Raw genomic sequence first — 57671 nt, 5'->3', positions numbered from 1 at the left:
GGGTGTCGCCCATGGCGCCGCCGCTGAGCGAATGGTTGTACTGGGTCAGTTCGGCACCGTTGGCCAGGCCTTTGGCGGTGACGGTCCAGGTGATTTCCTTGCTGCCCCACCACGAACCCGACTCCTTGCTCACCAGCGCGCCGATGTCCCGGGTCATGCTGATGCCGCCGTAGGCGTCACGCACGTAAAGCGTGCCGTCGCCGTCGTTGGCGAAGCTGAAGTTCTGCAACGGCTTTTGCAGCTCGAAGGTGTTGTGGCCCTGGCCACCGAGCAGGATGTTGAAGCCGCCGTCGTCACGGAAACGGTCATCGCCGCCCAGGCCTTCGAGGAAGTCGTTGCCCGCCCCGCCCTTGAGCCAGTCACCGCTGTCGGTGCCGATGATGAACGTGCTGCCGGTGTGCGGCTCGCCGCTGCGGCCCAGATCCTCGACCCAGGTCTTGCCCCGCGACGCTTCTTCAAGGTTGGAGACGATGATCGTCGAATCCTTGTGCGTCAGGCCGTAGAACTTCGACGCGATCACCCGGTTCAGTCCGTCGGCATACCCCAGCGAGCTGTGGGCGGACCAGTTCAGCGGATTGGCAATGCTGAACGGCACGAGGTTCTGCGCGGTGGACGCGTAGTTGTCGTTGAAGTTGACGATGTTGTCGGTGGTCGAGTCGTGCGGCTTGTCGTGCTTGCCCATTGACGCAGTACTGAACGTGGTGCCGTCGAGCACGCGGAACACCGGGTCGTTCTCGTAACCGATGTTCAGCACGTTGGTGCCGGTGCTGCTCTGGGTCGGCGAGGCGAACGAAATGTAGTTGGCGTCCTTGAAGAACCCGCCCCAGTTGCTCGCGCTCAACTCCGCCACGCTGTTGACCCCGAGGCCGCCGAGGCTGTGGCCGCTGATCATTACGTCCTTGGCCGCGATGCCATGAGCGACGGCGAACGCCGCCACCGATTTGAGCAGGTTGTCGAAAGCATTTTTCGCGTACTGGGTGGCGTAATCCGTCGGGCCGATGGCGGCCAGCAGATTGTTTTTCATGTCGCCGAAGGTGTCGCTGTAACCCAGCCCGCCGGTGCCCCGGAAGGCCACGCCGATGCCGATCAGCTTGCCTGCGGCGTCGTACTTGCCGAGCACTTCGGCTTCGGCGCTGGTGAAACCGTCCTTCTCGCCGAAGAACGTGCCCTGCGCCCCGACCTTGCCCTGATAGCCCAGCGCGGTGGCGCCGATCGGCTTCCAGCCAGTGCCGGGCAAAGCCTGCCCGGTCGGCGTATAGGCATACAGCGTCAGGGCGATGGCGTCGCTGTACAGCGCTTTGCCGTCGGCATTTTTGTAATCGAACAATCCCATGTTGTGCTCTCTCTTCCTTTCAAAAACGGCAGTTCTCGAAAGAACTGCCGCTACCTCTTAGAACTGCCAGTCCAGCGTCAGGCCCACACCGTGGTCCTTTTCGTTGGAGCCGATCAGCCCGTTATAGTCCAGGTTGACCCGGACATCGCGATTGAGCGCCAGCCCGGCGCGCACGCCGACTACCGCTGCATCTCGATCCATCGACACACTTTGCACGGTGAATGCACTGTTGCCATTGACGAAAGCCAAGTGACTGTCGGAATCCACGCTGCTCAAGTTGTGCTGCCAGCCCAGGCTTGCGCCCAGTTCCAGCTGGTGTTTCTCCGACAGGGCAAACGTGCGCTTGGCCCGCACACCGAGGGTCGACAACACCACATCGCGGTTGTCTTCGCCGCCCTTCAGTGCGGCGGCATTACCCTTCTCGGTGAAGCTGTCGCTGTTGAGGTGCACGTAGGCCAGATTGGCGAACGGCTCCAGGTTCATCGGTTGCAGTCCCAGGTCGTAGGCCGCTTCGGTGAACAGTTGCGCGGTGGTCGCATCGCGCTTGGTTTTCTGTTTGCCGCTGACGCCACCGAACTGCAGGTCGCGCTTGACGTCGATGCGATGCCAGCTGTAGGCCGCACCGGCGGTCAGACGCAGTGCATCGATCTGATGCCCCAGGTACGCGCCCAGGTGATAGCTATCGACCGAGGCGGACGAATGTGTACCCTCGCCCATGCTCAACGAGCTGTCGCTATAACCAGTAACGAAACCCAGACGGGTATCTTCAGCGATCAAACCGTCGACACCGGCCAGCAGGCCGCCGATGGAGCTGGTGGAATCGGCGTATTTCGACCCGCCATCGCTCTTGCCCCAAGCGCCCAGCACTTTGAGCCAGGCGTTGCTGCGGTCATCGGTCGGCGCGCCGGCATCGAACAGGTCACGCTCGCGCAGACGTTCGCCCACGGCATCGCGCAGGTAGCGGCTGTCGTTGATCAGCAGCGTGCCGATGGCCGGGTGAATCTCGCCGGACAGTTGCTGGAAGGCATCCTGCGCAGCGGCCGCCGACGGCGACAGCAACAGGGTTTCGAACAACGCATTGCCGGCGCCGAGGCGTTCGGCGGCAGCACCGACCGCGCGCTGGTTCGGGGTCAGGCCGACGCTGGCGAACGAGGCGCCATTGCGGCCGACGTCCAGTTGCACACCGCTCGCCGAGTACGCCAGGGTGCCGCCGAGGAACGCGTAGTCGGGCAACACTTGTCCGAACTGCCCTTCAATGCCGCCCGCTGCCTGCAAGATGTTGAACTGGGTGCCGAGCAGGCTTTTCACTTCACCGGTGGTCAACAGCGTCGGGCTGTTTTCCAGCGACAGGGTCACGGTTGCGCCTTCGATCACCGCTTTGCCGCCGGCGACGATCCGGTCGCTGCTGGTCGGCGACACTTCCACCGCATAGGTCGAACCTGGCGCGAAGGTCACGTCACCGGCCACGTTCAAGGTGCCGATGGAATTGCCCGGCGCCACGGTGCCGCCACTGTTGGCGGTCAGCGCCGCAATTCGGCCGTTACCGCCGAGGATGCCGCCGTCATTGACCGTCACCGCCGATTGCAGCGAGCCATTGATTGCCAGTCGCCCCTGATTGACCAGAGTCGGGCCGCTGTAGGTGTTGTTGCCGGTCAGCACCAGGGTGCCAATGCCTTGTTTGGTCAGACCGCCATGGCCGGAGATGTCGTTGCGCCAGGTGTCGAGCCCGCAGGTGATGTCGTTGCACACGCGCTCGGTGGGTTTGCCCGCATCGATAATCGCGCCGATGCCCGGCAGATCGGCCACGAACTGGCCGGAACCGTAGGCGCCCTGGATGCGGAATTCTTCGGGGATGTCCTGCTCGGTGACGAACATGGCCGGGCCGTCGATGCCCTTGCGCAGGTTGATCATGCCCCAGCCATACAGGGCGTCGATGCCCGGTGCGCCGAGGTCGGTGGCCGTGGTGCGCAACACGCTGGCGACCTGATCGCCGGACATGTACGGGAAGCGCTCCATCAGCACCGCCATGGAACCGGCCACGTGCGGCGCGGCCATCGAGGTGCCGTTGTAGTTCTTGTAGCCGGTGGTCAGGTTGTCGGCGTTGGTACCTTCGATGATCGAGCTGTAAATCTGCGTGCCCGGTGCCGAGACGCAGAAACTGGCGGTGTAGCCGCAGCGCGAAGAGAACGTACTCATGATGTACGGGTTGGCGCTGGCCTGATCCGGGTTTCTCTGCAATGCGGCGACGGTGATCCAGTTCGGCGCGATGTCCGGCACGAAGTAACCGAGGCCGGCGATGGCGTCCGGGTTGTTCAGGTTGTAGTCGTTGCCCGCCGCGAAGATCGTCACGATCCCGCTGCGCGCGGCGGCGATTGCGCCGTCATAGGCGCCGCCGGGTTTGGTGCCCAGCAGTGTGCGGATTTCGTTGAACTGCAATTGCGCGTCGTTGACGGTGAAGTGCGGGTGCGCCGGGTCACGGCCGCCGAGGTCGAAACGGTCGGTGATGCCGATGCCCCAGCTGTTGTTGATGATCCGCGCGCCGCTGGCGATCAGCGCATCCCAGCCGGCCTTGTACACCGCGCCGTCGTTGCCGCGCACGATGCCGTCTTCGGGGCCCGGGTCGCCGTTGTCGGCGCTGATGATCTGCGCGCCGAACGCCACACCGTGCATCGGGCCGCCGTCTCGGCTGCCGGCGGCGATACCGCCAACGTGGGTGCCGTGGGCGCCGAGCTTGCCGTCGGAGCCGACCGAAGGCGAACCGTCATAACGAAACGCGTCCCCGGCTTTGACCGGGATGTACGGGTCGGTGTATTCGCGGATCCCCGAGGTGACCAGGGTGATGACCTTGTTGCTCCCGGAGAACTCCGGGTGCGCGGCGTAGACCGGCTGGTCGAAGATCCCCAGTTTCACGCCTTTGCCTGTATAGCCGGCGGCGTAGGCGTAATCCGCGCCGATGGCGCCCAGGCCCCAGTCGGCCCTGAACTCGGCACTGCGCCAACTGCCCGGATCCCCTGCCCGACCGCTTTCCACGTAGGGCGCGGCGTGTGCGCTGCCCCAGGTGGCCAGCGCGCAGAGCAAGGCGACGTTGAGAGTTTTCAGGCGAAAGCATCCACCCGATTGCGCGGGGGTGTTGTTGTTTTTCATCCAGCGACCTTCCTTAGTGATGTTGCGAAAAATCCGTCTATTGAATTGATCGTTCCCACGCCTTCCCCGTTGATCGTTCCCACGTCGAGGCGTCGAACCGTCTGCGTGGGAATGCCTCTAGGGACGCTCCGCGTCCAGTGACGCGGAGCGTCACGGGCTGCATTCCCACGCGGGAGCGTGGGAACGATCAGTTGCGATCAATCAAAACTGCCAGTTCAGGCTCAGGCCCACGCCGTGTTGCTTCTCGCGGCTGGCCAGTTGTCCGGTGTAATCGAGGTTCACCCGCACGTCGCGGGTCAGTGCCAGGCTGGCCTGCACGCCGACCAGCGCGGCGTCGCGCACCAGTGGCGAGCTTTCGACCGTGTACGGCGCACTGCCGCTGGCGAAACGCAAATGCTGTTCGGATTCGATGTCGGTCAGGCTGTGCTGCCAGCCCAGATGCCCGCTCACTTGCAGCTTCTGCGCGGACGGCAGGTCAAAGGTCTTGATCGCCCGCACGCCGAGGGTGCTCAACACCGCGTCGCGCTGGTCGTCGCCGCTTTTCAGCGCGGCCGCGTCGCCCTTCTCGGTGAAGCCGTCGGTGTCGAGATGCACGTAGGCCAGGTTGGCGAACGGCTCCAGGGCCAGCGGTTGCAGGTTCAGTCGATAAGCCGCCTCGCCGAATACCTGGGTGGTGGCGGCATCGACCTTGGCTTTCTGCTTGGCGCTGACGTTGCCGTACTGCAAGTCGCGTTTCACATCGGCGCGGTGCCAGCTGTAAGCGGCGCCGGTGCTCAGGCGCCAGGCGCCGATGTCGTGACCGGTGTAGGCGCCGAGGTGATAGCTGTCGACCTTGGCCGAGGAATGCGTGCCTGAACCCATGCTCAGCGAACTGTCGCTGTAACCGGTGACCAGACCGATGCGGGTCTGCTCGTCGACCGCGCCGTCGACACCGGCCAGCAGCCCACCGATGGAGGTGCTGTAACCGGCGGTGTCGTGGCGCGAATCGGTGCTGCCCCAGGCGCCGAGCGCCTTGATCCAGCCGTTGCTTTGCGTGGCTTGCGCATCGTGCAGGCGTTCGCCAATGGCGTCGCGCAGTTGCCGGCTGTCGTTGATCAGCACGGAGCCAAGGGCCGGGTAGATTTCACCGCTCAACTGTTGAAAGGCTTGTTGCGCATCACTGGCGGTGGCCGACAACAGCAGGCTTTCGTACACGGAATTGCCCGCGCCCAGTCCTTCGACGGCAGTGGCCACGGAGCGCTGATTCGGTGTCTGGCCGACGCTGGCGAACGAAGTCGCGTTGCGCTCGACATTCAAGCCGATGCCGTTACCGCTGTAGGCCAGGCTGCCACCGATGAACAGATAATCCGGCAGCACCGCACCGAACCGACCCTGAATGCCACCCGCCGCTTGCAGAATGTCGTACTGCCGGCCGAGCAGGCTTCTGGCCTCGGTGGTGCTGAGCAGCGTCGGACTGTTTTCCAGCGACAGGCTCACGGTGGCGCCGTTGATGGACGCAGTGCCGCCGGCAACGATGCGGTCGCTGCTGGTGGGAGACAACTCCACGGCGTAGGTCGAACCCGGCGCGAAGGTCACGTCACCGGCGACATTCAAAGTACCGATCGAATTGCCCGGAGCCACCCGGCCGCCGCTGTTGGCGGTCAACGCGCCGATTCGTCCGGAGCCGCCGAGGGTACCGCCGTCATTGACTGTCACGGCCGAGGTCAGCGATCCGTTCACCGTCAGCAGACCGCCATTGACCGTGGTCGGCCCGCGATAAGTGTTTTCACCGGTCAGAATCAGTCGCCCGTCGCCGGACTTGATCAGACTGCCTTGATAAACCCGAGTGGAAGCTGCTGCGTCACGGGCCATGCCCACGGCGTAATCAGTCTGATCCTGCTGGCTGGCGCCGGCCGGCACGCCGTTCTGCCAGCCTTTGTTTTGCAGGGTTTGCTGCCAGGCGCTGTGTTCGGCGAGGTCTTCGCCCTGGCGCTGGATCAGCGCCTTGTCGCTGATGTCATTGCTCCAGACATCGCTTTGCCCGGCCGCCAGATTCGCGTCGAAAGCACCAAGCAATTGCCCCGGCCCGCGCATCGCCCGGTACAGGTTGGCCACGCCCCAGCCGACTCGCTCGGTCGGCGCGTCTGTCACCGAACCGTCGAGTTGAGTGGCCGTGGTCAGCAGCACTTCGAGGGCCTGCTGATTGTTCATGTACGGGTAGCGCTCCATCACCAGCGCCAGTGCGCCGGTGGCGTGCGGCGCGGCCATCGAGGTGCCGGATTTGATCGCATAACCGCCGTCGGGAATGGTGCTGTCGATCTTCGCCCCCGGCGTGGTGATGCACCAGTATTTGGCGATGCCGCACTGGTTGTACTTCTGCTGATTGCTTTGATCGAGCCCGGAGACCGCCAGCCAGTGGCCTTCCAGATCCGGTTGAAAGTACGGCAGCGCCGAACGCACGCTGGCATTCGGGTAGCCGCTGTTGCCGGCGCTGAACACGTTGATCACGCCGCGACGGGAAACGTCCGCCGCTGCGTCGAGCCAGGTGCCTTTGTTCCAGTGCTGGGCGTAAGCGGCGTGCAGATCCGCGATGGTTCGATAGCTGACATCCGGCGGCTGGCTGCCCCAACTGTTGTTGATCGCCCGCACACCGGCGTCGGCCAGGGCGTCGTACACCGCTTTGAAGTAGCGCGGATCGGGGTTGGGGCCGAACAGAAAACTGTCGTTCTTGTTGGTGTTGCCGACGTAGATCTGCGCGTTGTACGCCACGCCATGCATGCCGGTGCCGTCACGGGACGCGCCCATGGTGCCGACCACGTGGGTGCCGTGGGAATCGTTGTTCGGATTGAGGGTGCCGTTGACATTGAACAGCGTGCCGTCGATGTAACTGCCGCTGGCCATTACCGGGTGATAACGGTCGCTGGCGAACTCGGGATGGGCGGCGTCGAAACCGGAGTCCAGCGCGCCGATCTTCACGCCCTTGCCGGTGATGCCGGCGGCGTAGGCCTGATCGGCCTGCATTCGGCCCAGGCCCCAGTCACGCAGGAATTCGGCGCTGCGCCAACTGGCGGGATCGCCGGGTTTGCCGGCTTCGAGGTACTGGGCCTGAGCCTGGGTTGCAGAAATCACAAGCAGCAGGGTGCCGACCGAAACCGGCTTGATGCGTACGTCCATGTTCACCACTCTTTTTGTTGTTTTGGGTCGAAGCTTTTTGCGTTGAAGCTACGGTGTTATTGCGACCGTGGGCCCTGTCCGAAGGCCTCGTCCACCCGCGCCAGATCCTGTTCGCTCAAGGTGCCCGCGTAGTAATGCAATTTGGTCCAGGCCATCAGGTAGTCATAGCGTGCCTGAGCCAAATCACGGCGGGTGGTAAATAGTTGTTGTTCGGCGTTCAGTGCGTCGAGGTTGGTGCGCTCGCCACCGAGAATGCTTTGCTTGGTCGACACCACCAGCGCTTCGGCCGAGGCCAGGGCCTTTTGATAGGCGCGCAGCTTGTTGACTCCGGACAGGCAGGCGCTGAACTGGCGACGCAATTCGATCAGCGTCTCGCGGGTCTTGCCGTCCAGTTCGTACTCGGCCTGTTCCATGGTGCGGCTGGCCTGACGGGTCGAGGCTGACACCCCGCCGCCGGCATACAGCGGCACGCTGACTTCGAACCCGATGGTGTTGGTTTCGTAACGCTGGTTGTAGGTGTTGCCGCTTTCCGATTCGTTCTGGCGCATCGTGGCGTAAGCGCTGACTTTCGGCAGGTGCCCGGCGCGATTGCGCTCGACTTCATAACGCGCCACTTCCACCGCCTGACGCTGGGACGCGAGGTTCGGATTGTTGCTGACCGCCAGCTCGTGCCAGGTGTCGTAATTGGCGGGCATCAAGGCGAATGTCTGGAAGTTCTGATCCAGCGGTGCCAGATCACTGATGTCCATCGCCGGCACGCCTACCAATGCGCCCAGCTCCCGTAGCGCGGCGTCCTGCTCGTCGCGGGCCTCGATTTCCTCGGCGGTCGCCAGTTCGTAACGCGACTCGGCTTCGAGGATGTCGGTGCGAGTGCCCTCGCCCTGCTTGAACATGTGCTCGTTCTGCTGGAACTGCTGTTCGTAGGCCTTCTTCTTGGCCTGCGCAATGTCGATCTGATCCTGGGCAAACAAGGCCTTGGTGTAGTTATCCAGTACGCGAACCAGCAGTTCCTGGCTCTTGCCGCGAAAGTTTTCGTCGGCAAACAGCGACTGGGCTACGCCCTTGCGATACGCCGCGTAGGCTTCGTAATCGAGCAACGGTTGTTGCAGGGTCAGGCTCGAGCCGTAGCTGCTGTAGTTACGCTCGTCAGTGTTGTTGCGGGCGCGGGAGTCGAGTGAAGTGGCTTTCGACGAGTTGCGACCCTTGTTGTAGTTGTAACCCAGTTTCGGCAACAGGCCTGCGCGGCCGATGGCGCGGTTTTCAAGGCCGGCGTCGCGCTCCTTGATCGCACCGAGGAACACCGGGTCATTGCGCAACGCCTGTTCGTAAATCTCGAACGGCCCCATGGCCGCCACTGCACTGTTGCCCGCGAGCAGCGCGAACGCTGCCGCCAGCATGGAAAGCTTATTCATACAGCGGAACATCCTTATTCTTCGGTCAACGCGGAACCGGCGCGGTCGAGCAGCGGCTTGAACAGGTAGTTGAGGAGTGAACGTTCGCCAGTGCGCACGAACATTTCCGCCGGCATGCCGGGTTTGATCACCAGACCGTTGAGTTTTTCCATGGCCTGATCGCTGACGCTGCTGCGCAACACGTAGTACGGCACGCCGGTTTTCTCGTCGACCATCTGGTCGGCGGAAATCAGGCTGACTTCGCCGGGCACCCGTGGCGTCTTGCTCTGGTTGAACGCAGTGAACAGGATGTCGACCGGCAAGTGCGTGCCGACCTTGTCGATCAGGTTGATCGGCAGGTGACCTTCGACTTCCAGGCGCGTGCCTTGCGGGACGATTTCCAGCAGGGTTTCGCCCTGACGCACCACGGCGCCTTCGGTGTGTACGCCGAGGTTGACTGCCACGCCGTCGGCGGTGGCGAGGATTTCGCTGTGTTGCAGGTCGAAACCGGCGGAAGTCAGTTGCTCGGACAGCGTGACGCTTTTCAGTTGCGCGTCGGCCAGTTGGGTGCGGACTTCCTTCTGGTATTCCTCACCGTGCTGTTGCAGTTTCAGGCGGGACTCAAGGATGCCCTGCTCCACTCGGCCACTTTCGCCGGTGTTTTCGGCCAGTTGCTGCTGAACCTGCGACAGCTGACGCTGGTATTCCATCAAGCGGTTGCGCGGGATGTAGCCGTTGTCAGCCAGCGGTTGCAGGTTGCTCAACTGTTGTTGCAGCGAGTCGGCCTGCGCATTCAGGTCAGTACGGGCGCGGCGCATGCCTGCCAGTTGCGCGGTGGCGCCTTCGATGCTGGCGCGCAGGGCAGCCTGCTCGCGGGAAAACGCTTCGCGGCGGCTGCTGAACAATTGCCGCTGACCTTCCAGTACCAGCGCCAGGCGCGGATCGGCGTTGTCGCTCAGTTCTGCCGGGAAGGTCACTTGCTTGAGGTTGTCACGCTCGGCCTGCCAACGTGCGAGGCTGGCCCAGGCCATGCGGTATTGCGCCTGCAGCGATTGCACGTCGGCGGCGACCTGGGTCTGGTCGAGGCGGAACAGCGGCTGGCCCTGTTTCACGATTTCGCCTTCGCGTACCAGAATCCGGCTGACCACGCCGCTGCTCATCGACTGCACGGCCTTGCGCTTGCCCGACACCACCACGGTGCCTTGTACCGGGATCCCTTGATCCAGCGGCGCCAATGCCGCCCAGGTGAAGAAGCTGCCGGCGCCGGCCAGCGCCAGAATCCAGCCCATGCGGGCGAAGAACTTCGCATCGCGCTCCGGGCGTTCGGTGATGTACGCGTGTTCCATGTTTGCTTCGTTCTGCGTGTTCATGCTCGCGCTGCTCATACACCCGAATTCCTTGTCGTCGGCTGATACTGTCGGCTCATGCTGAGCCCGGCCGGTGCTTGCGCAGGTTTTTCATTGTGTTGTGATGGGTTGCCGGGCTGATTGCCGGGCTGGTTTGCGGACAGCGCCTTGAGCACATCGTGGCTCGGGCCGAAGGCTTGCAGGCGACCGTCGTTGAGCACCAGCAGCTTGTCGGCCTGGGCCAGTACCGAAGAACGGTGGGTCACCAGCACCACGGTGGTGCCTTGGGCCTTGAGTTGCACAATCGCACTGGACAACGCGGCTTCGCCGACGGTGTCGAGGTTGGAGTTCGGCTCGTCCAGCACCACCAGGCTCGGGTTGCCGTACAGCGCACGGGCCAGGGCCACGCGCTGTTTCTGGCCGCCGGACAAACCGCTGCCGTCCTCGCCCAGTTGGGTGTCGTAGCCTTGCGGCATGCGCAGGATCAGTTCGTGCACGCCGGCCTGTTGCGCAGCGGCCACGACCTTTTGCGGATCGGCTTCGCTGAAGCGGGCGATGTTCTCGGCGATGCTGCCGCTGAACAGCTCGATGTCCTGAGGCAGATAGCCGACGTACGGGCCGAGCTGATCGCGGTTCCAGCGGTGGATGTCGGCGCCGTCCAGGCGCACCGTGCCACCGAGGGCCGGCCATACGCCGACCATCACACGCGCCAGAGTTGATTTGCCGGAGCCGGAGGCACCCAGCACGCCGAGCACTTCACCGGCCGCCAGGTTGAAGTTGACCATATGCAGGGTCGCAGCACGTTGACCCGGAGGGCCGGCGCTGACTTGTTCAAAAGTGATCTGGCCTTTTGGCGCCGGCAGCGCCATGGCGTCATCGCTCGGCGGGAAGGCTTGCAGCAGCGCATCGAGGCGACGGTAAGCCAGCTTCGCGCCGCTCCACTGCTTCCACACGGCAATCAACTGGTCGATCGGGCTCAGCACCCGGCCCATCAGAATGGAGCCGGCGATCATCATCCCGGCGGTCATGTCGCCCTTGATCACCAACAGTGCGCCAAGGCCCAGCACCAGCGATTGCAGGCACAGACGCAGGGTCTTGCTCAGCGAGCTGATCACCGCGCCGGTGTCGCTGGCCTGATTTTGCAGACCGAGAAAGCGCGAATGCACCTGGAACCAACGTTTGCGCAAGGCGCCGAGCATGCCCATGGCTTGAATGGTTTCGGCGTTGTGCAGGTGGCTGGTGGCCAATTGGCTGGATTTCTGCGAGAAGCCGGCGGCTTCGCCCAGCGGCTTTTTGGTCATGTATTCGTTCAGGCACGCCAGCGCGATCAGCAGCAGCGCACCCGCCGTGGCCAGCACGCCAAGCCAGACGTTGAACAGGTAAATCACGAACAGGTAGATCGGGAACCACGGCGCATCGAAGAACGCGAACAGCGCAGGCCCGGTGACGAACTGGCGAATGTGGGTCAGGTCGCCCAGGGACTGCCCGGCGTTGCCCTCGCCCTTGAACAGGTTGCGCTCGAACGCCGCCTGATAGACCCGCAGATTGAAACGGCGCTCGAGCTGGCTGCCGATGCGGATCACGATAAAGCTGCGCACCACTTCCAGCAGACCAATGAAGGCGAAGAAACCGACGACCATCAGCGACAGCATCGCCAGGGTGGTTTCGTTCTGCGAAGACAGCACCCGGTCATAGACCTGAAGCATATATATGGAGGGCACCAGCATCAGCACGTTAATCAGTGCGGTAAAGCATCCGACGCTGATCAGAATGCTTTTATAGTCACCCAATGCCTTGAATAAGGGAGCGGTGGCTGGGGCCTTCGCCATCTTCATTGATTATTCCTGAAATGGTATTTCCCGCCCTGCTTGGCGAGACTTCAATTAATTGTCCGCATTGAGTGCGGGACATACACCGCCAGTACTTGCTTACACTTCAATAACAACTTTGCCGATTAACACCGGCCTGCGTGTTATTGCGCTATGGCTTATAACTGTAACGGGGTGCTTTATATTTAAACTGTCAGTCGGTTTCGGTCATCAAGGTTGCTGTACAGCACGCTTGAGTGTAATCACCAGGCCCGACTTCAAAGTGCTCAGATAAAGCCCATCACGTTGTCGGCTGAAAAACTGGATTCTTGAGCCTTCCTTGCCGGTGATCGACAGACCGTCCGGATCGGGGAACCAGCCGATGGCGCTGTCTTGCAGCCACGCGCTCAGGCAATCGGCACCGTTGCCCAGCGTCTGGTTGGCTTCAAGGTCGATAAGACAAGTGTTCGACGGTTTGTCCTGCAAAGCCTGGGCCTCTGGAGCGTCGTTGCGGTCGCTCAGGGTCGCTTGCCACTGTCCGGCAAATACCGATGGGGCTTCGAGTCTCAGGCTGCTTGCCATGGTTGTTTCTCCAGAAATCATCATCAGCATCGGCAACAGATACGCCGCCGCTTTGCGGGTAAAAGCGAATTGGTTCATAGGAAATTTCACTCCGGCACGTAGCCTTGCTTACCGGTCACGGCGATGCAAGTGAAGAAAGCGGCGCATGACGCGCCGCTTTCCCGTGTTACATCACGCCACGATGTCGCTGGTGGCTGCCTGGCCAACGGTGCTGACCTGGAAATCAGCCACGCCGTGACCGGAGAAGTCCACCGACAGCAGGCTGTTGCCGCCCGAGGACGTCAGAACCGCATCACCCGCCGCGCCGGTGAAGGCGCTGACGAAGTGCAGGCCTGCGCCCTTGGTGATACCGGTCAGGTCGATTTTGTCCAGACCGCTGACGAAATCGAGGATCTGATCGATCGCACCCGGCTTAGAGTCGGAGCTGGCCGCGAACACAAAGGTGTCCGAACCCGCGCCGCCCCACAGCTTGTCGGCACCGCCGGCGCCCCAGATGATGTCGTTGCCGGCACCGCCCTTGAGCTCGTTGGCCGCGCTGTTGCCGATCAGCAGGTCGTTGCCCGAACCGCCGATCGCGTTCTCGATGGTGACGCCCTTGGCGATGGACACGTTGCCCACCAGGCCGCCAACGTCGGAGAACGAGGCTTCATTGAGGTTGATCTTCTGGTTCTGGGTGAAACCCGAGAAGTCGAAGGTGTCCTTGCCGCCCGCATCCCACACCGAGAACACCAGCTTGTCGGCCGACGACGAGGCGCTGAGGAAATCGCGACCGGCGTTGGAGTTGAAGCCGTAGGTGGTGCCACCGGTACGGGTGGTCATGTTGGCGCCGTAGAGTTTCTGGATCGCTGCGATGTCATCCATCAGCGGGCCGGAGGAATAGGCTTCCACGCCGCCCTTGCTGAAGTTCTGGCTGGTGTTGCTTTCGCTCCAGTAGCTCATGACGCTGTAGCCGCGGGTGTCTTGCCCGTAGGTCGCGTCGTTGTAGGTCGGGTTGCCGTTGCCGGCGTTGTAGTCGCCCGGATGCGCCAGGCCAAGGGTGTGGCCGATTTCGTGGGTCAGGGTCTGACGACCGTAGTTGTTCAGGTCCGGGGTCTTGTTCTGCGTGTAACCGCTGTTGATCAAGTACCACGAAGTGCCGTCGTAACCCGGACCGGTACCCGGCAGGTAGGCGAACGCTGCTGCGCCGTCCACACCACCGCTGTAGTTGGCGAACGTCATGTGGCCATCACCGCCCGAGGCTTTCTCGGTGAAGGTGACATTGGCCACGTCGGCCCAGGATTGCATGGCGAGCACGGCCTGGGCTTTCTGTTGAGCACTGAACTGACTGAACCCGGTGATCCCGTGCTTGTTCATCGTGCTGGACGATACCGAAGTCAGGAACGTGTAGGTGAGTTCGATCTTGCCGCTGCCATCCTTGTCCTGGTAGGCAGCGCCGTCGCGCAGCAACTGGGTTGCGGCCTGGTCGACGGAAAAGGAGGGTTTGCCATTGACCGTGAGGTTGCCGCCACGATCGTACTGATGGCTGAAGCTATTGATCTGGTTATACGCCGTACTGGTCGCTGCCAGAGGTTGCGGCGCCGCGCCCAGCTGGAAAGCCTGTTCGGCGGTATCAACAGCATTAGCTTTTACTTTCGACATAAACACACTTCCTTGTTTAGCAATGGAACAGTTTTTGTCCGATAGCGACAACCTCTGGCGAGATTGTCCTATCACTCGCCCAATGAAGGCGTAAGAAACCTGACACAATTTGAAATCTAACGTCTAGCGTTTTTTTGAGATCAAATTGAACTGTTCCGGAAAACTCCCGTAAACAAAGCGCGTGCCGCCGAAAGAAGTTTGTAAGTGTGGTGAATTGGCCTAATTGTCTGACGATTTCTTATTTAAATATTAAATATCGGTAAGTTGTATTTTGTTAGCAGCGTCTCACTTTGCTGCACTTTATCAGTGCAATGCCAGTGGTTTGATATCAAGTTGATTCAACAGTACATATCAGGCGAGGGCTGTACTGCCCTCGCCTGTTTTCTTCAGCTGCCAGTCCGAATCTTGTTCCACACCCGCGTGCGGATCCGGTCGATGTTCAGCGGCATCGCTTCCAGTGCGAACAGCTTGCCCATCATTTCCGGGCTCGGATAAACCTTGGTGTCGTTCTTGATCGCCGGATCGATCAGGCCGTCGGCCTGTTCGTTGCCGTTGGCGTAGTGCACGTAGTTGCTGATGCCGGCCATCACGTCGGGCTGCAGCAGGTAGTTCATGAACGCGTAGCCGGCCTTCTCGTCCGGTGCGTCGGCGGGCATGGCGACCATGTCGAACCAGATGGCGGCGCCTTCCTTGGGAATCTCGTAGCCGATTTCGATGCCGTTCTTCGCTTCTTTGGCGCGGTTTTCCGCTTGCAGGATGTCGCCGGAGAAACCGACCGCCACGCAGATGTCGCCGTTGGCCAGATCGCTGGTGTATTTCGAGGAATGGAAGTAGCTGACATATGGCCGCACTTTCATCAGCAGCGCTTCAGCCTTCTTGTAGTCCTCGGGGTTCTTGCTGTGATGCGGCAAACCCAGGTAGTTGAGCGCCGCCGGCAGCAGTTCCGGGCCGTTGTCGAGGATGGCTACGCCGCATTTCTGCAGTTTTTCCATGTATTCGGGTTTGAAGATCAGATCCCAGGAGTCCACTGGCGCATTGTCACCCAGCACGGCCTTGACCTTGGCGATGTTGTAGCCGATGCCGGTGCTGCCCCACAGGTACGGAAAGCCGTGTTCGTTGCCCGGATCGTTGGTCTGCAAGGCTTTGAGCAACACCGGGTTGAGGTTCTTCCAGTTCGGCAACTGGCTCTTGTCGAGTTTCTTCAGCGCCCCGCCCTCGATCTGCCGCGCCATGAAGTGGTTGGACGGAAACACCACGTCGTAACCGGATTTGCCGGTCATCAACTTGCCGTCGAGGGTTTCGTTGCTGTCGTAGACGTCATAGGTGACGCCAATGCCGCTGGCCTTTTCGAAGTTCTTGGCGGTGTCCGGCGCGATGTAGTCGGACCAGTTGTAAACCTTGACCGTATCCGCCGCCTGAGCGAGGGAAACGGCGAGCATCAAGGGTGCGAGCGCGAGGGTCTTTCGGATCATGGATCGATTCCTGTATTGGCTATTGTTGTTGGCAGGCAATCAAAAGGATCAAAACGTCAGAAAATCAGGACATAGGTCTTGCGCACGGTTTCTTCGATGTCCCAGATCCCGAGCGTGTTGGCCGGCAACATCAGTGCGTCGCCACCTTGTATGTGCAGGGTTTCGCCGCCGTCGTCCGGGGTGAACGTGCAGCGACCGGAAATGAAATGGCAGAACTCTTGAGCAGTGATCTGCCGGCGCCAGCGACCTGGGGTGCATTCCCAGACGCCGGTTTCGACGCCGTCGTCGCGCTCGACGCTGGTGGTCGAGGCAATCGCCACCGGCGTGCCGAGCGGCACGGCCACCGGGTTGGACTCATCCAGTTGCAACGTGGCGGTGTTCTTGAATTGGGTGATGCTCATGGCGTTACCTGTCTCGTAGTAAACAACGTTTAGTGCATGAAACCTTCCATGAACCCGGCCACCTGGCTGGCAAGCTTGCGCCGCCAGGGCGCGGTCGCCGGGTTGGCCAGGGTCTGGTCTTCGTGGACGAAGCTTTTGATGATCGCGTTGTAGCCAAGCCAGCGGCACGGTTCCGGCTCCCAGGCCCGCAGCGCGTGGATCCCGCCGTCGGGCAGCACCCACGGTTGATGCGTCAGCTCGGTGTCGCGCTCGAGAATCAGATCCGCAAGCGTCCGCCCGCCCAGGTTGGAAGCGCCGACACCCTCCCCGCCATAGCCGCCGGACAGCGCGATGCCGTTGGCCCGGTCGCAGAGCATGTGCGGTTTGAAATGCCGGGACATGCCGAGGTTGCCGCCCCAGGCGTGGGTGATCTGGACGTTTTTCAGCTGCGGGAACAGCTCACCGAACAGGTAGCGGCGCAGCTCGACTTCATCGCGGGTCAGGTCGAAGTTGTGGCGCAGCTTGCCGGCGAACTGATAACCGCCACGGGCGCCGAAGATCAGACGGTTGTCGGCGCTGCGCTGGCCGTAAGTGACCTGACGGCTGAATTCGCTGAAAGCCTGCCCCCGACTGAGGCCGATTGCGTCCCAGGTCGCGGCGGACAACGGCTCGGTGGCGACGATCAGGCTCTGCACCGGTAATTGATAACGGCCCAACGGTGGCAGCGTGACGGAATAGCCTTCGATGGCCGGGACAATCCAGCGGCTGCGTACGCTGGCGTTGTCGGTCCGCAGGCTGCCGGCCTGCCAATGGGTCACCGGGCTGTTTTCGTAGATCTTCACCCCTATGCTTTCAACGGTTCGCGCCAGGCCGCGCACCAGTTTCGCCGGGTGAATGGTCGCCACATGCGGGGCGAAGATGCCGCCGTAGGGTTTGGCGATGCGCAGCTGCTGCGCCAGTTGTTCTGGGCTTAGCCAGCGGTAATCGTCGTCGGTCAGCCCCTGAGCGTGGAGTTTCTTCAGGTAGTCGCGAAGACTGACTTCCTGTTCGGGATAGCGCGCGGCGCAGTACAGCACCCCGCCTTTGCGGTAATCGCAGTCGATGCCTTCGCGTTCGAGGACGACTTCTACTTCATCAGGAATGCCGTGCAACAGGTCGAACGAAGCGCGGCGTTGTTGTGGCGACAGACCGGCCAGCAGGCGATCCTCGCCCAGCAGATTGCCCATCAACCAGCCGCCGTTGCGACCGGATGCGCCGAACCCGGCGGTTTGCGCTTCGATGATGGCGACGTTCAGGCTCGGCGCCTGTTGTTTCAGGTAATACGCAGTCCACAACCCGGTGTAACCGGCGCCGATGATCGCCACGTCGACGTCCAGATCCTGCGCAAGCGACGGCCGCGCGGTCAGCGGCTCGTCGAGTTGATCCATCCACAAACTGATAGTGCGCCACGCCGGCATGCAAGACTCCGCCAATCCAGGTTTCGATGGCGTCGATCCTAGAGGCAGAACTCAGGGATTGTCTTGCGCGCGTGTCCGCAAAGAAATTTGCTTGGCGTAGGCCTTTGGCGACTGGCCGGTGTGCTGGCGAAAGCAGCTATAGAAAGCCGACAGCGAATTGAAACCGGCAGCGAAGGCCAGTTCATCGATGCGCAACGGCGGCGTGGCGTTGTCCAGCGACTGCAATAGATGTTGCAGACGCGCCTGATTGACGTAGCGGTAAAAGCTTTGCCCCAGCACCTGATTCAACAAATAGGAAATCTGATTGCGGCTGTACCCGCATTCCTTCGCCACCCGTTGCAGGTCGAGTTCGGGGTCGAGATAAGGCTGCTGACGCTGGAAATACTGCTGCAAGTCATCGGCCATGAAGCTCAGCTGACGCGGCGACAGGCCCAGTCGACTCACCGCCGGACGCTGGCGGGTTGCCGTCGGGCTCTCGGCCTGCTCGCGTACCAGCGAGGCATATTCGTTGACCCGCCAGATCTGCCCGTCCTTGACCGTGATCGCTTCGCTGGATCGAAACGACACCAGCCCGTTGCCGCCGCGCAACGTCACTTCGTATTGAATGAACGCGGTGTTGCCGTCGATGCGGATGCGGTCGCAATGCTCCAGCGCTTCGTCGGACTCGCGCGGCATGCTGACCCGGACGTACTCGCGCAACTCGTCGAGGCCAAGCACGCGGTTCTGGAAGAAATCGTTGTACTGGATGTCCGGGTGGTACAGCGCCATCACGCCATCCAGGTCCCGGTGTTTCCAGCACAGGTGATAGCGCATGACCGTTTCGGCCGTGGCCCGCGTCTGTTCCGGGCCGTCATCATCGGCGTGCATAAGGGACTCTTGGAAAAAGAACCGAGCTTGCCCAACTTCTGGCGCGGCATCAACAACCCGGCGTAATGGCACTTTGGCGACGATTGGGGTGGACCGTGACTTACATCAAAAAAATCCGCGCAATCGCTAAATGAACTGAAAATTCTCACAGGAATTTCACATCCAGATGCTACTTTTAAAGACAATCACCGGTTGGGCCAATGAAGGCTCTTCCCACCTACCATGAGCAAACGGAAGCGCTCGATGAAGAAGGCGGGCAACACATGAATAAAGGGTCAAGCAAGGTCACGTTCCCCAATGCCTGCCAGCTGATGCGCTGGCATTTTCATCCCATGGGTTTCGAGGCGACCATGGATGCGCCGGGCAGTCTGGTCGCGCGCCTGTTCGATCGGGCCAGCGGCGAAACCCTGATCGCGATCGCCGGCATCCCTTGTGCCACAGTCATGAATGCGGCGGATGTGGAGCGAATAATCGAAGCCGTCGAGGACGAACTGGAGGCTTTCATTCCTCCGGAATCTCTCAAGAGTTATGCGTAACTAGCTGATTCAAAATAAAAAAAGCCCGCTTTGTGCGGGCTTTTTCATAGGCGTTGGATTCAGGCCGTTTTCTTTTCCGGACGATGATCGACGAAGAACGGTTTGCCTTTGGTGACCCGGTCCGAAGCCCTAGGCATGTTGACTGCCTGAGTGTCTTGCGGCTCGACGTACCAGTAGCAATGACTGACCGCGCGAGTGATTCCGACGTAGGCCAGGCGCAGGATTTCGTCTTTCTGCGCGCTGTCGTACGGCTCGCTGTCACCGGCCTTGCCCAGTCCGGCCATGCGATACACCTGATTCTTGTACGGTGAACTGGTCAGGTGCTGGCAATCGCCCAGCAGAAAAACCGCGTCGGCCTGCAGGCCTTTGGCGCTGTGATAGGTCAGTTGTTTCAGTCGACGGGACTCGTACGGCAAGCTCGAATCTACATTAACTACAGACTGAATATGCTGCTCTATCAATAACTTATCGCTGCTTTTTCGATAGAGCATCAAGATTGAGTCGCCCTTTCGATAGTGTTCTGCCAGGCGCTCGCCGAGCGCCTGATCGTCGCGCTCCAGCACGTTGACTGGCTGCAACGGCCTCTCCTCGCCGCTGGCCTTGGCCTTCTTGCCCGGGATCGCCGGTGCTGCACGAACGATGTGCTCCGCCGCGTCGATGATGTGCTGATGGCTGCGATAGTTGTCGCTGAGCATCACCCGGGTCGTGCTCGGCGACGGGAATTCCTTGTTGAACTCCATGAAGTAGCTCGGCGAACTGCCGCGCCAGCCGTAGATCGATTGCCAGTCATCGCCTACGCAAAGCAGCGATGATCTCTGCGCGCCTCGTCCGACATGCATGGCCGGGCCGCGACTGCGGATTTCCGAGAGGCTGGCGCGAATCCACGAGACGATCTGCGGCGAAACGTCCTGAAACTCATCGATCATCAGGTGCGACATCGGCCGCAGCAACTCATCGCTGAGCAGCTTGAAGTTTTCCGGCGAATGCTCGCTGAACAGCGCGAACATTCGGTTGTAGGTCATGACCGGCGGCTTCTGATCCAGCAAATGGTCTTCCAGCGCCCGCCAGAACAGGCTTAAGGCTTCGAAGAAAAACCGGTCCGGATCGTCCTTGGCGAAACTCATGCGGCCAACGGCGTCCGGCACGTCCAGGCCCAAGTTCTCGATGAAGCCTGCGGCGGCGACAAAACAGTCGAGCAATGGCGCCGATGCGAGCTCGCCCTTGACCTTGTGGTCGAAGCCGGGGCCGGCGCTGACATCACCCGCCAGCGTGGCCAATAAACGTTTTGATGACTCGTAGCTATCCAGCCAAATCAATGGTTTACGACAGAAAGCTTGAAACAGAGTGCGCTTGACTGCCCACTCTGCACGCACCGTCAGCTTGGCATTGGGACGGCAGACCTGCGGGTTTTCCCGAGGATCGAAACCCAATACCACCCAGGCGTCCAGGCTCGGAATGTAGCCGTGGCAATGGAACGACGCGCCGTTGATTTCGAATGTCTGACGGCTGGGCTCGATACCCTTGATCGGCCAGGCGCCTGTGCGGAGCCACAGGTCCTCGATCATGTCGCACAGCTCTTCATCGCGCCGGGCCGCCAGCTCTGTTACAGCGACGCGCTTTTGCACGTCCGGGTGATCGCGTTCCAGCTCCTTGAGCTGCAAGGCGTGCCGGGACAGCGGCTGGATCAGTTGCGCAAAGCGCGGGTCTTCTTTGTAAAGACGGTGGTAGCAGGCGTTGAGCTGCTGGCGTTGCGCGTCGTTGATGCGCAGATCGAACGGATTGCTGTCGACGTCCTCGTCCCCACCCTGCGCGCGGTGGCTGAGGTTTTCGAATGCCTGCAAGCGTTCGAACCCCGGCAGACTGCGAACCATCGGCAAGATCCGCGAGTGGAAGGTGCGCACCAGATCCCGCGCGTCCTTCTGACTCAGTGCCCGGCCCCACAACGCGAACAGTTCGATCAGCTTGTTGATGAAGTCCTTGCGTGATTCCCGGGTGAAGGTCACCACGGTCATCGAATCGAGCTCGAAGCCCAGATAGTGAGTCAGCAGCAGGATCCGCAGCACCAGCGTGGTCGACTTGCCGGCTCCGGCGCCGGCAATCACCGAGGTTGACGGGGTATCGCTGAAAATCATCTTCCATTGCGCAACGCTTGGCTGGGCGTGCGCAGGCAGCAGGCGTGCGACGTCGGCTTTCATGCGTTTCTTCAAGTCTGCGCTGAGTGGCAGGCGCCAGTCGTCGAACAGGTGATTGTCGATACCCGGTGGCCGGTGTTCGGTATTACGGCTGTCGCGGATCAACAAGACCTGGCGGCCCTCTTCCAGCCCGTCAGCCTTGCCTTCCTTGTACCCGTAATCCACGCCGGCGGTATGCCCGCTGCGAAAGCCGTCGGCCTGACCGTGCAGCCACGAAGCCCGGTGCTGGGCGCGCAGTTGCGTCAGACCATGGCCAAGGAAACGCGCCGCCAGGCGTTTGAACCAGGGCATCTCGGCCAGGGGACGAAGTTCGGGGGGAAGATCGGGGGTGTGTTGCGCCACGCTGACGGACTCCGGATGTGAGGCTGTTGAGGGCTATGGTGTCTGCATTTGCTTTTTTGTTCTAGCGAAATGCTTACAGGTCATTGGTTTAGGCGATGAATTGAAGGTCGGATGAGACGATTTCGAGCTTTTTTAACATCAATCGATTCGATGGGAATGCCGCACTTTTTACGCTTTTTCTCGATGGTTGACTGATAGATGATGCCTGCCATCAATCACCGGTCTCGCTTCGTGGCTCAGGCATCACGCCCCATGACGAACCTTTTGAGGAGACGATCATGCTTGAACTCAGACCTTTCAGCTCGCTGGGCGGTGCCCATCACGGCTGGTTGGATGCCCATCACCATTTTTCGTTCGCCGAGTACTACGATCCGCAACGCATGAGCTGGGGCAACCTGCGCGTGTGGAACGACGACATCATTGCCGCTGGCACGGGCTTCCCTACTCACCCGCACCGCGACATGGAAATCATCACGTACGTGCGTGAAGGTGCGATCAGCCACCAGGACAACCTGGGCAACAAGGGCCGCACCGAGGCTGGCGACGTGCAGGTCATGAGCGCCGGCACCGGAATCGCCCACAGCGAATACAACCTGGAAGCCACGGACACCAAGATCTTCCAGATCTGGATTCTGCCGACCGAAACCGGCGCACCACCGTCCTGGGGCGCCAAACCGTTCCCGAAAGGCGACCGCGAAGGTTTCGTGACCCTCGCCAGCGGCAAAGACGGTGACGATCAAAGCCTGCGCATCCGCGCCAACGCGCGTTTGGTGGCGGCCAATATCAAGGCCGGGGAAACCGCTGAATACCGCCTCGACGCCGGACGTCGTGCCTATCTGGTTCCGGCGACGGGTGTCATTGAAGTCAATGGTTTGCGCGCACAAGCTCGCGACGGTGTGGCGGTGGCTGATGAACAGGTGTTGACCGTCACGGCGCTGGAAGACAGCGAGATCGTGTTGGTGGATCTGGCCTGACGGGCGAATTGCGGGCACAAAAAAGGGCGACCTCAGGGTCGCCCTTTTCCGTCGTCTGGATTTATTTGGTGCTGATCGCACCGTCTACCAGGGTTTGCGCTTCGGCCACCAGTTGCTTGAGGTGGTCGTCGCCGATGAAGCTTTCGGCGTAGATCTTGTAGATGTCTTCGGTGCCCGACGGACGTGCAGCGAACCAGCCGTTTTCGGTCATCACTTTCAGACCGCCGATGGCCTGATCGTTGCCTGGAGCCTTGCTGAGAATGCTCTGGATCTTCTCGCCCGCCAGTTCGGTCGAGGTGACCTGCTCCGGCGACAGCTTGCTCAGCAGCGCTTTCTGCTCAGGATTGGCCTTGGCGTCGACACGCACCGAGAACGGCTCGCCCAGCTCCTCGGTCAGCGCACGGTAGGCCTGGCTTGGGTCGCGGCCGGTGCGGGCGGTCATTTCGGCAGCCAACAGGGCTGGAATCAGACCGTCCTTGTCAGTGCTCCAGACACCGCCGTCCTTGCGCAGGAACGAGGCACCGGCGCTTTCTTCGCCGCCAAAACCCAGCGAGCCGTCGAACAGACCATCGGCGAACCATTTGAAGCCGACCGGCACTTCGTACAGACGACGGCCCAGACGCTTGGCCACACGATCGATCAGACCGCTGCTGACCACGGTTTTACCCACGGCTGCGTCGGCACGCCATTGCGGACGGTTCTGGAACAGGTAGTCGATCGATACCGCCAGGTAGTTGTTCGGTGCCAGCAGGCCACCGGACGGTGTGACGATGCCGTGACGGTCGTGATCCGGGTCGCAGGCGAACGCCACGTCAAAGCGCTCTTTCAGACCGATCAGGCCTTGCATGGCATGGCTGGACGATGGGTCCATGCGGATCTGCCCGTCCCAGTCGACGGTCATGAAGCGGAACGTCGAGTCGACTTCCTTGTTCACCACGTCCAGGTCAAGACGATAGTGCTCGGCAATCGCCGACCAGTAGCGCACCCCTGCTCCGCCCAGCGGATCGACACCCAGGCGCAGTTTGGCGCCGCGAATGGCATCGAAGTCGATGACGTTGATCAGGTCGGCCACGTAAGTGTTGACGTAGTCGTGACGGTGGGTAGTTTCGGCCTTGAGCGCCTGCTCGTAGCTGATGCGTTTGACGCCGGCCAGTTTGTTGGCCAGCAGTTCGTTGGCCTTGGCTTCGATCCACTTGGTGATGTGAGTGTCGGCCGGGCCGCCGTTGGTTGGGTTGTACTTGTAGCCGCCGCTTTGTGGCGGGTTGTGCGACGGGGTGATGACGATGCCGTCGGCAAGCCCCGTGGTGCGACCACGGTTGTAGCAAAGAATGGCGTGGGACACGGCCGGGGTCGGCGTGTATTCGTCGCCTTCGGCGATCATTACGGTCACGCCGTTGGCCGCCAGTACTTCCAGGGCGCTCGCCCCGGCCGGGGTCGACAGCGCATGCGTGTCGATGCCGACGAACAGCGGCCCGGTGATGCCCTGGGCTTCGCGATACAGGCAGATCGCCTGGCTGATGGCCAGAACGTGCCACTCGTTGAAACTCAAATCAAAGGAACTGCCCCGGTGCCCGGAGGTGCCGAACGCCACGCGCTGGGTGGAAACCGAGGCGTCGGGTTGACCGGTGTAATACGCCGTAACCAGTCGCGGGATGTCGACCAACAATTCTGCCGGTGCCGGTTTGCCCGCAAAAGGACTGAGTGTCATGCAAAACCTCTGAAATAGAGTGGTTCAGGAAATTACACCGGAGTTTACTGGCAGTTTGTCCGGAGTGCGATGGGGTCTATTGCGTACAAGCCGAGTGTTTTCGCGCATCTGTCCGCGGAGCCAGTCGCAACGCATCCCCAAGCAGTCCGACAAGTCTTAACAACTCGTGTTCCGTGCCGCCAATCGCGCTCAAACGCATGTGCTGCGCGTGCAACCCTCTGAGGCTGAACAACTCCCCCGGCGCAATCAGCACATGTTGCTTGAGCAGCCGCTGAAACACCGCGTCCATCACGACCGGGCGCGCAGAATGCAGCCAGATCGTCGCACCGCCCTCAGGTTCGATGACGTGCAGAATGTCCCCCAGACGTTCGCGTATCAAATTGATCCATTGAGTCCGGCGCTCCTTGAGCAAGCGCTTGAGCATCGGCAGATGCTGGTCGACCCGCCCGCTCGCATAGAGTCGTGCAATCGCTTTCTGGCGGATTGGTGAAAGGCGAAACGAACGCAACAGAAAGTGACGCTGCAGGTCCGCGCGCCATTGCCGCGACAGGACAAAACCGTAGGGGGCTTCGACCCCGATGATTTTTTCGAACATGGAAAACACCAGCAGACGGTCGGGATCCACCAACTCGCGCAGCGGCTCCCCTTCGGCGTCGTCCAGCAAGTCGCCGTGGCAGTCATTTTCCAGCAACCAGGTGCCATGACTCAGCAGCAAATGCGCAATGGCCTCACGGCTGGCCGGCGGGATACGACTCCCGTGGGGCATGTTCAATCGGGAGGACAGCAGGATCAATCGGACCCGCTCGCTTTCAAGCAGTCTCTGGAGTTTCTGCGGATCGAATGCCCCGTCTGGCTGCAGCGGCAACTCGATCACCTGAACCTCGGCGGACTGAAACAAGCGCAGGATCATCCAGTCACACGGCGATTCGATCACCACGGTTGCGTGGCGCAACTCAAGGACGGCGATCAGGATTTCCAGCACTCCTCGCAGATCGGCACCGATGTAGACATCTTCAGCGTGCCAGCAATGGGCAGCCGATGACGTGTAGCGGGCCGCCAGCAGCGTGCGCAACTCCAGCTCGCCGCAAGGCTGGGCCGGCGTTTGCAGGTGCCGGGGATACTGGCGCAACAGCTCTCGTTCAAGCATCAGCAACGGACGATCGAGAGGCTGGATCGACGCCGGCTCATCGGCGCTCAATACCTGCATGCCAGTGCATCTGGCATTGACGTACACCGTTTCCAGCAAATCACCGCCGCGTCCGGGCGGCATGAACGACGATGCAGGCTGCGCGAAATATCCGGATTTGGCTACGGAATAGACCCGGCCTTCTTTCTCCAGCAGTGCGTAGGCGTATTGAATGGTCGAGATCGACACGTTCAACCGCTCGGCCAGTTGCCTCAACGATGGCAGTCGAATCGCTCCCTGGTTGCCCGGCTCGCTGATCAGTTGCGTCAGGTAGCGATAGACAGCCTGGTAGGCAAAATCAGATTCTCTCGGCTCACTCATGAGGGTACGTCCGCTGAGACGTCCGTGTGATCGGGCAGCAAAATCCCATTCAACCTTCCGCCGAGCGGTCGCCAAGAGTCACCTCGCGCTCGGGCAACTCCTGCGCTTGTGCGACGTGCTCGCCTGTCCGGACAGCCCCCATTGCATACAACCGGCAGATCAGTCGCAGTGGCAAGCCGCTGACATCGGTCATCCATTGCAAGACCTGCTCCGGTGCGTGCAGGCCCTGCATGGCGCGGTGCAGGTCCGGCATGGCGACCAGCATCCCCGGATGACAGGTGCGCAGGAATCGCTCAAGGCCGGCACCGGCATCGTTGAAGGGAGCGAACAGGAGACACACCAGTTGCGACTCGTTGAGGCCGAGATTCTTTTGCAGGGACGACGCTGCCAGCGACCGTTGCTCGGCTAGATCGCAAGAGTTGCCGAATGTGGAGACAAAACGTTCGCAAACCTGCTCTGGCGTGTTTCTGCGGCGCATCGTCGCCAAGCATTGCTGCAGATAGTCCGATACGCCGGCCTCGTAGGTCCGGCCTTCGGTGTAACTGGCCTGCAACCCTTTCAGGTAGGCGCCGACCAGGGGATCAGCGCACTCGCCGGTGCGCGCTTCAAGCATCAGATCGTCGGCCTGAAACCCGAGGAAATCGCTGAGCAAGGGCCAGCGTTCCTCCATTTTGCCGACGACCATATCGTCAATACCGATATAGCTGGTGCGACGACAGGCTTCGAACTCGCCGAGGGGGCGCCAAGGCACCCGATCGTCTTGCGAGTAGAGTTCGCGATAACAATCGCCGCCGAGGCTGTCGAGCAGACTGAACAGCTCATCGAACCCGCCGCCCTTTCGCGACAACTCGCCAATCCCGACCTTGCGCACTGCCCTGTCCAGACCATCGAGAAACTGCTCCTGACGGCGCGCGTTGTCGCTGCTGATCAAGGCATCGACACCGTTGCTCCATCGGGCGACCTGGCCATAGAACTCAGCGGTGGTCAGATACTGGTCATCCCACAATGTCAGATCCTCATCCCATTCACGGCGATGCCCCACCATCAGCAGGTCGAGTCTGCCGGCCTCGCGCCCTTCATCGCAGATGGGCGCCAGATGGTTGAAAGGCAGGATTTCCCGATGATCGACCATCAACAACTCGACCCTCGGGTCATCATGCAGAAACAGTGCGCTGAAACTGCGATGCAGGTTGTGCAACGCCGAAGCCGGTACGCCGTTGCACCGCAGGGTCGCGACCCTCAACTGAAATGTGGCAGGTGCGCGGCCGGCGATGCTCAACTGCGCCGCGCGCAACAGGGCCAGGCTGTAGCAACAGTCGCGTGTGCCGGACTGAATCACCAACACCTTGAATTCACCGATGCGATCCATGCCCCCGGCAGCGACCGCCAGACGCTGGATCAACAGCTGCAATGCCGTGCGCTCGGCCCGGGAAAAGAAACTCAGCAGTCGTTGCAAAACTTGCTGGTAGACATAGTTCATTGCCTGATCATGGATCGTGCTCATCAGTACTTCACCCGGTATCAAAGGTTTTATATCGCGCGGCCGAAAAATGGCGGACGCGCAATCATTCTTCATTAATTAATAGACGCTTAAATGCTAACACTTATGTTTTTGTAGTTATTTGAAACAGTTGAGCGCATGGCATTTAAGAATCACGAGCGACATGGCTGAAAGCCCCGTCGCTGCTGGACTCCTCGCAAGGCAGGGTTTTCCTAGGAAACTTCTTACAAGCCCCTGCACATAATGAGCACAAGAAAAAAAGAAGGGATTACATGGCAGTCCTACAAACTTTAAACAGAAGTTTGAGGTGCGATGATAAACAGCCGTTTGATACTGCACAGAACAAATAGAATGCACAGACATAGCTCATTCCTTGAGATGAAAGTAGTCATTCAATTATCAGGGTCTGGAGGGCAATTAGAAGATACAGATCGAGAGCAAAAACCAGTTCAGTTGCTGAACGTCCCCAGGCGTCTGGCCCAGGGGTTTCTCGATATCTGAAGGATTAAACGCACAAGAGTCCGTGGGGCCACGGACTCTGATTGGAAGGGTCAGGCAGTTTCGATTTGCAGGGCAACCCGCTCGCGGCATGGGCACTCGTCCATGTAGCGGTGAGCTTCGACAAACTCGTTGAACGGAAACACACGCGTTTTTAGCGGCAGCAGCACACGGTCGGCAGTGAGCTGGTTGATATCACGCAAGGCACGCTGCAAGGCTACGTGATCCTGAACGATGCCGAGCTCCGGCTTGCCGGTGAAGTTGCCGATGCAATGCACGAAGAACTGAATGTTCTTCTGGAACGCTGCGCAGGCCGGGAATGGCGTCTGGTTGCCGCCCTGCAGGCCGTACAGCACCAGGCTGCCACGCGGTGCCAGTACATCGCCGAGCAGCGACATCTGTGGCCCGCCGAGACCGTCGAACACCACGTCGACACCGCGGTTGTCGGTGATCTTGTTGATCCGCATCAACAGGTCTTCTTCTTCGGTGACGATCACTTTCTCGGCACCGAGAGACAGCAGGTACTCACGCTCCTCCGCCGTTTTGGTGGCAGCAATCACCCGCACACCCAGCGCCTTGCCCAACTGGACGAAGGACGGACCGGCACAGTGGCTGGCGTCGGTCACCAGGGCGAACTGCCCGGGTTTGACCCGTGCCAGATCAACGTAACCGAAATAGGCGATCAACAGCGGCGTGTAATGCACGCTGGCTTCAATCGGGCTGAGCACGTCGGGATAACGGGTCAGCGCGGTGCGCGGCAGAACGATCAGTTCGCCGTAGACCGGATAATCATTGGGGCTCTCGGCCGGGAAGCTGGCCACCTTGTCGCCCACGGCCAGATCTTCGACGCCGTCGCCGATGGCCGTGACCACGCCGGCCATTTCATGACCGAGGCCGGAAGGCAGACGCGCCTGGGACGACGCCAGATTCTGGCGCCAGAGCGTGTCATACCAGCTGATGCCGATCGCCTCGACACGCACCTGCACTTCGCCAGGACCTGGCTGAGCAGCCGCATGCTCTTCGCATTTGAGCACCTCGGCTGGACCAAACTTGTGAAAACGGATCGTGCGGGACATCGCAAACCTCGTCAAAGTAACCTCTAATGCCATGAACTCTATCTGGGCTTTCCAGCCAAGACTATCAGTGGCTATTAATAGTCGACATGCCTGTCATTGATTCCGCAGCATGGTCAGCATTGAGAAAATCCATGAAAAAACTGCTGCCGCCTTCTCAGTAAAGCTGAATTACCCGGTGCAGACTACCAGCCTTTCCCCGTAAGATTCATGCCGGCCATTGTTCTCATATGGTCGCTCTCGTCAAGCTTGATGACTCTGCCAGGACTCCAGATGAATCGTAATGACCTGCGTCGTGTCGACCTCAACCTGTTGATCGTGTTCGAAACGCTGATGCACGAGCGTAGCGTGACCCGTGCGGCGGAAAAGCTGTTTCTCGGCCAGCCGGCGATCAGCGCGGCGCTTTCTCGCCTGCGCGGCCTGTTCGACGACCCCTTGTTTGTGCGCACCGGGCGCAGCATGGAGCCTTCCGCCCGCGCGGTGGAAATCTTCGCCCTGCTCTCCCCGGCCCTGGACTCGATTTCGACAGCCGTCAGCCGCGCGGCGGAATTCGACCCGGCGACCAGCACTTCGGTGTTCCGCATCGGTCTGTCGGACGACGTCGAATTCGCGCTGCTGCCAATGCTGCTCAAGCGCCTGCGCGCCGAGGCACCGGGCATCGTGCTGGTGGTGCGCCGCGTCAACTACATCCTGATGCCCGGCCTGCTCGCTTCCGGCGAAATATCCATCGGCGTCAGCTACACCACCGACCTGCCGGCCAACGCCAAGCGCAAAGTCCTGCGCCGTAGCGCACCCAAATTGCTGCGCGCCGATACTGTGCCGGGGCCGTTGAGCCTGGACGATTACTGCGCCCGACCGCATGCGCTGGTGTCGTTTGCCGGTGACCTCAGTGGTTTCGTCGATGAAGAGCTGGAAAAACTCGAACGTAAACGGCATGTGGTCTTGGCGGTGCCGCAGTTCAATGGACTGGGTACGCTGCTGGCGGGCACCGACATCGTCGCGACCGTCCCCGATTACACGGCGGAAGCACTGACGGCGGCGGGTGGTCTTCGCGCCGAAGACCCGCCGCTGCCTACTCGTACGTTTGAACTGCATATGGCTTGGCGTGGGTCGCAGGACAATGATCCTGGGGAGCGGTGGTTGCGGTCGCGGATTCAGATGTTCTTCGGGGATCCGGATAGCCTGGCATAGCCTTTGCCATAACCGGTCATAGAGATTGTTGAATGTGGCAGTGGCTTGCGGCATTCTTCGCGACGGAATTTCCAGGGACGGTAAATTCCATGCGTGCTGCACGTATACAGACACCCGTCCCCTTCGCTATTTCGAACACCATCAAGGTGATTGAAAGCGAACACGCGCAACCGTCGCAGTTGCTTGGTCTGAAATATTGAAACGGAACTTCACATGAGCGGAAAACCTGCTGCGCGCCTGACAGATCCCACTAGTTGCCCTCTACCGGGACATGGAACAAATCCGATCGCCAGTGGCTCGCCCAATGTCAACTTTGACGGGCTTGCTGCGGCCCGGATGAGCGACAAGTCCGCTTGCGGTAGTCCCATCACCGGAGGCGTCAGTGCAACGGTTTTTATCAATGGTTTGAACGCTGCGACGAAAGACAGCACGGGCGGACACGGCAATGTGGTTGTGGGTGGTTCCGGAACAGTCATCATCGGAGACACATTCGTCCCGGCACCTTTCAGCGGCCTGCTACCGATGCCTGTGCACTTCAGCGACAAAATCAAATTGATCGATGAAAGCACCGGTGAACCGATGCCCAATCATGGCTACGCGATTCAGCGTGCTGATGGCAGCTTTGAGTATGGAACCAGTGATGCGTCGGGATTCACACACGTCGTGAGTTCACACTTGGCAGAAACCATAAAACTGTTTTTGGAAGATTGATAACCATGCCGGCAGAGCAAATCAAACTTCCCAATGGCAATACCGCAAGCCTGTCCGTCACACCGACATTGACAGTCGTGAAAGATCAGACTGTCAAGACGGCCCCCGTTCCAGCGAAGAAGGCTGTTGTCTTTTTCATTGGTGGAGCTGCCGACCAGGAGAAATACTATTTCCAGGGAGCTTTCCACAATATCGATGACGCCCAAAAACTGCTCGATGCAAAAATCGCCGGCAACAAAAAGCTGAAGACGAAATATACCGGACTCCCCAAAAGCTATAAGGATGCAAGGGGCTCCGGCGACATTCAGACTCACTTTATAGACAACATACCCAGTAAATCCTGTCCGGTTTACATCGTTGGTCATAGCCTCGGTGGATGGAATGGCGCACATCTGTCGCAGATCCTGTCCGAGGCCGGTTACACCATTAAATTTTTGGTGACGCTCGATCCAGTGGGTGAAGGTTTTTTTGTATGGCTGGGTTCCGACATCTACTTTTCTGAACCAACACCTGTCGCTGAAACATGGATCAACATCCGGGCGAATGCCAGCAAGCCTGATAATTCTGATGGCGTCGCTGATTTCGGGGAGCGCTGGATAATCGAGGCAGGTCCGACCGTCAATAAAACCATTGATCGACACCATGCCTCGGCTGACTGGATGTTTATTGAGCCTGTTCAAGGGGCCAAGTCCGCCTGCGATCTGATTTTTGATTCAATCAACGGTATCTTCGGCCAATGAACGGACTACGCGGTGTCATTTACCTTGCATTGCTTCTCTGTAGTGGCTGTGTCAAAACGGCCAGCATTCCACCGGCCGATCTCACGTTATCGTCCTTCAGAATGGGTTCCAGTAATCTGTTCACGGCACACTTCAGCTCCACTGTGGATTTGCAGAACGCTTTCAGTGATTACGAACAGTCCAATCAGCTCTCACCGACCCTGATTTGCTCCCTGAATCGAGACACGGAGTTCTCATCCGAGCATCCAATTGCCGTAAAAGCTGAAGGGCGAGTAATCGCCAGCAGTCCAGCCAAACCCAATTACAAGTTTTCCTCCGAACTCATCTTTTACTACACCAACCCGAATGGAACTCAACGCGACTTGAATGACTATGACGCCATCAAGCCGTTGCTCGAGTCGCAAAATTCGATCCCATGCAAAGTTCGGATAACCGCCTATGGGTACGAAGCCTATTACTCGAATACGCTATTGATCCCGTCCAGAGTCATGATTGAGCAGATTTTCAGATAGACGCCAATCGAAGGTCTATTGCCGGCCCTGTCGCAAGGCGGGGTCGGCATTTTTAATCCTCGCGTAATCACCACCGTACAGTTTCACAACCGACCTTTGCGTCTCAGGTAACAGAGAATTGCCCTGAAACCAATTGATAGCCCCCTAACGAAAGGTGCATGCTAGAGGGCTTCCCTCGGGCTTATATCATTCCGAATGATAGTTACCTTCGTGTCATTCGATTCGTTTGCCATCTACCCGCCGAGCATCATCCGCCCATCTTCAATACATTGGCGGATGCATCCATGGAACAATCACTCAAACATTTGCGCTTCCCGTTGGCCATGTTGGCCGTGCTGGTGATGAGCGCGTGCGGCAAGACTCCGGAGACCGCCGCCACCATGCCTGCTGCCAAAGTCAGCGTGGCCAAGGTGCTGGAACAACCGGTCAACGAGTGGGACGAATTCACCGGGCGCCTCGAGGCGCCGGAAACCGTTGAAATCCGTCCGCGGGTCTCCGGCCAGATCGACGAAGTCGCCTTCACCGAAGGTGCGCTGGTCAAGAAAGGCGACCTGCTGTTCCAGATCGATCCGCGTCCGTTCCAGGCCGAGGTCCGCCGCCTCGAAGCCCTGGTTGCTCAATCCCGCGCCAATGCCACCCGCAGTGAAAATGAAGCCGGCCGTGGCGAACGCCTGCGTGCCAGCAACGCCATCTCTGCCGAACTGGCCGACTCGCGCACCAGCGCTGCCCAAGAAGCCCGTGCTGCTGTTGGCGCGCTGCAAGCGCAACTGGATCTGGCCAAACTGAACCTGAGCTTTACCCGCGTCACCGCGCCAATCAGCGGCCGCGTCAGCCGTGCCGAGATCACCGCCGGCAACCTGGTGACCGCCGACACCACTGCGCTGACCAGCGTGGTTTCCACCGACAAGGTCTACGCCTACTTCGACGCCGACGAGCGTGTGTTCCTCAAATACACCCAACTCGCCCGTCAGGGTCAGCGCGGTGCGACCACTCCGGTGTACATGGGCCTGTCCAATGAAGACGGCAACCCGCACCTGGGCCAGATGAACTTCGTCGACAACCAGGTCAACCCGAAAACTGGCACCATCCGTGGTCGCGCCGTGTTCGACAACAGCGACGGCACCTACACCCCGGGTCTGTATGCACGCCTGAAACTGGTCGGCAGCGGCACCTACAACGCCATGTTGATCAACGATGAAGCGGTCGGTACCGACCTCGGCAAGAAGTTCGTGCTGGTGATGGATGGCGACAACAAGACCGTCTACCGCGCCGTTGAACTCGGGCCGAAGATCGAAGGCCTGCGTATCGTGCGCAGCGGCCTGAACAAGGACGACACGATCATCGTCAAGGGTCTGCAACGGGTTCGTCCTGGCTCCCCGGTTTCGCCTGAAGTGATCCCGATGGCCAGCGAGCAAACCATTGCCGCTCTCGCTCAACAACGACAAGCGCTGGAAGCCAGCAACCTGCCCAAAGTCGCACCTGCCAAAGGCGCGTCGGGATCGGTTGTGAAACTGGCTGCTGCGACCCCACGCGGTTAAGGGACGACAACTCCGATGAATTTTTCCCAATTCTTCATTTCACGGCCGATCTTCGCAGCGGTGCTGTCGCTGCTGATCCTGATCGCCGGTGCGATTTCGCTGTTCCAGTTGCCGATCAGCGAATACCCGGAAGTCGTGCCACCGACCGTGGTGGTGCGTGCCAACTTCCCGGGCGCCAACCCAAAAGTCATCGGTGAAACCGTGGCGGCTCCGCTGGAGCAAGCCATCACCGGCGTCGAGAACATGTTGTACATGTCCTCGCAATCCACCGCTGACGGCAAGATCACCCTGACCATCACCTTCGCGCTGGGCACTGACCTGGATAACGCGCAGGTGCAAGTTCAGAACCGCGTGACCCGGACCGAGCCGAAACTTCCAGAAGAAGTGACGCGCATCGGTATCACCGTCGACAAGGCTTCGCCCGACCTGACCATGGTTGTGCACTTGACCTCGCCGGACAAACGCTACGACATGCTGTACCTGTCCAACTACGCGATCCTCAACATCAAGGACGAGCTCGCTCGCCTCGGCGGTGTCGGTGACGTGCAGCTGTTCGGTATGGGCGACTACTCGCTGCGTGTATGGCTTGACCCGAACAAGACCGCTTCGCGCAATCTGACCGCGACTGATGTGGTGACCGCGATTCGTGAGCAGAACCGTCAGGTGGCCGCCGGTCAACTGGGTGCTCCTCCTGCCCCGACTGCGCAAAGCTTCCAGTTGTCGATCAACACTCAAGGCCGCCTGGTCACCGAGGAAGAGTTCGAGAACATCGTCATTCGCGCCGGTGACAATGGTGAAATCACCCGCTTGAAGGACATCGCTCGCGTCGAACTGGGTTCCAGCCAGTACGCCCTGCGTTCGTTGCTGAACAACCAGCCGGCCGTAGCGATCCCGATCTTCCAGCGTCCTGGCTCCAACGCCATCGAAATCTCGAACGAAGTTCGCGGCAAGATGGAAGAACTGAAGAAAAGCTTCCCGCAAGGCATGGACTACAGCATCGTCTATGACCCGACGATCTTCGTGCGCGGCTCTATCGAGGCGGTGGTTCACACCCTCTTCGAAGCACTGATTCTCGTGGTTCTGGTAGTGATTCTGTTCCTGCAGACCTGGCGCGCCTCGATCATTCCGTTGGTGGCGGTGCCGGTATCGTTGATCGGTACGTTTGCGGTGATGCACCTGTTCGGCTTCTCGCTCAACGCGCTGTCGCTGTTCGGCCTGGTACTGGCGATCGGTATCGTGGTGGACGACGCCATCGTGGTGGTTGAGAACGTCGAACGGAACATTGAACTGGGGCTCAACCCTTTCGATGCGACCAAAAAGGCCATGGGCGAAGTGACCGGTCCGATCATTGCCACGGCGCTGGTGCTGTGTGCGGTGTTCGTACCGGCGGCATTCATCTCGGGCCTCACCGGTCAGTTCTACAAGCAGTTCGCACTGACCATCGCGATCTCGACCGTGATCTCGGCCTTCAACTCGCTGACCCTGTCGCCAGCGCTGGCCGCTGTGTTGCTTAAAGGTCACGACGCACCGAAAGACCGCTTCTCGCGAGTGCTGGACAAGATCTTCGGTGGCTGGCTGTTCCGTCCGTTCAACCGTTTCTTCGACCGCGCCAGCCATGGTTACGTCGGTACCGTGCGCCGGGTTATCCGTGGCAGCGGCATCGCCCTCTTCCTGTACGCAGGTCTGATGGTGCTGACCTTCTTCGGTTTCTCCAGCACGCCGACCGGATTCGTACCCGGCCAGGACAAGCAATACCTGGTGGCCTTCGCGCAACTGCCGGACGCCGCGAGCCTGGACCGTACCGAAGACGTGATCAAACGCATGTCCGACCTGGCACTGAAACAGCCTGGCGTGGAAAGCGCCGTAGCGTTCCCGGGCCTGTCGATCAACGGCTTCACCAACAGCCCGAACGCCGGCATCGTGTTCGTGACCCTGAAACCGTTCGACGAGCGTAAAGACCCGAGCATGTCCGCCGGTGCGATTGCCGGTGCCTTGAACGGCCAGTACGCCGGGATTCAGGAAGCCTACATGGCGATCTTCCCGCCGCCGCCGGTACAAGGCCTGGGCACCATTGGTGGTTTCCGCCTGCAAATCGAAGACCGGGGCAACCTGGGCTACGAAGAGCTGTACAAGGAAACCATGAACATTATTGCCAAGAGCCATAACGTTCCGGAACTGGCCAACCTGTTCACCAGCTACACCGTGAACGTGCCGCAGGTCGATGCCGCCATCGACCGCGAAAAAGCCAAGACCCACGGCGTGGCCGTCAGCGACATCTTCGACACCCTGCAGATCTACCTGGGTTCGCTGTATGCCAACGACTTCAACCGCTTCGGTCGTACCTATCAGGTCAACGTTCAGGCAGAGCAACAGTTCCGCCTCGAATCCGACCAGATCGGCCAGCTGAAAGTACGCAACAACAAAGGCGAAATGATCCCGCTGGCGACCTTCATCAAGGTCAGCGACACCTCGGGCCCGGATCGCGTGATGCACTACAACGGCTTCATCACCGCTGAGATCAACGGTGCGGCAGCTCCGGGCTACAGCTCTGGCCAGGCCGAAAAAGCCATCGAGAAACTGCTCAAGGATGAACTTCCGAACGGCATGACCTACGAGTGGACCGACCTGACCTACCAGCAGATTCTGTCCGGCAACACCGCGCTGTTCGTGTTCCCGCTCTGCGTACTGCTGGCATTCCTGGTGCTCGCGGCTCAATACGAAAGCTGGAGCCTGCCACTGGCGGTGATCCTGATCGTACCGATGACCCTGCTGTCGGCCATCACCGGTGTGATCATCTCTGGCGGCGACAACAACATCTTCACCCAGATCGGCTTGATCGTACTGGTGGGCCTGGCGTGTAAGAACGCGATTCTGATCGTCGAGTTCGCCAAGGATAAGCAGGAAGAAGGCCTCGATCCGCTGGCCGCCGTACTGGAAGCCTGCCGTCTGCGTCTGCGGCCGATCCTGATGACTTCGTTCGCGTTCATCATGGGTGTGGTGCCACTGGTGTTCTCCAGCGGTGCCGGTGCCGAGATGCGTCACGCCATGGGTGTGGCGGTGTTCTCCGGGATGCTCGGTGTGACCTTCTTCGGTCTGCTGCTGACCCCCGTGTTCTATGTGCTGATCCGCAATTTCGTGGAGCGCAGCGAAGCGCGCAAAGCGGCCAAGGCGCAAAATCTTCAAAAGCCACTGGAGGCGCACCAATGAGTCTGAAAGTCTTCCTGCCGAGCCTGCTGGTGCTGGCCCTGAGTGCCTGCGCCGTCGGCCCTGACTACAAGACCCCGACGACGGAGGCGGCGAACATCACGTCCGCCACCGACGGCGCCGCCGGCCAGAAGAACTTCGACCGTTCGAAATTCGAAGGCATCTGGTGGCAGCAGTTCGACGATCCGACCCTCAACCAGTTGGTGACTCAATCGCTGCAAGGCAACCGTGAACTGCGCGTGGCATTCGCCCGCTGGAAAGCCGCCCGGGCGATCCGCGACGACGCCAGCAACGATGCGATGCCGACCATCACCAGCCGCGCCAGCAGCGATCTGGCCAAAGGTCAGATCCCGGGTCAGACCACCAACCGGGTCAATAGCGAGCGCTATGACCTGGGGCTGGATATGGCCTGGGAGCTGGACCTGTTCGGACGCATCCAGCGCAATCTGGAAGCCAGCGACGCCGACCAGCAAGCGGCCGAAGCCGATCTGTACCAACTGCAAGTCACCATGATTGCCGAACTGGTGGACGCTTACGGTCAACTGCGCGGCGCTCAATTGCGGGAAAAGATCGCCCTGGCCAACCTGAACAACCAGCAGGAGTCGCGCAAGATCACCATCAGCCTGCGTGACGCCGGCGTTGGTGATCAGCTCGATGTTGAACGGGCCGATGCCCGTCTGGCGTCGGTCGAAGCCAGTGTGCCGCAGTTGCAGGCGGAACAGGCCCGGCAGAAAAACCGCATCGCTACCCTGCTGGGTGAGCGTCCGGACAAACTGACCGTCGACCTGAGCCCGAAAGACCTGCCGGCGATTGCCAAGGCCTTGCCGATCGGTGATCCGGGCGAACTGCTGCAGCGTCGTCCGGACATCCTCAGCGCCGAACGCAAACTGGCGTCGGCCACGGCACGTATCGGTGTGGCCAAGGCCGACCTGTTTCCTCGGGTCAGCCTCAGCGGTTTCCTCGGCTGGACGGCCGGGCGTGGTTCGCAGATCGGTTCCTCGGCGGCCAACGCCTGGGCTCTGGGCCCGAGCATCACCTGGGCAGCGTTTGACCTTGGCAGCGTGCGGGCCCGTTTGCGCGGCGCCGATGCCGATGCCGAAGGCGCACTGGCGACCTACGAGCAGCAAGTCTTGCTCGCGCTGGAAGAGTCGGAAAACGCCTTCAGTGATTACGGCAAACGTCAGCAACGTCTGATCTCGCTGATCCGTCAGAGCGAATCCAGCCGCAAGGCTGCCGACCTCGCTGAGATTCGCTACCGCGAAGGCACCACCGATTTCCTGGTGTTGCTCGACGCCCAGCGTGAACGTTTGAACGCCGAAGACAGCCAGGCCCAGGCCGAAGTGGATCTGTATCGCGGCATCGTCGCGATCTACAAGGCCCTCGGTGGCGGTTGGCAGCCAGAGACGGTCGCCAGCAAGTAACAGTTTTTTAAAGAGCTCCTTTGGTTGGCCGCAACCAACCAAATTTTTTGCCCCGCGTATCATTCGGTCGCGGGGCTTTTTTGTACCTGTCTTTCATGGTTTTCCAGCACGGTGACCGTGGCGGTAGTGCCGGCTCTCAGTCGGTCCTTGCCCGCGTAATCGGGATCGATGCCGATCCGCACGGGTACTCGTTGCGCCAGTTTCACCCAGGTGTAGCTGGGGTTGATGTTGGCCAGCAATCGACTGCCCGGCGCATTTTCCCGGTCAGCAATGGCAAAGGCGATGCTTTGCACGGTGCCGCCGAATTTTTCCCCGCTCATCAATTCGATCCGCACCCGATCACCCTCCTCGATCCGTGGCAGTTTGGTTTCCTCGAAATAGCCGCTGACGTAAAAGGAGCTACTGTCCACCAGCGCCAGCAACGCGCCGCCGGCCACCGCGTAATCCCCCTGACGGGTCAGCAGATTGGTGACATAACCGCTGACCGGCGCTTCGACACGGGTGCGTTGCAGATCCAGTTCTGCCTGGGTCAGCGCGGCAATCGCCAGTTGCACGTTGGCTTCGGCCAGACCGAGATTCGCCTGATTGCGTAACAGATCGGCCTGGGCCACCGCCACGTCGGTGCTGGACTTCTCCCACTCCTCACCGGAAATCGCGAATCCTTGCTTGAGCGTACGTCGCCGGCGCTCTTCACTCTGGCGTTGTTTGAGCAATGCCTCGCTGGCGACAATCGCCGCTTGCGACTGCCCGAGCGTGGCCTTTGAGACCTCCACCGAGCGCTTCGCATGCTCGACGGCGAGGCTGTAGCGCGCCGGATCGATCTCAAGCAGCAACTGGCCCTTGTCGACATGCTGGTTGTCCTGCACCGCCAGTGTGACGATGCGGCCCGAAACATCCGCCGACAGCGTCACCACATCCGCCCTCACCCGCGCATCCCGCGTCCACGGGGCCCGGGTGTAATGTTCCCAGGCGAACCAGCCAAGCACGATTGCCAGCAGCACCACCGCCAATGTCGTCAATCGAGTGAGCAACGTCTTCAAGGTTTCAGGCTCCCATCAGCAATATCAATGCGGCGCATACACAGGCGTACAAGGCGCCTTCGAACAGCGCCTCGTGCCAGACAAAACGCAGGACGCCAAGCCGGCGCAAACCCCAGTCGAGCAGCAGAAAAACCGGTATGGCCAGTAACAAAGCCTGGGCGATGGGTGGCAGGTAAACGCCGCCGATCTCGAAATCAATGGGCAAGGACGGGTTCTCCTTCAGGACGGTTGGGCTGCAAATGCTCGCCATGTCGCTCCAGAAACGACACCACGATCAACAGGGCCACACGCATGCGAAACACCGACCACAAGTGCTCATGGGTGGCGACATGCAAGGCATCCAGCTCATCGCCGAGCGCATGCAGCGTAGTCAGCAACGGTGTCAGGCGCACGTCCGGTCGGCCGGCGACGAAACGGCCGGTCTGACGCAATGCCGTCGACAGCTGCCGACCGAATGCGTCAGTGAGCAGAGTATTGTTCTGTGCCTGTTGCCTGAGCTGGTGCATGGCCACGCCCAGCGCTACACAGGCGAGACTGATTTCATACAAACGCTGCATATCCCGATCATTGGCGGCCGGCAGCACGCCCAGCATCGAGGTCAGGCGATCGACCATTCGACTTTCGAAGGCGAATTGCTGCTCATCGGTGGCCGGACTCTTGGTCAGTTGGTAGACCTGCTCCCGCGCCTCGTTATAAAAGCGCCTGATTCGAAAGGCCGGGCGGAACGGGAAGATCCAGGCATAGACAATCAGAGCCAGCATCGCTGCACTGACATAGGCTCCGGCGAATTCGAACCATTGAATGGCGGTGTTCTGCCCGGTGCCGACGTTCTGCGGACCGAGCATCAGGAAACTCGACAGCCCCAGCCCCATTCCGATACCGGCAGTGGCCGGGCTGGACAGTCCGACCGCGATCACATACAGCAAAGGCGCGAGCAACAAGGCCAACATTTCGAAATCGCTGATCGCCGGAACCAGCATGAATTGATAGAACGCCGACACCAACAAGGCCAGTCCCAGCCCTCGGGCGTAACTCTGCGCGGCAATTAAAGGACGTGGAAATGTCGCCATCAACGAACACAGAATCCCCACCAGAATCATCCCGCCCCGCGCGCCGTCCCAAGCGGTTTCGATCCAGATCAACCCGGCCACCAGCAACGCGCTGAAGGCGCGGATGGCGTTCATCGTCGCGAGGGTAAAATCCAGGTGCAAGGGGCTGGACTGGCCACGGAACATGCAGCTGGCCTCCCGCCCTTCCTGTATCGCGTCGCTCAGTTCGAGAATCTGCTCCAGCTGCTGCAACAGCCGCGCCTGTTCCCAGCGCAATGCCCAGGCCAGCGAGCGCAGGGTTGCACTCATGTCTTCCGTCAGTTGTTCGGCCTTGTAGGCGAGCGCTTCGAATTGCTGTTGCAGCGCGATGAACTGGTGCCGAACCTCGGCCGACAATGAGCGCCCTTGCTGTGCGAGCTGATCAAGAAGTGCCAGCTCCTCGGCGCGCAATTGCTGGATGTCCAGCGGCAGATCGCCCTCCCAGCGCTCGGTGAGCAATTCCCGCTGGTGGCGCAAAGCGGTCAGGCGCGAAGTCAGCAGCATCAGCTGATTGCCCAGCAACAGCACCAGATTGTTCGCACTGCGCAGGCGCGGAGCATCGAAATACAAATGCCGGCGCAGCCCTTCAAGGGCGCTGATTTCCCCCAGCAGCTGCATTTGCCGGCGCTGAAAGTCCGCGTCGCTTTCTTCGGTGCGAAGCACAGCGGCGGCATGGGTGGCGGCGAGCTTGATCACCTGATCGACCTTCGCGAAATAGTTGCGTGATACCGCTTCGGGCCGCGCCGTTAGCAGGCTGACCACGCATACGCACGCCACCGCCAGCAAGGTTTCGGTAACCCGGGTGACCGCCAGCAGAAAGGTGCCGTCCTGATCCGGAATCGCCAATAGCGCCACCACCACGGCGGTATACCCGCTAAGCACGAACGCCTGGGAGCTGGTGTAACGCAACAACGTGCCGCCAGCCGTGCACAGGGCCAGCCATAGCGCCAAAGTCGTGATGAACGGCAACGGCGCCTGGGGAAAGATCGCCATCAGCAGCACTGCCACCACTGCGCCAAGGGTCGTCCCGATGATTTGCCCGAAGCTGCGTGCCAGCGCCATCCCGGCCAGAGGCTGGCTGATGATAACGACGGCCATGATCGACCACTTCGGTTGATCCAGATCGAACAGGAACGCCAGATACAAGGTCAGCAATCCGGCGGCAATGGTGCGCAAACCAAACAGCAGCACTGCCTGGCTGGGGTGGATCACCGCCTTGAAATAAATAAGCAGGGATTGCATGGGTAGCCTCTTCGAAACAACTTCTGCAAGCGTAGACACTGCAAGGAGGGCATGACGGCGAACAGGGTCGACACGAGTTGTAGGTCGATTCAACGCCTGTAGTAGGCCATATCGGGCAGAGGGTTTGACTCACGGCGCGAGCTGACAGAAGCTTGCGACCTCCGCTACAAAACGAAAGTTTCGGAAATTCGCATGCCTCAGTCTCGCCGCTATTTGCTCATCAGCCTCGGCCTTGTGCTGGTCCTCTTCGTGGCCTGGCTGTCATTGCGCAGTACCGCGCCCGTAGTACCGGAAGCGATCAAACATGGGTACAGCGAAGCGCTGGCCGCCGCTCGGGCTGGCCAACCGGGTGCCGCGCGGGTTTTGTATCAGCAACTGGGGCGTCCGGATCTGTCGGTCAAACGGCGTGTCTGGCTGCATGCCGAGTTGCCCAATTACCCAAGCCCGCAGGCCTTGAAGCTGGCGGACGCCGATCTGCAAAACGAGTCGCCGGATGTACGGCTGGCAGCAATCAAAAGCGTGACCGGCCTGGTGCCGGGCGGGCAGCGCAGCCTGCTGCTGGGTCCGTTGCTCGACGATGAAGATCAGACCGTCCGCTTCGCCGCGATCAACGCCCTGCTCGGCTTGTCTCCGGATCAACTGGGCCTGTATTTCGCGCCGCTCCAGCAAGGCATCGACGTGTGGGAACAGGCGCTGAAGGCCCAGCCGGAAAGCGCCGCCAATTATGCGCAACTGGCGCGCCTGTATCTGCACAACGCCGAACTGAAACAGGCACAGGAAGCGCTGGAACAAACCCTGCGCCTCGACCCGGGCAACTTGCCGGCGCTGGTGATGCAGATCGAAGTACTCGACCGCCAAGGCCAGAGCGATGCCGCGCGGCAATTGCTCGCCCGACAATTGAAGGCCCAACCCGATTCGGCTTATCTGCAACACGCGCTGGGCCTCTGGCTGCTGCATCACGATCAACGCGAGTACGCCCTGCTCGGTTTGTCCAAAGCCGTAGAGCTCGAGCCCGATAACAAGGACTACCGCTACGATCTCGCCACCACCCTGCACAGCGCCGAAGAACTGGAAGCGGCGCAAAAGCAGCTGCAGGAAATCGTCCAGCGCCACCCCGCCGACCGCAAGGCGCGGGTGCTGCTGATCAACTACTGGAAAGAAAGCGGTCAGTTGCAGAACGTGCAGATCCTGCTGGCCCAGCTCGAACAGATGAATCCGGACGATCCCTCGCTTCAGCAAGGTCTCTAGCGGCCTTCGCGACACATCCCGCAAGAAAATCGGAACCGCCGTCACGGCAAAAGGTCAAGTAATCAGGCAGTGCCAAAACGGCGCCCGGCGCCCGCTGCCGCGTTTCCCCTAGTCATGAGAGGGCATTTTTTGTCTACATCGAACGCGTTGATCAGTGCAAAAGCCGCCACCGGCATCGAGGGTCTCGACGATATTCTGGCCGGTGGTTTGTCCCGCAGTCATGTTTTCTTGCTGGAGGGCGAGCCTGGAACCGGTAAAACCACAGTCGCGTTGCATTTTTTGCTGGCCGGCGCACGTGCCGGCGAACGTTCGTTGTACATCACGCTGTCCGAAACCGAGCGCGAATTGCGCCAGGGCGCGGCGTCCCACGGTTGGGAACTGAACGAAAACATCGAAATTTTCGAGCTGACGCCCCCGGAAAGCCTGCTCAACGCCGAGCATCATCAAAGTCTGCTGTACTCCTCGGACCTTGAACTGGGCGAAGCAACCAAGCAGATTTTCGAAGTGGTCGAGCGCTTCAAACCCACCCGGGTCGTACTCGACAGCCTCTCGGAAATCCGCCTGCTGGCGCAAAGCTCCCTGCGCTACCGTCGACAGATCCTGGCGATCAAGCATTACTTCGTGCGCTACGACGCCACGGTATTGCTGCTCGATGACCTGACCACCGAATCCCTCGACAAAACCGTGCACAGTGTCGCTCACGGCGTGATCCGCCTCGAAGAACTGACCCCTAACTATGGCGCCGAACGCCGTCGCGTGCGGGTGATCAAGTACCGAGGCCAGAAATACCGCGGAGGCTTCCATGACTTCACCATCATGGGCGATGGCGTGCACGTCTTCCCGCGCCTGGTGGCGGCCGAGCACCGGGGCGATTACCCACGGCTGCAACTGTCCAGCGGCATCAAGGAAATGGACGCCCTGCTCGGCGGCGGTATCGAAACCGGCTCCAGCACGCTGATTCTGGGTCCGGCGGGGACCGGCAAATCCTTGATCACCATGATTTTCGCGGCAGCCGCCGTGGCGCGTGGTGAAAAGGCCGCGCTGTTCATTTTCGACGAAGAACTGGGCCTGCTGTTCGAGCGCATGAATAACATTGGCATCGACCTCAAGGCCCTGCAGGCCACCGGCAATCTGCTGATCGAACAGGTGGATGCTGCCGAGCTTTCTCCTGGCGAGTTTTCCCACCGGGTGCGACGCTGCGTCGATGAAGGTGACATCAAGACCGTTGTGATCGACAGCATCAACGGCTATCAGGCCGCGATGCCGGAAGAGAACGCGCTGGTATTGCACATGCACGAACTGTTGCTGTACCTGAACCGCAAGGGCGCCGCGACGTTCATGACCGTCGCCCAGCATGGACTGGTCGGCGACATGCAGGCTCCGGTCGACATCACGTACCTCGCCGACACGGTGATTCTGCTGCGCTACTTCGAAGCCCTCGGTAAAGTGCGTCGGGCGATTTCGATCATCAAGAAACGCACCGGCAGCCATGAATCGACCATTCGCGAATATCGCATTTCCACGCAAGGCATGACCATCGGTGAGCCGCTGGAAGCGTTCCAGGGCGTGCTGCGCGGCGTCCCCACCTACCTCGGCGCGAGTAACCCGCTGCTCAAGGATGACAACTTGTGACCGTCACCGTACCGCTGTCGGAACGGGCGCTGATCCTTGCGCCCCTGGGTCGCGACAGCCAGGTTGCGCTGATGATCCTCAACGAGGCCGGCTACGGTGGCCTGATCACGCCCGATCTGGCCACCCTGTGCACCGAACTTGAACCCGGCGCCGGGCTGCTGCTGATCGCGGCCGAGGCCCTGAATGGTCCGGAACTCGAAGGCCTGCTGCTGTATCTGGAGCAACAACCGGCGTGGTCGGACTTGCCAATTGTCTTGCTCACCCATCACGGCGGATCCGGACAAGGACCTTCGTCGCAGCTCAGCAAATTACTGGGCAACGTGACGTTCCTTGAGCGCCCTTTTCATCCGGCAACGTTGGTCAGCCTGATTTCCACCGCCCTGCGCGGGCGACGACGACAGTACGAGGCCCGCGACCGCCTGATCGATCTGAGCAATAGCGAGCGACGCCTGCAATCGACCCTCGAAACCCTCGAGCAGCAAGTCGAAGAACGCACAGCGCAACTACGGCACAACGAAGAAGCCCTGCGCCAGTCGCAGAAGATGGAAGCGGTCGGCCAGCTCACCGGCGGTATCGCCCACGACTTCAACAACATGCTGACCGGCATCATCGGCAGTCTTGAATTGCTACGCCGTCGGTTGGCCCGTGGCCGCCTGGATGATCTCGACAGCCTGATCGACCTCGGTGTGACTTCGGCCAACCGCGCCGCCGGCCTGACCCATCGGTTGCTGGCGTTCTCCCGTCGCCAGTCGCTGGACTCCAAAGCCGTGCAGATGAACGAGCTGGTGCAGTCGATGGGCGAACTGCTGCAACGCAGCCTCAACGAAAGCATTCAACTGGACATGCGCCTGCACGAACAATTGTGGGTGGCCGAGGCCGACCCCAACCAACTGGAAAGCGCCCTGCTCAACCTGGTGATCAACGCACGCGACGCGATGCCCGACGGCGGCAATCTGGTGGTCGAGACGGGCAATCAGGTGCTGGATCGCGACTACACCGCGACCTATAGCAATCTTGAGCCCGGTGATTACGTCGTATTGAGCGTGACCGACAATGGTTGCGGCATGCCGGAGAGCGTGATCAATCGCGCGTTCGACCCGTTTTTCACCACCAAGCCAATCGGCCAGGGCACCGGGTTGGGCCTTTCGATGATCTATGGGTTCAGCAAGCAATCCGGTGGTCATGTGTCGATCGACAGCAAAATCGACGAGGGCACCACGGTCAAACTCTATCTGCCGCGCTTCCAGGGCGAATCACTGCCTCACGCGCCAGCGGACACGGAGCAGGCGCCGAACGCCGTGGAAGGCGAAACCGTCTTGATCGTCGAAGACGACCCGGCCGTGCGCGTGCTGGTCAGCGCGGTATTGAGTGAATTGGGTTACGGGTTTGTCGAAGCCGGCGATGCTGACGGTGCCATGCCGATTCTGGATTCGGAGCAACGCATCGATCTGCTGATCAGCGACGTCGGCCTGCCGGGCATGAACGGACGGCAACTGGCGGAAATCGGCCGGCAATACCGGCCAGACCTGAAGGTCCTGTTCATCACAGGTTATGCCGAACACGCGGCGGTGCGCGGCGGCTTCCTGGATCCTGGCATGCAGATGATCACCAAGCCGTTCACCTTCGATCTGTTGACGGCGAAGGTGCGGGAAATGATCAAGAGCTGAGGCGGTTAACGCCTCAGGCCAGCAATTCCTGAATCTTCTCCTGCAACACATCCAGATCGAACGGTTTTTCCAGGATCGGCGCCCGACGGGTAATAGGGCTGCCGGTCTCGCGGATTTCCTGCGGATAACCACTGATGAAGATCACCTTCAGATCAGGGCGCAACTTGACGGCGGGCTCGGCGATCTGCACGCCGGAGATCCCGCCAGGCAGGCGGAAATCAGTAATCAACATGTCCAGATGCGGCTTGCTCGCCAGAATTTCGAACGCCTGCTCGCCGTTTTCGGCCTGCAATACGCGATAGCCCTGGCCTGACAAATAATCGGTCAGGACCATCAGGATCACCGGTTCGTCCTCGACGACGAGTACTACATCTTGTGCATCTACGCTCATGGGAAGCCTTTGTTCGGTCAATAGCTGCTGATACGACCGTGTGGTCACTCAGAGGTTGCGTTTGTTTTGCCGTTTTCCTGGAGCGGCAGACAAACGCGAAACAGGGCGCCCTCGTTGATCTTGCTTTCGACGACGATGGAGCCGCCATGGGCGGCGACGATCTGCTCGGAAATGAACAGACCCAGCCCGAGGCCGGCCACCACCGTCTTGGCAGAGACCCGTTCGAACTGTTGAAAAATGCGTTTCTGGTTCTCCTCGCTGATGCCGATGCCCTGATCCTGAACTTCGACCCGGGCTTCATTGCCTTCGCGATAAACCCGTACCTGGATCGGACTTTTGCCGCCATAACGCAACGCGTTGGTCAGCAGGTTCGACACCACCTGCTCGATACGGAATTCGTCCCACTGCCCTTCCACCGGCTCGGTCGCGGTGAAGCTGACTTCGGTCTCGGCGGCTTCGATCTGCTGGGCGAAATTCTCCAGTAGAGTGCCCACCAGTTGCGCGAGATCGAAGCGACTCGGTCGGATCGACAGCTTGCCGGTGCGGATCCGCGACACGTCGAGCATGTCCTCGATCAGGCGGATCAGGCTTTTGATCTGGCGCTCGTCGCGGTCGACCATGGCGTGCATCTTGTCGAGGGTGAAAGCGGCGGCGTTGTCCCGGGCCAGGTGCATCTTGCGCAGTTGGGTTTCGAGGATAAGGCCGTTGAGCGGCGTGCGCACTTCGTGGGCGACGATCGACATGAAATCGTCACGCATGCGCACCGCCTGCTCCAGTTCGCCCTGGGTGCTTTGCAGTTGCTGCAACAGCGCTTCCTGCTCGCGACGGCTCTGCTCGAGGGCTTCGACCTGTTGCTTCATCGCCTTGCTCTGGCGGTACAGGTCGACGAAGACGTTGACCTTGCTCTTCACCGCGTGGATATCCAGCGGCTTGTGCAGGAAATCCACCGCACCGCTTTCATAGCCCTTGAACGCGTAATTGAGTTCACGGCCGGCGGCGCTGACAAAGATGATCGGGATGTTCTTGGTTTTCTCGGTGCCACGCATCAGCTCGGCCAGCTCGAAGCCGTTCATGCCAGGCATCTGCACGTCGAGGATGGCCATGGCGAATTCGTGTTGCAGCAGCAGCGACAGCGCTTCGTCCGCCGACAGCGCTTTGTAGACGGTGCGGTCTTCGCGTTTGATCAGCGCTTCGAGGGCCAGCAGGTTCTCGGGCAGATCGTCGACGATCAGCAGTTTTGCCTGGATATTACTCAGCATGCGATTCGTTCCAGCTCGACAAGCAGACGGCCGATGCCGTGGATGGGAAGTATGTAATCCGGTTGATGCGTCTTCAGCGCCGCCCGGGGCATGGTCGCGACCTGCGCTTCGTCCGGGTCCTGCACGATGGTCAGCCCGCCCTGGCGTTTGACCTGCGCCAGGCCCCGCGCGCCATCGTGGTTGGCGCCGGTCAGCAACACGGCGGCCAGCGCCGGCCCGTAGGCATCGGCGGCGGATTCGAACAGAAAATCGATTGAAGGCCGCGAGTGATGCAGACGGTCTTCAAGGCTCAGCGACAGGCTGAAATCCTGTTCTACCGACAAGTGATAACCCGGCGTCGCGAAGTACACGGTGCCAGGCGTTATGTCCTGCTTGTCGATGGCTTCAGCGACCGGCAGCGCCAGTCGCCGGGAAAACACATCGGCGAGCTGGCTGCGGCGCTCTTCCGGCAGATGCAGGACGATGATGATCGGCAGCCCGAACCCGGCCCTCAATGAACCGAGCATCGTCAACAAAGCTTCGACGCCACCGGCGGAAGCTCCGACCACAATCGCCTCGACACGAGGCAAATCCGCTGCACTGTTCATGATTTGCGGTAGATCCGTTCTTGTTTCACCAGCGGCTCGAACTGGTTGGAGTAGCCGGAAAAGTCCAGAGTTTCCTTGCTGCCCAGTACCAGAAAACCACGATGACACAACGACTCATGGAACAACCCGAACGCTCGATCCTGAAGTTTTTTATTGAAGTAAATCAACACGTTACGACACGAAATTAATTGAGTTTCGGAGAATACACTATCGGTCGCCAGGCTGTGATCGGCGAAGGTCACGTTCTCGCACAGGCTCTTGTCGAAAATCGCGTAGCCATAGGCTGCAGTGTAGTAGTCGGCGAACGAGCGCTGACCGCCGGCCTGCTGATAATTGGCGGTGTAGGCGCGCACGTTCTCCATCGAAAAGATCCCCTGCTTGGCCTTGTCCAGCGAGCGCGGGTTGATGTCGGTGGCGTAGATGATCGTGCGGTCGAGCAGACCTTCTTCGCGCAGCAGGATCGCCATTGAGTAGACCTCCTCGCCGGTGCTGCAGCCGGCGATCCAGATCTTGATCGACGGATAGGTCTTGAGCAGCGGCACCACCTCCTGGCGGATCGCCAGGAAGTGCGACGGATCGCGGAACATCTCGCTGACCGGGATCGTCAGCAATTGCAGCAACTGCATGAACGCCGTCGGGTCGTGCAGGACTTTCTCCTGCAAGGCCGAGATGGTCGCGCACTCGAACTGACTCAACGCATGCTGCACCCGGCGCTTGATCGAGGCGCCGGAGTAATCGCGAAAGTCATAGCTGTATTTGAGGTAGATCGCCTCGATCAGCAGCCGCAGTTCGATTTCACTGTTTCGTTCAACGGGATTACTACGTTCCACTAAATGCGTTCCATCTTCGGTAACCACACGCGAATCAGCGAGAACAGGCGATCCAGGTCGATGGGCTTGGCCAGGTAATCATTGGCGCCCGCCTGCAGGCAGCGTTCCTGATCGTCCTTCATGGCCTTGGCCGTCACCGCGATGATCGGCAGCTTGCGCCAGCGCGGATCCTTGCGGATTTCCATGGTGGCTTCAAAACCATCCATTTCCGGCATCATCACGTCCATCAGCACCAGGTCGATGTCCTCGACTTCATTCAGTTTTTCAATCGCTTCACGACCGTTACGGCCGATCACCACGACTGCACCCTTGGTTTCCAGCGCGCTGGTCAGGGCGAAGATGTTGCGCACATCGTCGTCCACCAGCAGAACTTTGCGACCTTCGAAGACCTTGTCGCGACTGCGGGCGGTCTTGAGCATCTTCTGCCGTTCATGGGACAACTGCGATTCGACTTTGTGCAGAAAGAGTGTGACCTCGTCCAGCAGACGTTCCGGCGAGCGCGCGCCCTTGATGATGATCGAGCGCGAATACTTGCGCAGATCGGCCTCTTCGTCGCGGGTCAGATTGCGTCCGGTGTAGACGATCACTGGCGGGAACGAGCAGATGTCCTCGGTGGACATGCGTTTGAGCAGGTCGTTGCCGAGCATGTCCGGCAGCTTCAGGTCGATGACCATGCAATCGAAGATCGTCGTGCGCAGCAGCTCCAGCGCGTCCTGCGCCAGGCCCACAGCGGTGATTTCGATGTCATCGTCGCCGATCAGTCGGGCGATGCTTTCCCGTTGCAGATCGTCGTCCTCGACCAGCAGCACGCGTTTGACCTTTTGGGTCAGCTTGGCTTCAAGACGGGCGAACACGTCCTTGAGCTCTTCGCGGGTGGTCGGCTTGACCGCATAACCGATGGCGCCCATGTGCATTGCCGCTTCGACGCGGTCTTCCACGGAAATCACGTGCACCGGGATGTGGCGGGTTTCGGCGTGTTCTTTCAGGCGTTGCAGGACGGTCAGGCCCGAGTGGTCCGGCAGGCGCATGTCCAGCAGGATCGCGTCCGGCACGAACTCTTTCGCCAGGTCGTAACCTTCATCGGCGCCGTGGGCGACCAGGCACTGATAACCCAGTTCATGGGCCAGATCGTAGAGGATGTGAGCGAAATTCGGCTCGTCTTCCACCACCAGAATGCAACGGGTAGCGAACGGTGCCTTGTTGCGGTCATCGTTGAAACGCGGGATGTCGACAGGCGCCAGAGGCGAAACCGCTGCGACAGGCGCTATGACCGGAGTAGAAGCCGGCGGGCTGAAGGTCAGCGGCACAACCGGCGTGTCGCCCGGCTCGCTGTATTGCTGCGGCAACACCAGCGTGAAGGCACTGCCCTGCCCCGGCGCGCTGCTGACGCTGATCGAACCGCCCAGCAACGTCGCCAGATCCCGGGAGATCGACAGGCCCAAGCCAGTGCCGCCGTATTTGCGGTTGGTGGTGCCGTCGGCCTGGCGGAAGGCTTCGAAAATGCTTTCCTGCTGGTCCTGCGCAATTCCGATACCCGAGTCGCGCACGATGAAGGCGATGCGATCGTCCGGCTGGCCGGCGATGGTCAGACTGACCGTGCCGTGCTCGGTGAATTTCACGGCGTTGGACAGCAGGTTCTTGATTACCTGTTCCAGACGCTGGCGATCGGTAAACAGAGTGATCGGCGCATCAGGCTGCAACTCAACGGTGAACGTCAGTTTCTTGTCCGCCGCCAACGGTTCGAACACGCTGCGCAGGCCGTCGGCAAGGCGCGCGACACTGGTGTTTTCTGGCATCACTTCGAGTTTGCCGGCTTCCACCTTGGAAATGTCGAGAATGTCGTTGATCAGGTTCAGTAGATCGTTGCCGGCAGAATAGATCGACTCGGCAAACTTGACCTGCTCGGCGCTGAGGTTGTCCTGCGGGTTTTCCGCCAGCAGCTTGGCCAGGATCAGCGAGCTGTTCAGCGGTGTGCGCAGTTCGTGGGACATGTTGGCCAGGAATTCGGATTTGTACTTGCTCGAACGCTGCAGCTCTTCGGCGCGTTCTTCGAGCTGCACCTGGGCCTGATTGAGCTCGGTGTTTTTCTGGTCCATGGCGTCGCGCTGCTCGGCCAGGGTCTGGGCCTGTTCGGCCAGTTGCTCGTTGGTCTGTTCCAGCTCGACTTGCTGGGTTTCCAGATGCGCCTGGGATTCCTTGAGAATCCGCGACTGTTCTTCCAGCTCTTCGTTGGCGGTTTTCAGCTCTTCCTGTTGTACCTGCAACTCTTCGTTGAGCTGCTGGGTTTCGGCCAGCACTTCCTGCAAGCGCTGGCGATAGCGCGCCGCTTCGATGGAGGTCCCGATGTTGCCGGCGATCAGCTCCAGCAGTGCAACATCGCGATCGGTAAGCGGCCGCAGGAAACCCAGTTCGATCACGCCGTTGACCCGATCGTCATCGCTGGTCGGCACCACCAGCACGCTGTGCGGCAGGCCTTCGCCCAGACCGGAACTGACCTTGAAATAGTCGGACGGCACCGAATCGAGACGAATCAGCCGCGCCTGCTGGGCAACCTGACCGACAAGGCCTTCATCGCTGTAGATCGATTGATCCTGTTGCTCCTGCTCGCGAGAGAACCCATAAGTCGCCACGCGCTTGAGGCCGCCATGTTCTTCGCGTACATAGAGCGCGGCCACAGCGGTGCCAAGGTACTGGGCGCAGAACTGCAGAATGTTGCGCCCCAGCAGGTTGAGCGTCAGTTGCCCCAAGACCTGCTCTGCAAGCTGGGTCTGCCCGTTGCGCAGCCAGGCTTGCTGCTCCAGACGATGGGCACTGGCTTCTTGTGCCGCCAGGGTCGCGCCATAACTTTGGGACAGGGTGAGCAGATCGCGCCGGCCTACATAGGCCAGCAGACCGCTGATGCCCGCCACGAACAGCAGATAAAGGCTGATACTCCAAATCGTGGTGCGGCGCACGTCTTCGTTGCGTGAGGCGCGCAGCAACTGTTCGGTTTCAATCACATCGTCAAACTGCTTGCGCACTTCATCGGTCAGGCGCTTGCCCTTCCCCGCCTTGACCGCTGCCTTGTAGTCACCGCTGGTGCGTTGCAGGTCGATCATCGATTGCGCATAGGTCGCCCACTCGGCTTGCAACGCCTGAAGGCGGCGCAGGCGATCGGTCTGCGCGGGATTGTCGGCGGTCAGCTCAAGCAAAGTACTCAACGCCACGGCGATGCGCGGCTTGGCCGTCTCGTAAGGGTCGAGGAAATGCTCGTCGCCGCTGAGCAGAAACCCGCGCATGCCGGTTTCCAGGTCCACGGTGAGTTTCACCGCTTCGTTGGCGTTATTGATCACCCGGTCGGTGTGCTCCACCCACTGGATCACGGACAACAGATAAGTGATCAGCGAAATGAAGAACACGGCACTGACGACGCCGACGCCCAACGGCAAACTGACGTTGCGGCTCAGGAGTTTGCGAAACCGTTGCTCATCAACCGAAGACGGAGAGGACATGTGGCAGCCTTGTCGAACTGTTGAAAACCAGGGAGTTTGCCCCAAAACGGCGGCATGGATCCATTTTTCTCACAGTTTTAGTACTGTTTTCCCACAATTGCCTGCGCCGAATCCCAGGCCAACGGTTATCCTTGCCCGCCCGTTTGCGCCTATGCTTTTTTGTATCCATCCGGGAACTTGTGGCTATGCGCCACTTACTCATGCAAGAGCCCGGCATTTTTGATCGACCGGCGCCCCATCACCCATTCTTGAGAGCCGCCACTATGTCCAGCACCGCGTCCACCATCCTTGTAGTAGAAGACGACGCCATCGTGCGCATGCTGATCGTCGACGTGCTGGAGGAATTGGAGTTCAAGGTCCTGGAAGCGGACGGCAGCGAACAGGCGCTGGAAATCCTCAAGGACGTGAACCAGCACATCGACCTGATGATGACCGACGTCGGCCTGCCGATCATGGACGGCCGTCAGCTGGCCACTGAGGCCCGCAATATTCGCGCTGGTCTGCCGATTCTGTTCGCCAGCGGTTACGCCGAGACGATTGAAGTGCCGGCGGACATGCATGTGATCGGCAAGCCATTTTCCATTGATCAATTGCGTGACAAGGTCAAATCCGTTCTAGAGCAATCCTGAGCACGAGACGTCGATGCCTGAGTAGAGCTGTCACGCGCCCTGCCGGTGGCTTTCTCGCTCGGACTTGCCCGACGTACACCCGATAAAAACGGATCACTCGACACGTGGGTTATGGTCTAATCCGCGCGCCTTTTTTCCGTCAATTCGTCCCAGGAACCGTTTCTCATGAGTCAGCCCGCAACCAAAGTCCTCGTCATTGGTTACGTCTGGCCGGAACCCCGCTCCTCCGCCGCGAGCGGGCATGTGATGCAGATTCTCGAGACGTTCCTGCAACAGGGCTGGCAAATCACCTTTGCCAGCCCGGCCGGCACCGGTGAACATCGCGCCGATCTGACTGCTCTGGGCATTCGCGAAGTCCCGATTGAACTGAATAACAGCAGCTTCGACATCTTCATCAGCGAACTCGCCCCGGATATCGTGCTGTTCGACCAGTTCATGATTGAAGAACAGTTCGGCTGGCGCGTCGAGAAGCACTGCCCAAACGCCCTGCGCGTTCTGGAAACCTCGGATCTGCAAAGCCTGCGGCATGCACGGCATCAGCGGCTGAAGGACCGGCTGAAGCTCAGCGATGACGCCAACGACTTCGCTGAGCTGTTTGCCCCGGCGCTGGCTGAAGAGTTCGAGCTGATGGCGGACACCGATCTGGCCAAACGCGAGATTGCCGCGCTGTATCGCTGCGACCTGAACCTGATGATCTCGCAGGTGGAAATCGAGTTGCTGGTGCAGCAGTTCAAATTGCCACCCGAGCTGTTGCACTGGTGCCCCTTGATGGTCGAGCCACCGAGCACGCCAGCGAAACCCTTCGAGGAGCGCGCGCACTTCCTGAGTATCGGCAACTTCCGTCACGCGCCGAACTGGGACGCCGTGTTGTGGATGAAATCCACCGTCTGGCCGCTGATCCGCGAGCAACTGCCAAAAGCCCAACTGCACCTCTACGGCGCCTACACGCCGCCCAAAGCAGCGGCCTTGCACAATGCCGCCCAGGGCTTTCACATCATGAACTGGGCCGAGGATGCGTTGCAGGTCATGTCCGATGCGCGCATCTGCCTGGCGCCCTTGCGTTTTGGCGCTGGAATCAAGGGCAAATTGATTGATGCGATGCTCTGCGGCACGCCGAGTATCACCACGCCCATCGGCGCCGAGGGTATGCACACCGATCAGCCTTGGCCGGGCGCTGTTTGCCGTACGGCGCAGGAACTGGCCAATGCCGCGGTGGAACTGTATCGCGACGAAGCCCGTTGGCATGCGGCCCAGTCTCAGGGGTACGCGCTACTCAAGAATGTTTATCCGCAAGCCATTCATGGGCCGGCACTGATCAATAAACTGCTGGAGTGCCGAGACAACATTAACCAACTAAGACGTAAAAATTTTACTGGAAGCATGTTGCGACATCATTCACACAAGAGCACGCAATATATGGCTCAGTGGATCGAGGCCAAAAACCAGAACAAATAAATACTCTGGAAAACTATAAATACAATACCCAACAACTTGCATCACTCCTCGAATAGCCAGCCAAACGCTTAAACCTTATAAACATCCTGCAAGTGGCGTCTTGAATATTCAACAAGACGCCATTCTTATTCAATAACTTATGCAGGATGTAATCATGAGCACTTCCAACTGGATGGGGACGACCCCCGCCATTGACTCGCTGAACATCAGCGAACTGACGTTGCCCGGCACTCACAACGCAGGCAGTGACTGGAGCTCCTCCTACCCGCTTTTAGGCCCTCCGCGGCACTGGCTGGCGTGTCAGCATGACAGTTTTCATGCGCAGCTGGATCATGGGGCCCGGGCGCTCGACATTCGCCTGACCTATAACGCCAAGGCCGAAGGCCTGGAGAAATTCGTCATGCACCACAATGGCCATCGAAACTCCCGAACGTTGGGAAATCTGGTGGTAGACATCAATACTTTTCTTGAAAACAACCCCGACGAGTTCATTGTTCTGGATTTTCACAGCCTGGACGGTGATAACTTCGATTACGAACACTTCAATAAACTGATGGTGCAGTATCTGGGACATCGCATGATCCCGCGCAACAATCAGTCCCTCAGCCTTGGAGACCTCAAGCAAGTCAACAAGACACAACGGGTTTTTGCTGCAGCCATCTCGCACTGGCAACTGGACCACAAGTTATTCCACAGCCATATCGATCATCAATGGTCCGGAAACGGCATCACCAGCCCCGGTGAGTTGAAGAAGTTCATTGAGCGTGTTCTGCAAAACCCGCCAGGCAGCTGGAGACCCTGGTCTCTGTCCGCCACCAGTTACACCGCGCTGGGCGGTCCCGTCGATATCCATGGTTCGCTTAACGACTGGTTCGATCTGGATAAAAGTGATTGGGCATTGAAGTGCAACATCATTAACGTCGACTTCATGGAAGAGTCCGACCTGATGGAGTTTTGCCGGGTCGCCAACGTGCTCAAGGCCGGCCAACGCTCGCGCTGAGCCGCAATGGAAACTGGCGCAACCGGCGCGACAAGAGGCATGATCGCCGGGCGATAACAAAAAAAGCGCCCGATCATGAGCCGAACAGCCCGCGTCACCGACCCCTCTTATGAACTGATGGATGACCACAACGGGTTGTCCATCATCTATCGCCAGCACGGTTTCCCCTGCCCGCTGGTGCGCTGGCACTTTCACAAGGAATACGAACTGCACCTGATCGTGGCCAGTTCGGGCAAGGTGTTCATCGGCGACTACATCGGCAATTTCTACCCGCAGACGCTGTTCCTGACCGGTCCCAATCTACCGCACAACTGGATCAGCCAGGTGGCCGAAGATGAAGTGGTCGAAAAGCGCGACATGCTGGTCAACTTCACCGATGAGCTGTTCGAAAGCGGTCATCAGGTGTTCGCCGAGCTGAAGACCCTGGCACCGCTGCTGGAGCGTGCGCAATACGGTATCGAGTTCCGCTGCCCGCGCACCATTCGCCAAGCGACGAACCTGCTGCAGAAGATCGCCGATACCAAGGGCATCACCCGTCTCGGGCACTTTTTCATCCTGATGGAATTGCTGGCCGCCACCGACGACTACCAACTCCTGTCCGGCGCAACCACCCCGCAATTGGCCGACGAGCACAACATTGACCGCACCAACCGGGCGGTGGATTACATCTTCGCCCACTACGCTCGCGAATTGCCGCTGGAGGAAGTCGCCGAACATCTGGGCATGAAGCCGACGTATTTCAGCCGCGTGTTCAAGCAGGCCACCGGGCGCAATTTCATCGAATTCGTCAATCGCCTGCGCATCAGCAAATCCTGCGAGCTGCTGGCGGACGGTGACAAACCGGTGACCGAGGTGTGTTTCGAGTCGGGCTTCAACAATATTTCCAATTTCAATCGGCGCTTTCAGCAGCTCAAAGGCATGACGCCGTCGCATTATCGGCGGCTGGTGGTGCAGCGCCTGACCGAGCAAAACCACGGCTGACCGGGTAAAACCTGTACGGATTCATGGCTGCCGCCCTTCTGAAACGCCCTTCCCTGCGTTTATCGCGCCAATCCCGAGTGCAAAAAAGTATCGATTCAAGTGCTAGGGATGATTTGTCAGCCCTGCGTTAGAAGGCTGTAATCAGTGCACATTCTTCCCCTGCCGGAAGAACACAAAAACAATAACTGTCCTTCTGCCCCCGCCGGGTGCAGAAAAGGAGTGCACGATGCAACCCACTGCAAAAGCTCTGCTGGCCCTCACCTGCATGACCCTCAGCAGCGTCAGCCTTGGCGCCCAGACCCTGACCATCGCCACCGTCAACAACAGCGACATGATCCGCATGCAAAAGCTCTCGAAAACCTTCGAGACCGAGCATCCGGACATCAAGCTCAATTGGGTGGTGCTGGAAGAAAACGTTCTGCGTCAACGCCTGACCACCGACATCGCCACCCAGGGCGGTCAGTTCGATGTGTTGACCATCGGCATGTACGAAGCCGCACTCTGGGGTGCAAAAGGCTGGCTCGAACCGATGAAGGATCTGCCGGCCAATTACGCCCTCGACGATGTGTTCCCGTCGGTGCGCGAAGGCCTGTCGGTCAAGGGTTCGCTGTACGCCCTGCCGTTCTACGCCGAAAGCTCGATCACCTATTACCGCACCGACCTGTTCAAGGACGCCGGCCTGACCATGCCGGAGCGTCCGACCTGGGAACAGATCGCAGGCTTCGCCGAAAAACTCACCAACAAGGATAAGGAACAGTACGGCATCTGCCTGCGCGGCAAGGCCGGCTGGGGCGAAAACATCGCGCTCATCACCACCGTGGCCAATGCCTATGGCGCGCGCTGGTTCGATGAGCAGTGGAAACCGGAATTCAACGGTCCGGAATGGAAAAACGCGCTGAACTTCTACGTCGA

General features: G+C 60.0%; 41 protein-coding genes (2 of these 41 cut by a window edge). 16 read left to right on the top strand and 25 right to left on the bottom strand.

Going from position 1 to position 57671, the window contains the following annotated elements:
* From ABTV87_RS14585 to ABTV87_RS14530, 12 genes are all read right to left on the bottom strand, one after another.
* Positions 1-1333 carry the 5' portion of a polyurethane esterase gene (locus tag ABTV87_RS14585; protein ID WP_007951424.1) on the bottom strand. 356 nt of this gene lie to the left of the window's left edge, so 1333 of the gene's 1689 nt are visible here — the first part of the coding sequence; it begins with the start codon at positions 1331-1333; its stop codon lies beyond the left edge, outside the window.
* A gap of 57 nt (positions 1334-1390) precedes the next feature.
* Positions 1391-4477, bottom strand: coding sequence for an autotransporter serine protease (locus ABTV87_RS14580; protein WP_258711715.1), 3087 nt, complete (start codon positions 4475-4477; stop codon positions 1391-1393).
* A 201-nt stretch (positions 4478-4678) separates the two neighbouring features.
* Positions 4679-7630 (bottom strand): autotransporter domain-containing protein, encoded by a 2952-nt coding sequence (locus tag ABTV87_RS14575; RefSeq protein WP_433899827.1) that lies wholly within the window; start codon positions 7628-7630, stop codon positions 4679-4681.
* A 56-nt stretch (positions 7631-7686) separates the two neighbouring features.
* Positions 7687-9054, bottom strand: a complete 1368-nt coding sequence (locus ABTV87_RS14570; RefSeq protein ID WP_433899826.1) for a TolC family outer membrane protein — start codon at positions 9052-9054, stop codon at positions 7687-7689.
* A gap of 2 nt (positions 9055-9056) precedes the next feature.
* Positions 9057-10406, bottom strand: a complete 1350-nt coding sequence (locus tag ABTV87_RS14565) for an HlyD family type I secretion periplasmic adaptor subunit (RefSeq protein WP_433899825.1) — start codon at positions 10404-10406, stop codon at positions 9057-9059.
* Positions 10403-12202, bottom strand: a complete 1800-nt coding sequence (locus ABTV87_RS14560) for a type I secretion system permease/ATPase (protein ID WP_433899824.1) — start codon at positions 12200-12202, stop codon at positions 10403-10405. The genes ABTV87_RS14565 and ABTV87_RS14560 overlap by 4 nt, the downstream gene beginning before the upstream one ends.
* Before the next feature lie 204 nt (positions 12203-12406).
* Positions 12407-12835 carry a protease inhibitor Inh/omp19 family protein gene (locus ABTV87_RS14555; protein ID WP_258713580.1) on the bottom strand — a complete coding sequence of 143 codons (429 nt, stop codon included), beginning with the start codon at positions 12833-12835 and terminating at the stop codon, positions 12407-12409.
* A 93-nt stretch (positions 12836-12928) separates the two neighbouring features.
* Positions 12929-14395 carry a serralysin family metalloprotease gene (locus ABTV87_RS14550; protein WP_433899823.1) on the bottom strand — a complete coding sequence of 489 codons (1467 nt, stop codon included), beginning with the start codon at positions 14393-14395 and terminating at the stop codon, positions 12929-12931.
* Positions 14396-14781: 386 nt separating this feature from the next.
* A complete protein-coding gene (locus tag ABTV87_RS14545) occupies positions 14782-15867 on the bottom strand; it encodes a polyamine ABC transporter substrate-binding protein (protein WP_085603755.1) in 1086 nt (361 codons plus the stop codon).
* Positions 15868-15923: 56 nt separating this feature from the next.
* On the bottom strand, positions 15924-16268 hold the full coding sequence (locus ABTV87_RS14540; protein WP_011334089.1) for a cupin domain-containing protein: 345 nt from the start codon (positions 16266-16268) through the stop codon (positions 15924-15926).
* 29 nt (positions 16269-16297) lie between these two features.
* Positions 16298-17704 carry an NAD(P)/FAD-dependent oxidoreductase gene (locus ABTV87_RS14535; RefSeq protein WP_433899822.1) on the bottom strand — a complete coding sequence of 469 codons (1407 nt, stop codon included), beginning with the start codon at positions 17702-17704 and terminating at the stop codon, positions 16298-16300.
* A 51-nt stretch (positions 17705-17755) separates the two neighbouring features.
* Positions 17756-18571, bottom strand: a complete 816-nt coding sequence (locus tag ABTV87_RS14530; RefSeq protein ID WP_433899821.1) for a helix-turn-helix domain-containing protein — start codon at positions 18569-18571, stop codon at positions 17756-17758.
* A gap of 263 nt (positions 18572-18834) precedes the next feature.
* Here ABTV87_RS14530 and ABTV87_RS14525 point away from each other — a divergent pair, with 263 nt between their 5' ends.
* Positions 18835-19107 (top strand): DUF1652 domain-containing protein, encoded by a 273-nt coding sequence (locus ABTV87_RS14525; RefSeq protein WP_011334086.1) that lies wholly within the window; start codon positions 18835-18837, stop codon positions 19105-19107.
* A gap of 59 nt (positions 19108-19166) precedes the next feature.
* Here ABTV87_RS14525 and ABTV87_RS14520 read toward each other — a convergent pair whose 3' ends face one another.
* On the bottom strand, positions 19167-21641 hold the full coding sequence (locus ABTV87_RS14520; protein WP_085603764.1) for a UvrD-helicase domain-containing protein: 2475 nt from the start codon (positions 21639-21641) through the stop codon (positions 19167-19169).
* Positions 21642-21919: 278 nt separating this feature from the next.
* Here ABTV87_RS14520 and ABTV87_RS14515 point away from each other — a divergent pair, with 278 nt between their 5' ends.
* Positions 21920-22615, top strand: a complete 696-nt coding sequence (locus ABTV87_RS14515; protein WP_085603767.1) for a pirin family protein — start codon at positions 21920-21922, stop codon at positions 22613-22615.
* A gap of 61 nt (positions 22616-22676) precedes the next feature.
* On the opposite strand, the gene pgm is transcribed toward ABTV87_RS14515, so the two are convergent.
* The 4 genes from pgm to ABTV87_RS14495 form a co-directional block, all read right to left on the bottom strand.
* A complete protein-coding gene (gene pgm / locus ABTV87_RS14510; protein ID WP_085603770.1) occupies positions 22677-24323 on the bottom strand; it encodes a phosphoglucomutase (alpha-D-glucose-1,6-bisphosphate-dependent) in 1647 nt (548 codons plus the stop codon).
* Positions 24324-24399: 76 nt separating this feature from the next.
* Positions 24400-25830, bottom strand: a complete 1431-nt coding sequence (locus tag ABTV87_RS14505) for a PLP-dependent aminotransferase family protein (RefSeq protein WP_085603773.1) — start codon at positions 25828-25830, stop codon at positions 24400-24402.
* 49 nt (positions 25831-25879) lie between these two features.
* Positions 25880-27334, bottom strand: coding sequence for a hypothetical protein (locus tag ABTV87_RS14500; protein ID WP_085603775.1), 1455 nt, complete (start codon positions 27332-27334; stop codon positions 25880-25882).
* A 548-nt stretch (positions 27335-27882) separates the two neighbouring features.
* Complete coding sequence (locus ABTV87_RS14495) at positions 27883-28905, bottom strand: zinc-dependent alcohol dehydrogenase family protein (RefSeq protein WP_007954559.1); 1023 nt, start codon at positions 28903-28905, stop codon at positions 27883-27885.
* A 270-nt stretch (positions 28906-29175) separates the two neighbouring features.
* On the opposite strand from ABTV87_RS14495, the gene ABTV87_RS14490 reads away from it, so the two are divergent.
* From ABTV87_RS14490 to ABTV87_RS14465, 6 genes are all read left to right on the top strand, one after another.
* Positions 29176-30093, top strand: a complete 918-nt coding sequence (locus tag ABTV87_RS14490) for a LysR family transcriptional regulator (RefSeq protein WP_085603778.1) — start codon at positions 29176-29178, stop codon at positions 30091-30093.
* A 213-nt stretch (positions 30094-30306) separates the two neighbouring features.
* Positions 30307-30804 carry a PAAR domain-containing protein gene (locus tag ABTV87_RS14485; RefSeq protein ID WP_127798093.1) on the top strand — a complete coding sequence of 166 codons (498 nt, stop codon included), beginning with the start codon at positions 30307-30309 and terminating at the stop codon, positions 30802-30804.
* 5 nt (positions 30805-30809) lie between these two features.
* Positions 30810-31544, top strand: a complete 735-nt coding sequence (locus ABTV87_RS14480; protein WP_085603784.1) for an alpha/beta hydrolase — start codon at positions 30810-30812, stop codon at positions 31542-31544.
* 796 nt (positions 31545-32340) lie between these two features.
* On the top strand, positions 32341-33594 hold the full coding sequence (gene mexE / locus ABTV87_RS14475; RefSeq protein ID WP_433899820.1) for a multidrug efflux RND transporter periplasmic adaptor subunit MexE: 1254 nt from the start codon (positions 32341-32343) through the stop codon (positions 33592-33594).
* 15 nt (positions 33595-33609) lie between these two features.
* Complete coding sequence (locus ABTV87_RS14470) at positions 33610-36801, top strand: efflux RND transporter permease subunit (protein WP_085603791.1); 3192 nt, start codon at positions 33610-33612, stop codon at positions 36799-36801.
* Positions 36798-38219, top strand: a complete 1422-nt coding sequence (locus ABTV87_RS14465) for an efflux transporter outer membrane subunit (protein WP_127798089.1) — start codon at positions 36798-36800, stop codon at positions 38217-38219. Before ABTV87_RS14470 ends, ABTV87_RS14465 begins: the two co-directional genes overlap by 4 nt.
* 59 nt (positions 38220-38278) lie before the next feature.
* Here the strand turns inward: ABTV87_RS14465 and ABTV87_RS14460 are convergent, their stop codons facing one another.
* The 3 genes from ABTV87_RS14460 to ABTV87_RS14450 are packed head-to-tail and all read right to left on the bottom strand — an operon-like array spanning position 38279 to position 41589.
* Positions 38279-39259 (bottom strand): biotin/lipoyl-binding protein, encoded by a 981-nt coding sequence (locus tag ABTV87_RS14460; RefSeq protein ID WP_085603797.1) that lies wholly within the window; start codon positions 39257-39259, stop codon positions 38279-38281.
* 4 nt (positions 39260-39263) lie between these two features.
* A complete protein-coding gene (locus tag ABTV87_RS14455; RefSeq protein ID WP_039768281.1) occupies positions 39264-39464 on the bottom strand; it encodes a DUF1656 domain-containing protein in 201 nt (66 codons plus the stop codon).
* Positions 39454-41589: an FUSC family protein gene (locus ABTV87_RS14450; protein WP_433899819.1), complete on the bottom strand. Its 2136-nt coding sequence runs from the start codon at positions 41587-41589 to the stop codon at positions 39454-39456. The genes ABTV87_RS14455 and ABTV87_RS14450 overlap by 11 nt, the downstream gene beginning before the upstream one ends.
* A gap of 192 nt (positions 41590-41781) precedes the next feature.
* Between ABTV87_RS14450 and ABTV87_RS14445 the strand changes: the two genes are divergently transcribed.
* The 3 genes from ABTV87_RS14445 to ABTV87_RS14435 all read left to right on the top strand — a co-directional run bounded on the left by ABTV87_RS14445 (position 41782) and on the right by ABTV87_RS14435 (position 46136).
* Positions 41782-42837, top strand: coding sequence for a tetratricopeptide repeat protein (locus ABTV87_RS14445; protein ID WP_085603802.1), 1056 nt, complete (start codon positions 41782-41784; stop codon positions 42835-42837).
* 129 nt (positions 42838-42966) lie between these two features.
* Positions 42967-44469: an ATPase domain-containing protein gene (locus ABTV87_RS14440; RefSeq protein ID WP_433899818.1), complete on the top strand. Its 1503-nt coding sequence runs from the start codon at positions 42967-42969 to the stop codon at positions 44467-44469.
* Positions 44466-46136, top strand: a complete 1671-nt coding sequence (locus ABTV87_RS14435) for an ATP-binding protein (protein ID WP_221533317.1) — start codon at positions 44466-44468, stop codon at positions 46134-46136. The genes ABTV87_RS14440 and ABTV87_RS14435 overlap by 4 nt, the downstream gene beginning before the upstream one ends.
* Positions 46137-46149: 13 nt before the next feature.
* Here ABTV87_RS14435 and ABTV87_RS14430 read toward each other — a convergent pair whose 3' ends face one another.
* From ABTV87_RS14430 to ABTV87_RS14410, 5 genes are read right to left on the bottom strand one after another with little or no spacing between them, the layout of a single operon-like run.
* Positions 46150-46527 (bottom strand): response regulator, encoded by a 378-nt coding sequence (locus tag ABTV87_RS14430; RefSeq protein WP_007954537.1) that lies wholly within the window; start codon positions 46525-46527, stop codon positions 46150-46152.
* A gap of 44 nt (positions 46528-46571) precedes the next feature.
* A complete protein-coding gene (locus ABTV87_RS14425; RefSeq protein ID WP_085603811.1) occupies positions 46572-47786 on the bottom strand; it encodes a hybrid sensor histidine kinase/response regulator in 1215 nt (404 codons plus the stop codon).
* Entirely contained in the window at positions 47780-48373 is a 594-nt protein-coding gene (locus ABTV87_RS14420; protein ID WP_375747077.1) for a chemotaxis protein CheB, read from the bottom strand. The genes ABTV87_RS14425 and ABTV87_RS14420 overlap by 7 nt, the downstream gene beginning before the upstream one ends.
* The gene (locus ABTV87_RS14415; protein WP_085603817.1) at positions 48370-49203 is read right to left on the bottom strand and encodes a CheR family methyltransferase; all 834 of its coding nucleotides are present in this window, start codon (positions 49201-49203) and stop codon (positions 48370-48372) included. The genes ABTV87_RS14420 and ABTV87_RS14415 overlap by 4 nt, the downstream gene beginning before the upstream one ends.
* A complete protein-coding gene (locus ABTV87_RS14410; RefSeq protein WP_433899817.1) occupies positions 49203-52694 on the bottom strand; it encodes a response regulator in 3492 nt (1163 codons plus the stop codon). The genes ABTV87_RS14415 and ABTV87_RS14410 overlap by 1 nt, the downstream gene beginning before the upstream one ends.
* A gap of 263 nt (positions 52695-52957) precedes the next feature.
* On the opposite strand from ABTV87_RS14410, the gene ABTV87_RS14405 reads away from it, so the two are divergent.
* From ABTV87_RS14405 to ABTV87_RS14385, 5 genes are all read left to right on the top strand, one after another.
* Positions 52958-53323 (top strand): response regulator, encoded by a 366-nt coding sequence (locus ABTV87_RS14405; RefSeq protein ID WP_085603823.1) that lies wholly within the window; start codon positions 52958-52960, stop codon positions 53321-53323.
* Between the two features lie 165 nt (positions 53324-53488).
* Entirely contained in the window at positions 53489-54778 is a 1290-nt protein-coding gene (locus tag ABTV87_RS14400) for a glycosyltransferase (RefSeq protein ID WP_221533321.1), read from the top strand.
* 154 nt (positions 54779-54932) lie between these two features.
* The gene (locus ABTV87_RS14395; protein WP_433899816.1) at positions 54933-55778 is read left to right on the top strand and encodes a phospholipase; all 846 of its coding nucleotides are present in this window, start codon (positions 54933-54935) and stop codon (positions 55776-55778) included.
* A gap of 75 nt (positions 55779-55853) precedes the next feature.
* Complete coding sequence (locus ABTV87_RS14390) at positions 55854-56759, top strand: AraC family transcriptional regulator (RefSeq protein WP_085603832.1); 906 nt, start codon at positions 55854-55856, stop codon at positions 56757-56759.
* A 226-nt stretch (positions 56760-56985) separates the two neighbouring features.
* Positions 56986-57671 carry the 5' portion of an ABC transporter substrate-binding protein gene (locus ABTV87_RS14385; protein WP_221533323.1) on the top strand. The gene runs 625 nt beyond the window's last position, so only the first 686 of its 1311 coding nucleotides appear in the window; the start codon lies at positions 56986-56988; the stop codon falls past the right edge of the window.

The sequence above is a fragment of the Pseudomonas sp. PSE1(2024) genome (assembly GCF_050990555.1).
GTDB classification, from domain to species: Bacteria; Pseudomonadota; Gammaproteobacteria; order Pseudomonadales; family Pseudomonadaceae; genus Aquipseudomonas; species Aquipseudomonas aphyarum.
The sequence above is the reverse complement of the archived record's forward strand: the minus strand, read 5'-3'. Positions and strand labels throughout refer to the sequence as shown.

Bases quoted from the DNA above. Each gene is read 5' to 3' on its own strand.
- ABTV87_RS14500 (WP_085603775.1), bottom strand. From the start codon at position 27,334: ATGAGCACGATCCATGATCAGGCAATGAACTATGTCTACCAGCAAGTT.
- ABTV87_RS14400 (WP_221533321.1), top strand. From the start codon at position 53,489: ATGAGTCAGCCCGCAACCAAAGTCCTCGTCATTGGTTACGTCTGGCCG.
- ABTV87_RS14430 (WP_007954537.1), bottom strand. From the start codon at position 46,527: ATGAGCGTAGATGCACAAGATGTAGTACTCGTCGTCGAGGACGAACCG.
- ABTV87_RS14545 (WP_085603755.1), bottom strand. From the start codon at position 15,867: ATGATCCGAAAGACCCTCGCGCTCGCACCCTTGATGCTCGCCGTTTCC.
- ABTV87_RS14465 (WP_127798089.1), top strand. From the start codon at position 36,798: ATGAGTCTGAAAGTCTTCCTGCCGAGCCTGCTGGTGCTGGCCCTGAGT.
- ABTV87_RS14495 (WP_007954559.1), bottom strand. From the start codon at position 28,905: ATGTCCCGCACGATCCGTTTTCACAAGTTTGGTCCAGCCGAGGTGCTC.
- ABTV87_RS14540 (WP_011334089.1), bottom strand. From the start codon at position 16,268: ATGAGCATCACCCAATTCAAGAACACCGCCACGTTGCAACTGGATGAG.
- ABTV87_RS14570 (WP_433899826.1), bottom strand. From the start codon at position 9,054: ATGTTCCGCTGTATGAATAAGCTTTCCATGCTGGCGGCAGCGTTCGCG.
- ABTV87_RS14560 (WP_433899824.1), bottom strand. From the start codon at position 12,202: ATGAAGATGGCGAAGGCCCCAGCCACCGCTCCCTTATTCAAGGCATTG.
- ABTV87_RS14420 (WP_375747077.1), bottom strand. From the start codon at position 48,373: ATGAACAGTGCAGCGGATTTGCCTCGTGTCGAGGCGATTGTGGTCGGA.
- ABTV87_RS14575 (WP_433899827.1), bottom strand. From the start codon at position 7,630: ATGGACGTACGCATCAAGCCGGTTTCGGTCGGCACCCTGCTGCTTGTG.
- ABTV87_RS14405 (WP_085603823.1), top strand. From the start codon at position 52,958: ATGTCCAGCACCGCGTCCACCATCCTTGTAGTAGAAGACGACGCCATC.
- ABTV87_RS14555 (WP_258713580.1), bottom strand. From the start codon at position 12,835: ATGAACCAATTCGCTTTTACCCGCAAAGCGGCGGCGTATCTGTTGCCG.
- ABTV87_RS14505 (WP_085603773.1), bottom strand. From the start codon at position 25,830: ATGAGTGAGCCGAGAGAATCTGATTTTGCCTACCAGGCTGTCTATCGC.
- ABTV87_RS14490 (WP_085603778.1), top strand. From the start codon at position 29,176: ATGAATCGTAATGACCTGCGTCGTGTCGACCTCAACCTGTTGATCGTG.
- ABTV87_RS14565 (WP_433899825.1), bottom strand. From the start codon at position 10,406: ATGAGCAGCGCGAGCATGAACACGCAGAACGAAGCAAACATGGAACAC.
- ABTV87_RS14480 (WP_085603784.1), top strand. From the start codon at position 30,810: ATGCCGGCAGAGCAAATCAAACTTCCCAATGGCAATACCGCAAGCCTG.
- ABTV87_RS14410 (WP_433899817.1), bottom strand. From the start codon at position 52,694: ATGTCCTCTCCGTCTTCGGTTGATGAGCAACGGTTTCGCAAACTCCTG.
- ABTV87_RS14485 (WP_127798093.1), top strand. From the start codon at position 30,307: ATGAGCGGAAAACCTGCTGCGCGCCTGACAGATCCCACTAGTTGCCCT.
- ABTV87_RS14580 (WP_258711715.1), bottom strand. From the start codon at position 4,477: ATGAAAAACAACAACACCCCCGCGCAATCGGGTGGATGCTTTCGCCTG.
- ABTV87_RS14530 (WP_433899821.1), bottom strand. From the start codon at position 18,571: ATGCACGCCGATGATGACGGCCCGGAACAGACGCGGGCCACGGCCGAA.
- pgm (WP_085603770.1), bottom strand. From the start codon at position 24,323: ATGACACTCAGTCCTTTTGCGGGCAAACCGGCACCGGCAGAATTGTTG.
- ABTV87_RS14390 (WP_085603832.1), top strand. From the start codon at position 55,854: ATGAGCCGAACAGCCCGCGTCACCGACCCCTCTTATGAACTGATGGAT.
- mexE (WP_433899820.1), top strand. From the start codon at position 32,341: ATGGAACAATCACTCAAACATTTGCGCTTCCCGTTGGCCATGTTGGCC.
- ABTV87_RS14470 (WP_085603791.1), top strand. From the start codon at position 33,610: ATGAATTTTTCCCAATTCTTCATTTCACGGCCGATCTTCGCAGCGGTG.
- ABTV87_RS14425 (WP_085603811.1), bottom strand. From the start codon at position 47,786: ATGCTGAGTAATATCCAGGCAAAACTGCTGATCGTCGACGATCTGCCC.
- ABTV87_RS14515 (WP_085603767.1), top strand. From the start codon at position 21,920: ATGCTTGAACTCAGACCTTTCAGCTCGCTGGGCGGTGCCCATCACGGC.
- ABTV87_RS14395 (WP_433899816.1), top strand. From the start codon at position 54,933: ATGAGCACTTCCAACTGGATGGGGACGACCCCCGCCATTGACTCGCTG.
- ABTV87_RS14550 (WP_433899823.1), bottom strand. From the start codon at position 14,395: ATGTCGAAAGTAAAAGCTAATGCTGTTGATACCGCCGAACAGGCTTTC.
- ABTV87_RS14445 (WP_085603802.1), top strand. From the start codon at position 41,782: ATGCCTCAGTCTCGCCGCTATTTGCTCATCAGCCTCGGCCTTGTGCTG.
- ABTV87_RS14450 (WP_433899819.1), bottom strand. From the start codon at position 41,589: ATGCAATCCCTGCTTATTTATTTCAAGGCGGTGATCCACCCCAGCCAG.
- ABTV87_RS14535 (WP_433899822.1), bottom strand. From the start codon at position 17,704: ATGCCGGCGTGGCGCACTATCAGTTTGTGGATGGATCAACTCGACGAG.
- ABTV87_RS14525 (WP_011334086.1), top strand. From the start codon at position 18,835: ATGAATAAAGGGTCAAGCAAGGTCACGTTCCCCAATGCCTGCCAGCTG.